42 protein-coding genes (1 of these 42 cut by a window edge) are annotated in these 54,965 nt (G+C 70.3%); 7 read left to right on the top strand and 35 right to left on the bottom strand.

Annotation, left to right across the window (positions count from 1 at the left end):
• Window positions 1-177 precede the first annotated feature (177 nt).
• From AC07CM_RS10180 to AC07CM_RS10130, 11 genes are all read right to left on the bottom strand, one after another.
• Complete coding sequence (locus AC07CM_RS10180) at window positions 178-672, bottom strand: hypothetical protein (RefSeq protein WP_478875893.1); 495 nt, start codon at window positions 670-672, stop codon at window positions 178-180.
• 106 nt (window positions 673-778) lie between these two features.
• Window positions 779-1,537 (bottom strand): hypothetical protein, encoded by a 759-nt coding sequence (locus AC07CM_RS10175; protein ID WP_478875892.1) that lies wholly within the window; start codon window positions 1,535-1,537, stop codon window positions 779-781.
• A gap of 13 nt (window positions 1,538-1,550) precedes the next feature.
• Window positions 1,551-6,263, bottom strand: a complete 4,713-nt coding sequence (locus tag AC07CM_RS10170) for a putative T7SS-secreted protein (protein WP_478875891.1) — start codon at window positions 6,261-6,263, stop codon at window positions 1,551-1,553.
• A 2-nt stretch (window positions 6,264-6,265) separates the two neighbouring features.
• Window positions 6,266-6,919, bottom strand: coding sequence for a hypothetical protein (locus tag AC07CM_RS10165; RefSeq protein WP_478875890.1), 654 nt, complete (start codon window positions 6,917-6,919; stop codon window positions 6,266-6,268).
• Complete coding sequence (locus tag AC07CM_RS10160; protein ID WP_478875889.1) at window positions 6,916-7,329, bottom strand: hypothetical protein; 414 nt, start codon at window positions 7,327-7,329, stop codon at window positions 6,916-6,918. The genes AC07CM_RS10165 and AC07CM_RS10160 overlap by 4 nt, the downstream gene beginning before the upstream one ends.
• A gap of 144 nt (window positions 7,330-7,473) precedes the next feature.
• Window positions 7,474-8,661 (bottom strand): vWA domain-containing protein, encoded by a 1,188-nt coding sequence (locus AC07CM_RS10155; RefSeq protein ID WP_478875888.1) that lies wholly within the window; start codon window positions 8,659-8,661, stop codon window positions 7,474-7,476.
• A gap of 11 nt (window positions 8,662-8,672) precedes the next feature.
• Window positions 8,673-9,884, bottom strand: a complete 1,212-nt coding sequence (locus AC07CM_RS10150; RefSeq protein WP_478875887.1) for an AAA family ATPase — start codon at window positions 9,882-9,884, stop codon at window positions 8,673-8,675.
• Window positions 9,881-11,695 carry an ankyrin repeat domain-containing protein gene (locus AC07CM_RS10145; protein WP_478875886.1) on the bottom strand — a complete coding sequence of 605 codons (1,815 nt, stop codon included), beginning with the start codon at window positions 11,693-11,695 and terminating at the stop codon, window positions 9,881-9,883. Before AC07CM_RS10145 ends, AC07CM_RS10150 begins: the two co-directional genes overlap by 4 nt.
• Window positions 11,692-12,825: a leucine-rich repeat domain-containing protein gene (locus tag AC07CM_RS10140; protein WP_478875885.1), complete on the bottom strand. Its 1,134-nt coding sequence runs from the start codon at window positions 12,823-12,825 to the stop codon at window positions 11,692-11,694. The genes AC07CM_RS10145 and AC07CM_RS10140 overlap by 4 nt, the downstream gene beginning before the upstream one ends.
• 314 nt (window positions 12,826-13,139) lie before the next feature.
• Window positions 13,140-14,861: an acyl-CoA dehydrogenase family protein gene (locus tag AC07CM_RS10135; protein ID WP_478875884.1), complete on the bottom strand. Its 1,722-nt coding sequence runs from the start codon at window positions 14,859-14,861 to the stop codon at window positions 13,140-13,142.
• Window positions 14,862-14,956: 95 nt separating this feature from the next.
• Window positions 14,957-15,529, bottom strand: coding sequence for a PadR family transcriptional regulator (locus AC07CM_RS10130; protein WP_478875883.1), 573 nt, complete (start codon window positions 15,527-15,529; stop codon window positions 14,957-14,959).
• Window positions 15,530-15,679: 150 nt separating this feature from the next.
• Between AC07CM_RS10130 and AC07CM_RS10125 the strand changes: the two genes are divergently transcribed.
• Entirely contained in the window at window positions 15,680-18,043 is a 2,364-nt protein-coding gene (locus tag AC07CM_RS10125; RefSeq protein WP_478875882.1) for a SpoIIE family protein phosphatase, read from the top strand.
• A 12-nt stretch (window positions 18,044-18,055) separates the two neighbouring features.
• Here AC07CM_RS10125 and AC07CM_RS10120 read toward each other — a convergent pair whose 3' ends face one another.
• The 14 genes from AC07CM_RS10120 to AC07CM_RS10055 form a co-directional block, all read right to left on the bottom strand.
• Entirely contained in the window at window positions 18,056-19,030 is a 975-nt protein-coding gene (locus tag AC07CM_RS10120) for an antibiotic biosynthesis monooxygenase (protein WP_478875881.1), read from the bottom strand.
• Between the two features lie 6 nt (window positions 19,031-19,036).
• Entirely contained in the window at window positions 19,037-21,754 is a 2,718-nt protein-coding gene (locus AC07CM_RS10115) for a molybdopterin-dependent oxidoreductase (RefSeq protein ID WP_478875880.1), read from the bottom strand.
• Window positions 21,751-22,578, bottom strand: a complete 828-nt coding sequence (locus tag AC07CM_RS10110; RefSeq protein ID WP_478875879.1) for an FAD binding domain-containing protein — start codon at window positions 22,576-22,578, stop codon at window positions 21,751-21,753. The genes AC07CM_RS10115 and AC07CM_RS10110 overlap by 4 nt, the downstream gene beginning before the upstream one ends.
• A gap of 474 nt (window positions 22,579-23,052) precedes the next feature.
• A complete protein-coding gene (locus tag AC07CM_RS10105) occupies window positions 23,053-24,312 on the bottom strand; it encodes a PucR family transcriptional regulator (RefSeq protein WP_478875878.1) in 1,260 nt (419 codons plus the stop codon).
• An 8-nt stretch (window positions 24,313-24,320) separates the two neighbouring features.
• On the bottom strand, window positions 24,321-25,736 hold the full coding sequence (locus AC07CM_RS10100; protein ID WP_478875877.1) for a phytoene desaturase family protein: 1,416 nt from the start codon (window positions 25,734-25,736) through the stop codon (window positions 24,321-24,323).
• Window positions 25,729-27,471, bottom strand: coding sequence for a DUF3556 domain-containing protein (locus AC07CM_RS10095; protein ID WP_478875876.1), 1,743 nt, complete (start codon window positions 27,469-27,471; stop codon window positions 25,729-25,731). Before AC07CM_RS10095 ends, AC07CM_RS10100 begins: the two co-directional genes overlap by 8 nt.
• 20 nt (window positions 27,472-27,491) lie before the next feature.
• Complete coding sequence (locus AC07CM_RS10090) at window positions 27,492-28,949, bottom strand: class I adenylate-forming enzyme family protein (protein WP_478875875.1); 1,458 nt, start codon at window positions 28,947-28,949, stop codon at window positions 27,492-27,494.
• A 285-nt stretch (window positions 28,950-29,234) separates the two neighbouring features.
• On the bottom strand, window positions 29,235-30,446 hold the full coding sequence (locus AC07CM_RS10085) for an acyl-CoA dehydrogenase family protein (RefSeq protein ID WP_478875874.1): 1,212 nt from the start codon (window positions 30,444-30,446) through the stop codon (window positions 29,235-29,237).
• Entirely contained in the window at window positions 30,443-31,399 is a 957-nt protein-coding gene (locus AC07CM_RS10080) for a 3-hydroxyacyl-CoA dehydrogenase NAD-binding domain-containing protein (protein ID WP_478875873.1), read from the bottom strand. The genes AC07CM_RS10085 and AC07CM_RS10080 overlap by 4 nt, the downstream gene beginning before the upstream one ends.
• Window positions 31,400-31,448: 49 nt before the next feature.
• The gene (locus tag AC07CM_RS10075) at window positions 31,449-32,204 is read right to left on the bottom strand and encodes an acetoacetate decarboxylase (protein ID WP_478875872.1); all 756 of its coding nucleotides are present in this window, start codon (window positions 32,202-32,204) and stop codon (window positions 31,449-31,451) included.
• 26 nt (window positions 32,205-32,230) lie between these two features.
• On the bottom strand, window positions 32,231-33,001 hold the full coding sequence (locus tag AC07CM_RS10070; protein WP_478875871.1) for a crotonase/enoyl-CoA hydratase family protein: 771 nt from the start codon (window positions 32,999-33,001) through the stop codon (window positions 32,231-32,233).
• 53 nt (window positions 33,002-33,054) lie between these two features.
• Window positions 33,055-34,221: a CaiB/BaiF CoA transferase family protein gene (locus AC07CM_RS10065; protein ID WP_478875870.1), complete on the bottom strand. Its 1,167-nt coding sequence runs from the start codon at window positions 34,219-34,221 to the stop codon at window positions 33,055-33,057.
• 156 nt (window positions 34,222-34,377) lie between these two features.
• Window positions 34,378-35,283, bottom strand: coding sequence for a LysR family transcriptional regulator (locus tag AC07CM_RS10060; RefSeq protein WP_478876126.1), 906 nt, complete (start codon window positions 35,281-35,283; stop codon window positions 34,378-34,380).
• A gap of 410 nt (window positions 35,284-35,693) precedes the next feature.
• Window positions 35,694-37,367 carry a sigma-54-dependent Fis family transcriptional regulator gene (locus AC07CM_RS10055; protein WP_478875869.1) on the bottom strand — a complete coding sequence of 558 codons (1,674 nt, stop codon included), beginning with the start codon at window positions 37,365-37,367 and terminating at the stop codon, window positions 35,694-35,696.
• A 293-nt stretch (window positions 37,368-37,660) separates the two neighbouring features.
• Here AC07CM_RS10055 and AC07CM_RS10050 point away from each other — a divergent pair, with 293 nt between their 5' ends.
• The 6 genes from AC07CM_RS10050 (at window position 37,661) to AC07CM_RS10025 (ending at window position 44,827) form a co-directional block, all read left to right on the top strand.
• A complete protein-coding gene (locus tag AC07CM_RS10050) occupies window positions 37,661-38,686 on the top strand; it encodes an NAD(P)-dependent alcohol dehydrogenase (protein WP_478875868.1) in 1,026 nt (341 codons plus the stop codon).
• Between the two features lie 18 nt (window positions 38,687-38,704).
• The gene (locus AC07CM_RS10045; protein WP_478875867.1) at window positions 38,705-40,306 is read left to right on the top strand and encodes an extracellular solute-binding protein; all 1,602 of its coding nucleotides are present in this window, start codon (window positions 38,705-38,707) and stop codon (window positions 40,304-40,306) included.
• Window positions 40,307-40,381: 75 nt separating this feature from the next.
• On the top strand, window positions 40,382-41,260 hold the full coding sequence (locus tag AC07CM_RS10040; protein ID WP_478875866.1) for a carbohydrate ABC transporter permease: 879 nt from the start codon (window positions 40,382-40,384) through the stop codon (window positions 41,258-41,260).
• Window positions 41,257-43,188 carry an ATP-binding cassette domain-containing protein gene (locus tag AC07CM_RS10035; protein ID WP_478875865.1) on the top strand — a complete coding sequence of 644 codons (1,932 nt, stop codon included), beginning with the start codon at window positions 41,257-41,259 and terminating at the stop codon, window positions 43,186-43,188. Before AC07CM_RS10040 ends, AC07CM_RS10035 begins: the two co-directional genes overlap by 4 nt.
• 1 nt (window position 43,189) lies before the next feature.
• Complete coding sequence (locus AC07CM_RS10030; protein WP_478875864.1) at window positions 43,190-44,269, top strand: ABC transporter ATP-binding protein; 1,080 nt, start codon at window positions 43,190-43,192, stop codon at window positions 44,267-44,269.
• Between the two features lie 225 nt (window positions 44,270-44,494).
• Entirely contained in the window at window positions 44,495-44,827 is a 333-nt protein-coding gene (locus AC07CM_RS10025; RefSeq protein WP_478875863.1) for a putative quinol monooxygenase, read from the top strand.
• Window positions 44,828-44,957: 130 nt separating this feature from the next.
• On the opposite strand, the gene AC07CM_RS10020 is transcribed toward AC07CM_RS10025, so the two are convergent.
• The 10 genes from AC07CM_RS10020 to AC07CM_RS09975 all read right to left on the bottom strand — a co-directional run.
• The gene (locus AC07CM_RS10020) at window positions 44,958-47,378 is read right to left on the bottom strand and encodes a SpoIIE family protein phosphatase (RefSeq protein ID WP_478875862.1); all 2,421 of its coding nucleotides are present in this window, start codon (window positions 47,376-47,378) and stop codon (window positions 44,958-44,960) included.
• Window positions 47,379-47,611: 233 nt separating this feature from the next.
• Entirely contained in the window at window positions 47,612-47,710 is a 99-nt protein-coding gene (locus tag AC07CM_RS10015; RefSeq protein WP_478876125.1) for a hypothetical protein, read from the bottom strand.
• Window positions 47,707-48,012 carry a hypothetical protein gene (locus AC07CM_RS10010; protein ID WP_478876136.1) on the bottom strand — a complete coding sequence of 102 codons (306 nt, stop codon included), beginning with the start codon at window positions 48,010-48,012 and terminating at the stop codon, window positions 47,707-47,709. The genes AC07CM_RS10015 and AC07CM_RS10010 overlap by 4 nt, the downstream gene beginning before the upstream one ends.
• The gene (locus tag AC07CM_RS10005) at window positions 48,005-48,787 is read right to left on the bottom strand and encodes an SDR family oxidoreductase (protein WP_478875861.1); all 783 of its coding nucleotides are present in this window, start codon (window positions 48,785-48,787) and stop codon (window positions 48,005-48,007) included. The genes AC07CM_RS10010 and AC07CM_RS10005 overlap by 8 nt, the downstream gene beginning before the upstream one ends.
• A 1-nt stretch (window position 48,788) precedes the next feature.
• Window positions 48,789-50,054, bottom strand: a complete 1,266-nt coding sequence (locus tag AC07CM_RS10000; RefSeq protein ID WP_478875860.1) for an acyl-CoA dehydrogenase family protein — start codon at window positions 50,052-50,054, stop codon at window positions 48,789-48,791.
• Window positions 50,055-50,192: 138 nt separating this feature from the next.
• The gene (locus tag AC07CM_RS09995; RefSeq protein WP_478875859.1) at window positions 50,193-51,011 is read right to left on the bottom strand and encodes an SDR family oxidoreductase; all 819 of its coding nucleotides are present in this window, start codon (window positions 51,009-51,011) and stop codon (window positions 50,193-50,195) included.
• 278 nt (window positions 51,012-51,289) lie between these two features.
• Window positions 51,290-51,982: a TetR/AcrR family transcriptional regulator gene (locus tag AC07CM_RS09990; protein ID WP_478875858.1), complete on the bottom strand. Its 693-nt coding sequence runs from the start codon at window positions 51,980-51,982 to the stop codon at window positions 51,290-51,292.
• 82 nt (window positions 51,983-52,064) lie between these two features.
• The gene (locus AC07CM_RS09985) at window positions 52,065-53,591 is read right to left on the bottom strand and encodes an AMP-binding protein (RefSeq protein ID WP_478875857.1); all 1,527 of its coding nucleotides are present in this window, start codon (window positions 53,589-53,591) and stop codon (window positions 52,065-52,067) included.
• A gap of 155 nt (window positions 53,592-53,746) precedes the next feature.
• A complete protein-coding gene (locus AC07CM_RS09980) occupies window positions 53,747-54,391 on the bottom strand; it encodes an HAD family hydrolase (protein WP_478875856.1) in 645 nt (214 codons plus the stop codon).
• A 71-nt stretch (window positions 54,392-54,462) separates the two neighbouring features.
• On the bottom strand, window positions 54,463-54,965 hold the 3' end of the coding sequence (locus tag AC07CM_RS09975) for an acetyl-CoA C-acyltransferase (RefSeq protein ID WP_478875855.1). It continues 697 nt past the right edge of the window; 503 of the gene's 1,200 nt are visible here — the last part of the coding sequence; its start codon lies off the right edge, out of view; its stop codon occupies window positions 54,463-54,465.

Below are 54,965 nucleotides of genomic sequence, written 5' to 3'. Positions count from 1 at the left end.
GCCTGCCAAGGGGTCACCTTTCCCTGTCTTCCTCCACGTGTGTGCGGGCGAAATCGGGCCTCTCCTCCCTTCGGTCCCGCTCCTCGTTTTCCCCCCCCACCCCCGCGTCCGCCGCCCTCAGGCGCGCCACGGCGGCCGGTTCGCCGTCCGCCACGTCCTCGACCACCTGTGTGGTGATCAGGTCCGGGCACGCCGTGAACAGACGGCGGGTGGCCGGGACGGCGGGGCCGGGTCAGGGGCCGCGAAGCCCGTGGTCACGTAGCGGACCGGGTCGGTCAGGCTCCAGCCGACCACGGTGCCCTGCTGAACCAGGAGGGCCACGTCGGGCGCGATGCCGACGCGGGCGTCGAGCGGCTCGTCGAGGACGTCGAGGTCGCGCAGGCAGGTGAGGACTGCGTCCTCAGGGGCCCGGCACACGACCGTGCACCTCTCGTGCCGGAAGTCGCGAACCTCTTCCGCGCGGAGCCCACCAGGGCGAGCCGCCGGTGTGGGAAGGAGACGGGCGCAGTCCTGGTCGGAGGCGGCCTCCTCCGGCATGTGGAGCTCGGCCCCGACCAGCCGCCGGTCCGCGGGGTCGAAGCGGAAGACGTCCGGCGCGTCCCACAGGAATTCCCGGCTGCCGAAGGTCTCGGCGAGGAATCGCTCCCGCCCCGACACGTCCGCGTAGCCCACGAGGTCCAACGATGTGCCTGAAAGGCGGGGTGTGAGGGACAGCGGGTCGTCCGTCACCGTCGCGCGCCGGCCGCCGTCGAACGTCAGAGACTTCTCGGCCGGCCGTTCACCGGTTCCCGTAGTCCTCGACCAGGTCGGCGATGAGTGCGAGCAGGGCGTCGGCCCGGTGGCGGTCCTCGCGCTGGGTCCGCAAGGCCTGGTCCAGTGTCCGAAGTCGGTCCAGGGCGACCGGGTCTCGGCGTCTCACCTCGTCGAGCAGTGGCGTGGTGATCAGGTCCAGGCACGCGGTGAGCATGCGCCGGGTGGCAGGGGCGGGGGGAGCCGGGTCGGGGGCGGCGAAGGCGGTGGTCAGGTACCGCGCGGGGTCGGTGAGGCTCCAGCCGACGACGGTGCCGTGCTGGACGAGGAGCGCCACGTCGGGAGCGATGCCGATCCTGGCCTCCAGCGGCTCGTCGAGGACGTCCAGGTCGCGCAGGCAGGTCAGCACGGTGTCCCCGGGGGCACGGCAGAGCTCAGAGGTCACCTCCAGGCGGAAGTCCCGGGCCTCGTCCGCGCGAAGGCCGCCCGGCCGGACGGCGGGCGTGGCGGGAACGCGGGCGGAGTCCTCTTCATCGGCGGCCTCATAGGGCAGTCGGAACGCGGCGCCGGCCAGTTCCCGGGCGGCCGGGTCGAACCGGAGCTCGTCCGGAGCGTCCCACAGCCACTCCTGGCTGCCGAAGGTCTCCGCGAGGAACCGCTGCCATCCCTCCACGTCCGCGTACTCCGCGATGCGCACACATTGGCCCGGGAAGTCGAAGCGCGGGGTGCTCCGCAGCGGATCGCCCGTCACCGTCGCAGTCCAGTCGCCGTCAAGGGTGAGTTTCATGGTTGATGCCGTTTCATCGGATCTGCGCTGCGGGAGCCATGTAGCCGTTCTTGGCGGGAATCCTGCCCTCCACCACGTCTGCGTGGGTAATCGGCCCACCGGGATCGGTCGGCAAGCCGCCGAGCGCCCGCACGCCGGAGTCGCCCCTGATTCCGGACGGGCCGTATGCCGTGATGACGTTGCCTGCCCCTGCGCCGCCGCCCTCCGCCACCACGATGTCCTCCCCCTGTCGGAAGATCAGCCTTCCGCTGCCCGCCGTCGAGTGGTACACCGCGTCCGGGCTCTTGAGGATGTCCAGGACCCGTTCGTCGCTGAAGCCGTGCATGGAATCCGCGTGGTAGTTGCCGGCTTTCTTCATCCGGCCGCCCTGGGCTCTGTCGACGACCTCGTCCGCGGTCTGGACGGCCTTTTCCCTGGCCTGCTGTGCCTTCTCCTCCTTCGTGTACTTGGGCATCAGCCCCAGCGGGTCGCACCCCGTGTACGGGTTGTCCACATAGCCGACGGGATTCGGTCCGGGAGCGAGGCCGAGGGGGTCCGGGGAGGTGTAGCGGCCGGTCTCGGGGTCGTAGTGGCGGAAGCAGTTGTAGTGCAGGCCCGTCTCGGGGTCGTAGTACTGGCCGGGGAAACGGAGCGGGGTGTACGCGCTGCTGTCCTGGGCCCAGGCGGTGGTGCCCCAGAGCGTGCTCCGGGTGCGCCAGGCGATGTCGCCCGTCTCGTCGACGAGTTCGGTCGGTGTGCCGACGAGGTCCGTGGCGATGGCGAAGAAGCGCCGGTCGATCTCCTTCTGCCGGCTGTCGGCCGTCAGGATGCGCTCGGTCTGGGCCAGCGGCACGACGTCCCGGTGGTCCCAGGTGAGGGCGACCGTGTGCGGTTCGTCCGGCCGGTGGCTGGTCTGCTCGCACAGGGTGAGGCCGTCCCAGGTGAACCGGACCTCCTCGGCCACGCTCTCGCCGTCCGCCGTGAGCCGCTGCTTCGCGGTGCGGCGGCCGAGCGGGTCGTAGCGGTACCGCCACCGGGTCCCGTCGGGGGTGGTGACGGCGGTGAGACGGTTCTCCGTGTCCCACTCGTAGCGCCAGGAGTCGGGCCTGCGGGACAGGCGCGTCTTCTGCCGCAAGGTGACCCGGCCCAGCGCGTCGTGCTCGAAGCGGACACCTCCGGCACGGGTGATGCCGGTGCCGTCGTAGGCGCGCTCCCCGGTCGCCTCGCCGCCCGGGTGCCGGTCCGGCCAGGACGCCGAGGCCTGGTTGCCCGCGTCGTCGTACGCGTATCGCTCGGTCCAGCCCGGGGCGTGGACGGCGGTGACCCGGCCCATCGGGTCCAGGTCGAAGGTGCGGGTGCCCGACAGCCGGTCCGCGACGGAGAGCAGGTGCCCGTCGGCGCGGTAGGAGTAGGCGCGACTGTTGACGGCACGTGCTCCGGCGGTGATGTGCTGCGCGGAGAGCCGTCCGGCCGCGTCCCAGGCCGACGTCATGGTGATCGCGTCCCCGAAGGCGCGGGTCAGCTCGCGGCCGGCGGCGTCGTGGATGAAGTCGACCCGCCGGCCACCCGTGGTCAGCCGCGCGGGCAGCCCGTCGGAGCCGTAGGCGTAGGACGTGACATGGCCGGTGGGCGTGGTCCGGCGGATCCGCCGCCCCAGGTCGTCGTAGGAGTAGACGAGCGGCCTGCCGTCCACCAGCTCCGTCTTGACCTGTCCGCAGCGGTCGTACTGGTAGCGGAGGTCGCTGTCGGGCGCGACCGCCTCGACCAGACGTCCGGCCCGGTCGTACGCGTAGCTGGTCACCCGGCCGTCGACGTTCTTGCGGAGCACCTGGCCGAGCGGATCGCGGTCGAACGAGATGGTCCCGCCGAGGGCGTCGATCCGCTCGGTGAGCCGGCCCGCCGCGTCCACCCGGTAGGTCAGGGTGCGCCCGTCGAAGTCGGTCTCGGACACGATGTTGCCGACCGCGTCGTACTCGTAGGACCAATTCATGCCGAGGGAGTTGGTGACACGGGTGAGGCGCAGGTCGTTGTCGTGCTCGAACTCGTGGCGGCTGCCGTCGGGCCGGGTACTGGCGAGCGGGAGGTCGAAGTGCGTGTACTCGTAGCTCGAGACACCGCCCGAGGCGTCGGTGTGGGTCAGGCAGTTGCCCTCGCCGTCGTAGGTCCACGACTCGGTGTCGCCGCCCGGGCCGGTGCGGCGGGCGAGGCGGCCGAGTGCGTCCCGCTCGGTGCGGGAGGTGGCCCCGGACGGGTCGGTCACCGCCACGGTCAGCCCCGCCGCGTCGCACACCACGACGGTCGTGTTTCCGAGGGCGTCGGTGACCGAGGTGAGCCGGCCGGCGTCGTCGTAGGAGGTGCGGGTGGTGTGTCCGGCCGGATCGGTGACCGCCGTTCGGTTGCCGCGCTCGTCGTACGCGTACGTCGTGCGGGCGCCGTCCGGCCCCACGACCTCCACCGGAAGCCCGAACGGGCCGCGTTCGACGCGAATTTCGGAGCCGTCCGGACGGACGGCCGCGACCAGCCGGTCCGCCTCGTCGTACGTGAAGCCGGTGGTGGCGCCGAGCGGGTCGGTACGGGACAGCAGGTTGCCGCTCGGGTCGTGGCGGAACCGGGTGGTGTGCCCGAGCGCGTCCGTGGTGGCCAGGACCCGGCAGCCCCGGCCGATGAGATGCCGGGTGGCCCGGCCGTCGGCGGTGGTCAGGGTCGTCGTCCGGTGGCCGGTCTCGGCATCCGGTTCGGTGTACGCCAGGGTGATCTGGACGTGCCCGGCCTCGCCGCCCTCGGCGACGACCCGGTCGCGGTCGTCGTAGACGTAGTCGTAGCGGCGGCCGTTGGAGTCGATCCAGGCGATGACCCGGTGGCGTTCGTCGTACCGGAAAGCGGTGACGGCACCGGACGGCCGGGTCACGGTGGTGAGGTCGCCGTCCTCGTAGCCGTAGCCCGTCAGCGGCAGATCCGCGCCGCGCTCTCCCGCGCCGGCCAGGGAGAGAGCGGTCACCCGGCCGTCGGAGGTGGTCAGCCGCACCCGGTGGCCCGCCGAGTGGACGAGGGCCAGCGGCAGCCCGTCCTCGGTCCGCTCGACGGTGACGGTGTGGCCGTTGCGTTCGGTGATCTGGGCCAGCCAGGCCGTTCCGTCACCCCCGGGTTCGGCGTCCGCCGGGGCCGAGAAGTGGCGGACCACGCCGGAGGCGGGGTCGGTCAGCGCGTAGTCGCCGTCGGCGTCACGGGCGAGCAGGATGCGAGTCTTGCCCGACCGCGGCCGGGTGGGATCGCCGGGGACCGGATGCGGATAGGCGATCAGGAGGCCGTCGGCGGTGACATGGACGACGCCGACGGCGTCGATCTCCAGCCGCTCGTCGACCGTGGACGACCAGGACGGCCCCAGGAAGCGGCCGGTCGCCAGGCCGGACTCGGTGCGCCGGGTGAGGACCAGTGGCAGGACGCCGGGGATCTCCACATCGGTCTGGGGCAGGAACATCCGGCCCGTGGCGAGGTCCACCGGGTCGGAGCCGTCGGTGACGCGCTCCGGGTCCGGGCGACCGTGGGTGCCCTCCTCTGCGTCGTCGATCAGACGGCGCACCCGGGAGGCCTCGGCCGCGTCCTCGGCGAGGCGGGCGCCCTTCACCGCGGCCCCGCCGCCGTCGGTGGCCACGGTCAGCACGATGTCGGGGATCAGCCGGCCGAAGCCCTCGGCCGGGTCCTTCATGAAGTCCTTGACCATCTGGGTGCCGGTGCCGACGGGGTCGTTGGCGGCCACCACCATGCCGGCGGCCAGGCTGTTGAGGGACGTCGCGTACTCGGCCGGGTGCGTGATGTTGTACGGATCCAGGGGGTCGACCGAGCGGACGAAGTTCACGATGCCGGCCGTGCCCTTGATGAGGCCGCCGGTGACATGGTCCTGCATGATCTGCAGTTCCTCGGAGCCGTCGCGCAACTGCTCGGCGTAGGAAGGCTTCTCCGGGGCCATGTCGCGGGCGGCGCGGACCGCCGAACGCGCTGTCTCCGCGGCCGAGTTCCGCTGCTTGCGGGCCGCGGCGAGGATGTCCTGCGCCTCCTTCATCAGCTTCTTGCCGGGGTCGTCGAAGGTCTCGGCGGGGCGCGGCGGAAGCGAGGACGGGTCGCGCCTGTCCGCGGGCTGGGCGTTGTAGCGGTCGACGGCCTTGTTGTAGTCGTCGACCTCCTTGTGGTGGGCGTCGGCGGCGTCCTCGGAGGCCTTGACCCCCTCCTTCCACTTGTCGATCGCCGTCTGTGCCCGTCCCTGCGCCCAGGTGACGGTGTCGGCGAACGACTCGAGGGCGCCGACCGCCTTCGTGCAGGCGTCGGCGGCGTGGTACCACTTCGGCGGCTGAGTGCCCACCGCGGTGCGCAGCGCGTCGGCGGCCTCGCCCTTGAGCCGGGACGAGTCGAGGCCCTTGAGACCGTCGCCGGTGTCGTCGAAGGCCGACTGGAAGGAGCGGAGCTTCGCGGCCGTTGAGTTGATCTTGCCAGGGCTGCCGTAGATCAGTTTGGTCTTGTCCTCGGTCTGCCCGAGGTCCATCTCGTCGACCTCCGCGCCCAACCGGTTGGCGACCGAACGGGACTGCTCGCGCACCCAGTCGGCGCCGGACTCCCAGCCGACGTCCTCCAGCCGGTCGGCGGTCCAGTTCCCCGCGTCCTCGACCCGGTTGCCCACCCATTCGACGCCGTCCTCGACCGCGTCCTCGACCGAGTCGGGTGTGATGTCGCTGATGAAGTCGCCGATACCCACCGTCAGTTCCCCCCGGTCTCACCCTGCTGTTGCTGCTGCGCACGCTCCTCCGGCGACGGCCCGAAGGTCTCGTCCAGCGCCTGGTTCCACTGGTCGTCGGAGACTCCGAGCGCCTGGTTGAGCAGCTGCGACTGCCGGCCGCCCTGGCCCTCGGTGAGAACGGTGCGGCCGGTGTCCTTCCACGTCTGCGTGATGTCCTGACCGGCCTTGTCGAACGACTCGGCGCTCCAGTCCGGGTTCAGGTAGTCCGGCGTGAAGATGTCGCCCCAGTCCTGCTTGGCGATCTCCTCCTCACTGGCGTGCGGGTTCCCGCCGAACAGGGCGTTGGCGCCCACCTTGAGCGAGCCCGCGACGTACTGGTCGTGCTCCCACTGGGTGCCCGCGGCCAGGCCGAGCCGGTTCGCGATCTCGCTGGCGTCCCGCACCAGGGCGCGCACGCCCCACTCCCAGCGCTCGCAGAAGTCCTCGAAGTCGTCCGAGAGGCCGTGATGTCCGGTCTCCATCCCGGTCATCGCCAGCTCCGAGAAGCCCTTTCCCATCACTGAACCGGTGGCACCGCCGAGTTCGCCGAGCTGGTCGATCGTCTTGCCCACGCCCTGGGTGAACTTGGCGACGGACGCCTTGTCGAACTGCAGGTCCTTTCCGTCACCGCTCACGAGCGCGTCTCACCCGCCGGGCCCGCGTCCACGGCGACGGCGTCCGGGACGATTCCGACGACCGGCGGGAAGAACATCGACCCGTCCTCGGTGGCGATGTCGACGGCGAGACCGCCCGGCTCACCCAGGGTGGGCACGATCTCGTCGACGATGCGCGCGCCCAGCAGAGCCGCGTAGTCCATGGGCTGATCACCGGACGCGTGGTGCAGGGCGAACCGGGCCAGTGCGGCCTCGTCGGTGAACCCGCAGATCCAGCGCACCCCGCCCGAACGCACCGACCAGAGGCCTCCGTCGGCCATCGGCACGAGAAGGACCGACCGTCGCATCTCGCCGACCAGAGCACGCGGGTCGTCGTCTCCGCCTCTCCGCTCGGCGATGCGCTCGGCGAGCGCCGTCATTCGCTGCTGCACGGTTCCTCCCCGGTGGTGGGTGACTCATGGCACCGTGGATCAGGACGCGCGCGAAGGAGCCGCTGGTTCTCGTGAGGGCTCGCCCGCGGGCCGCTGACTGACGGTCACACGAGTGGACAACGCGCCCCTTGGGCCGTCGACGGGTCAGGTGGGAATGCGTACCGTCTCCACCCAGCTCGGCGGCTGTGGTGCGGCGGAGCCGATCAACGCCGCGATGATGCGGCAGGGCGGGTTCTCGTCGGGCCAGGGGGTGAGTCCGTCGGTGAGGACGACGACGATGCTCGGGCGGTCCGGCGTCGCGAGCGCCGCTTCGATCCCGACGCGCATGTCCGTGCCGCCACCGCCGCCGAGGGTGATCTGCTCGGTGGCCGTCACCCGGGACACGGCGTGCACGTCGGCGTCGCAGGCGAGCACGGTCACGCGGTTGCCCCGTATGCCCACTTCACGCAGGACCCCCGTCACCTCCGCGAGGGCGGCGGCCAGTTCGTCGTCACCCATGGATCCGGAGGTGTCGATGACGACGGCCACCCGCGGCAGCGGGCGGCGCAGGCTGGGCAGGACGACGCCGCGCAGCGCCGGGGTGCGGCGGGAGGGGCGGCGGTAGGTGTAGTCGACGGCTCCCCCGGCCCATGCGGCGGCCTCCCGGACCGCGCCGGACAGCGCCCGCCGCCAGTCCACCGTGGGTTCCAGGACCTCTTCGGCCCAGCGCTGCCAGCCCGCGGGCAGGCTGCCACGGGCGCGCTGATGGGCGCGCATCGCCTCGGCGGTGTGCCGCCGCAGGGCCTGCGTCTCGACCTCGCCGAGCCGTGCGGGACCGGCGGATTCGGGGAGTTCCCAGGGCGCGGGCCGGCCGTGGGCGCCCGACCCGCAGTCCGGCGTCCGCACGTGCGGCGGCAGCCGGTCGAGGTACACCTCGAACAACTGGCCCTCGGGGAGGCCGAAGAGGCGGGGTTCCATGCGTCCGTCGGGCAGCCGAAGGCCGTCCGCGAGGAGGTCGTCGTTGATCTCGCAGTCCTGCGCGACATTGACGCGGTGCCGGTCGCGCTGGGCCGCGGCGGGGAGCCGGTCCGCCCGGCCGTGGTGATCGCGCAGCAGGTGCGCCGCCTCGTGCACCCAGACGCCCGCCAGCTCGGGCACCGGCGTCGCGTCGACGAAGGCCGGGGACACGTAGCAGCGCCAGTGCCGGTCCACCCCCATCGTCCCGACCTCCGTGCTCGGAACGACGGTCAGGGCGTACAGCGCCGACGCCAGATACGGCCGGTCGCTCGCCGCCCGGTAACGGGCCGCGAGCAGTTTGGTCATGTCGAGGGCGCGGCGGGAATCGTCCGTCATCCCCGCACGCCTCACCGGCCGGCGCCGGGCAGCGCCCCGGACATCTGCAGCAGGTCCAGGAACCCGTCGATGCCGGACGGTACGGGCCAGTCGAGGTGCCGCATCGCGGCGAGGTCGGTGGCGGCGCGGGCGGCCACGTCCGGTACTCCCGCGTCCACGGCCTTCGCCAGCACCGCCCAGCCGGCCTCCCAGCGGGGCCGGGTGAGATCGCTCTGGATGGCGGCGACGACCGCGATGAGGAACGCCAGCTGCCGGTCACCGCGTTCGGGCAGGGCGAAGGCGTCCGGATCGGCGAGAACGCGGTCGGGGTCGGGCAGATCGAGGTGTTCGAGGTAGGACAGCAGCTCGATGCCCGCGCCGTCCCCGACGGCGCCGGTGAGCGCGGCGGCCAGCGCCTCGCGTCCGGCGCCGGCCGCGTACCCGGTGGCTAGCATCCTGAGTGCCATCTCCCAGGTACGGGGGGACGGCCAGGACCGGCCCCGGCTCTCGGCGTCGCCGGGGATGTGGTGGACCAGGCCGGGCCGGGCCGTGAGGAAGCCGGAGATCGCGCCACGGGCCCGTGCGACCGCACCGGGCACCTTGCCGGCGTCGACCACGGGCACGGTCACCTCCGGCCAGGTGCCGGCCATGCCGCGGGCGACTGTCCGGGGGTCGTGGGTCCATTCGAGGTGGACGAACCGGTTGGCGAGCGGCGGGCTGAGGTGCCAGCCGTCCGCCGCGCTGGAGGGCGGGTTGGCGGCGGCGACGATACGCACCGCCTCCGGCAGCACCAGGCTGCCGACCCGGCGTTCGAGCACCACCCGGAGCAGCGCCGCCTGCACGGCCGGCGGCGCGGAGGACAGTTCGTCGAAGAAGAGCAGGCCCTGTCCGGCCCGGGCGAGACGCACCGCCCAGTCCGGCGGGGCCATCGGCACACCGGTCACGGCCGGGTCGTCACCGACGATGGGCAGTCCGGCGAAGTCGGAGGGCTCGTGCACGCTGGCGATGACGGTCTCCAGCGGCAGGCCGAGCCCGGCGGCGAGCTGCTCCAGGGCGGCCGACTTGCCGATGCCCGGCTCGCCCCACAGCAGTACGGGCTGATTGGCCGTCACGGCGAGGGCGAGCGCCTCCAGCTGCGGGTTCGCGGCGGGCTCGGTACGTCGGTCGCGCAGCCTGCGGTTGAGGTCGTCCGCGGCCGCCAGCGGGCCGGGCGGCGCGGTGGGGACGGTACGGTCGGTCCTCAAAAGGGCAGCTCTTCCTCGTCGTCGTGGTCGTCGTGGTCGTCGTGGTCGTCGTCCGCGTGGTACTGCTCCTGGTCGTCCATCCATTCGTCCCACCACTCGGCGCCGACGCCGGGGTGCTCCCGCTGTACGCGTTCCCGGAGGAAGGCCAGGTCGGGCCGCTTGTACCGACGGACGAGCTGGGCGAGCGACAACTCGGACTGGTCGATCACGTCGAGCCGCGCCCCGGCGGCGACGAGCGCCTCCACCAGCGCCGTGGAACCGAGGTCGTTGACCGCCACGAACAGCGGCGTGCGCTCCCGCCGGTCGCGGGCCTCGAGGTCCAGCCTCTCCGCCAGCAGCCGCGGCAGCAGCGTCTCGTGGTCGAGGAGGTTCAGTACGTGCAGCAAGGTGCGCCCGCCGGCGTCCCGCACACGCGGGTCGACACCGGCGTCCAGGAGTTCCAGCACGCCGGGGGTGTCGCCGTGCTGGGCGCGCAGGAACAGCTCGTGGCGTTGCGTGCGCAGGGCCTTCGGCAGACGGCCCTCTCCGGAGGTCCACGTCTGCTCCACCGCGAAGCATCCGGCGACGGCACCGCCGAAGGCACGCATGGCGCGCTCGCGTTGCTGTTCCTCGTCGCTGTGCGGCATGCGCAGCAGGCCGCCGGGCCGGAACGCCACATCGTGCCATTCGCCCCGGCATCTGACCCGCACGGGTGCGGGGGCCTTCGGAACCGGCGGGCCGGCCGGGGCTTCAGGCACCGCAAGGGCGGGGAACAGCGCCTCGCGGACGAGCGGATGCAGTCGCTCCGCCGCGACGCCTCCGACGCGCATCAGGTCGAGGTCGGGGAGTCTGCGCCACAGGGCCTCGGCGAGGAAGGGCTCGCCCTTGACGTCGTCCCGGTCGACGGCTCGCACGAGCAGCCCGCCCGCGTCCCTGGGCTCCAGCAGGATGTAGGTCCGCCAGTGCGCGGCGATGAGGAAGCGGTCGCCGACGCCCTCGGCCACCAGCCGGCGGACTTCCGGCTCCAGCCGGGTGTGGTCGACCGCGATCCCGCCGAGGAGCCGCTCCGGGTCCGCCTGGTACCAGCCCGACTTCTGCGGGGGTGTCAGGTCCAGCTCGATGCCGGCGGCGGCGAAGGCGGCCTGTGTCCCGCCCTTGTGGTGCAGCAGGGTGGCCCACTCCGCCCGTGCCGCCGGGTCGCCGTCGCCGGGATCGGCCGTCGGCAGTTCGTCGGTACCGCGCGGGGTGGCGTCGGCGTGGAGGAACGGCGGCCTGTCCGTGCCGCCGCCGCACCGCTCACGCAGCTCGGCGGCGTGCCGTGCGTCCCACAGGTGCCGCGCGTACCGCCAGTCCTCGGTGTTCCGCCCGAAGACGCCTGCGGCCTGCTCGTCCGCGACCGTCCTGAACCGCAGGGCGATCCGCTGTGGTCCGTCGATCATCGCAGGAGTGGTGATGTGCAGGTACGGCGTGGCCCGGCGGCCCTCGGCCACCGTCTTCGGGCGGTAGCGGGCGAGGACGACCGTCCTGCCCGTGGCGAGGGTGGTCCGGCCGCCGAGCACGCGCGGCAGGTGCCAGCGCAGGAGTTCGGGGGCGAGGTGGCGGAGGTCGTTCTCCAGGGCCGCGGCGACCTCGTCGCCGCAGTGGTCGGCGACCTCGGACAGGTCGAAGGTGACATCGACGTTCGCCGCCGCGCAGGCGCCCCGCCAGTCACCGGCCAGCCGGCATGCGGTCGCACGCTCGATCATCCAGCGGGGCACCGCGTACCGGCGTGTCCGGCGCCGGCTCGCCGCCTCGTCCGGCGGGAAGTCATGGAGTTCGCCTCGAGCGCTCAACGGTAGACACTCCCTATCGCGCGCAGGTCGGGATGCGCCCTGCCGACGGGACGCAGGCGCTGGGTGAAGGACCGCTTCAGCCTGCGGGGCAGGCCGGGTCCCAGACCGACGTACTCCAGGGGCGAGTTGTCGGGCACCGCCGCCAGCAGTGTCTTCGCGCCCCGGCCGGTGAGACCGGTGTGGCACAGCTCCAGGCGGCGCAGCGGGCTGCCCGGCAGGGCGGCGGCCAGCGCGTGGGCACCTTCGTCGCCGGTGGTGTTGGCGGGAGCGCCGAGGCTGCGTTCCGACGGCGGCCGGCCGAGGTCGAGCGCCTCGATCCCGCCGAGGGAGTCGGCGAGCGCGCGGGCACCGGCGGGACCGATCCCGTTGCCGCCCAGGCCGAGGCGCACCGGCCGTGCGGGGTCGGCCGCGGCGGCGAGGATCGTGGCGCCTTCGTCGCCGAGGTGGTTGGCGGGGAGGTACAGCTCGCGCACACCCGCCTCACGGATCAGCACCGCAAGCAGCGGGGCCGCGTCGGCGGTCAGGCCGTTGCCACCGAGGAAAAGGCGTTCCACCGGTCCTGGCCGGCTGGTGAGGGCGTCGAACAGGGCCCGCAGACCGCCGGTGGTCAGACCGGTGTTGACCAGGTCGAGGGTGCGCAGCGTGGTGTTGCGGCGGAGCATCGCGGCGAGCGCGCGGGCGCCCTCGTCGCCCACCGGATTGCGTTTGAGCCACAGGGCGCGGACGGTGCGGTCCCTCGTCAGCGCGTCGGCGAGCGCGCTGGCGCCCTCGGGGCCGATGCGGTTGCAGCCGAGGTAGAGCGTGTGCAGGCCGTGGCCGTCGACCAGTGCGTCGGCGATCGTGCGGGCTCCCTCGTTCCCGGCGGCGTTGGTACCGAGGAGGATGTGCGCGGCGTGCGGCGAGGCGGCTGCGGCGGGCATCAGCCGGGCGGCGCCGGCCGCTCCGAGTCCCTGCTTGCACAGGTCGATACGTCCGTCCGCGCGCACCGTGCCGAGCGGAAAGGCCTCGTCGGCCTCGACCGGCTGCGCGGACCGGAGTCGGTCGAGCAGCGGCTCCAGAGCGGCGGGGTCGCTGAACGGGATGTCCGGGTGCTCGATCGCGGGGCAGCGTACGGGTGTCGGCTGCGTCATCACCACTCCACCGGTCCATCGCCGGTGCCCGGCCCGCCGAGGGCGGCATCGCCCTCCGCCCGCCCAGGACGAACCGACGCCAATCGATTTTCCTCCACGACAAGGGCGGCAAGGCTGGTCGGATTCGAACCGACGTCCTCCAGCTTGATGCTTGGGCGCGACGACCTCTGCGCTACAGCCTTGCCGCGAAGATCATAGCGACTTTCGCCTCTGTGTTCGAACCTAGTTGGTCCACAACGGCTCCGGGTCCCCGTCGGCCGGGTCGGCGTCGCGGGCGTACGCGTCCCCGGCCTCCGGTGATGCCTGCCGCGCGGCTAAGGGGCCATCTCGTACGCGCCGGACAGCGCCTCGACCCGCTGCCAGACCCGGGCCGTGCGTGCCTCGTCGACGACCGGCCGGCGGACCGCACTCAGCGCCCAGTCCTGCTGCTGTTCGGTCGCCGAGTCCTTGCCGTGCAGTTCGACGGCGTGCGCGGAGAAGTCGCGCACGAGGACGGCGAAGAGTTCGTCGAGCACGTCCTCGTCGAGCCCGGTGAGGCCGGCCTGCTCCAGGACGAGCTGCGCGTGCACGACGAGGGCGAAGAGCTGACCGACCGCGAGGACGAGGTCGAGGTCGCGGCTCTGCTCCGCGTCGGGCGCGGCCGTGCCGACGAACGCGCAGAGCGCGTCGGCCTGTTCGCGCAAGCGGGTCACGTTGGGCAGGTGCGCGAACGCGTCGAAGGCGGGCCGCCAGTCGTGGAAGCGCACCGAGCCGAGGCCGCGGGCCGGTCCCTGCCGGAACAGGAAGTCGTCGTCGGCCGCGTCGAGGCGGGTGGGCACCACGGGGTACTCGACCGGGTCGAGGAGGTGGCTGCGCATGAACTTCAGGATCAGCGCCAGGTTGACGTGGACCGTGCCCTCGAGCTTCGGCAGACCGCGGATCTCCACGGCCGCCTGGCCGAAGTAGTTGTCCTTCTCGAAGCCCTTGGCCGCGATGACGTCCCACATCAGGTCGATGACCTTCTCACCCTCGGTGGTCACCTTCATCTTCGTCATCGGGTTGAAGAGCAGGTAGCGGCGGTCGTCCGGACCGGCGGCGCGGAAGTAGTCGACGGCGCGGTCACTGAAGAACTTCATGCCGACGAGCCTGACGTACGCGTCGGTCAACTCCCGCCGCACGTGCGGGAAGCCGGTGACGGGGCGGCCGTAGAGGATGCGGTTGTGGGCGTGGGTGACGGCCTCGTACATCGCGTGCTCGCAGATGCCGATCGAGGCGGTGCACAGGTTGAACTTGCCGACGTTGACGGTGTTGAGGGCGGCGTCGAAGGCGGCGCGACCGGTGTGCAGGACGTCCTCGGCCGCCACGGGATAGTCCTCCAGGCGGAACTCGCTGACGAACTTCGAGGAGTCGACGACGTTCTTGACCAGGTGGTAGGCCGGGTGACGGCTGTCGGCGGCGAAGAACACGTAGCCGTCGGGGCCCTCGACGTCGGTGCGGCGGCCGAAGACGGAGACGAGCCCGGCGGCGTTGCCGTTGCCTATGTAGTACTTGGAGCCGGTGGCGCGGAAGCCGCCGTTGCCGTCGGGCGCGAGCAGCATGTCGGTGGAGTAGATGTCGGCGCCGTGGGCCTTCTCGGACAGGCCGAACGCGAACACCTCTCCCTGGGTGAGGAGTTCGGCGGCGCGGGCGCGGGCGGCGGCGTTGTCGCTCTGCCAGACCGGGCCGAGGCCGAGGATCGTGACCTGCCAGGCGTACCAGTAGTCGAGGCCGTAGAAGCCGAGGATCTCGTTGAGCGCGGCGATCCGGGCGGTGTCCCACCGCTTGTCCGGTTCCCCCTCGGCGGCGGACGACGGCGTCAGGAAGGTGGCGAACAGGTCCTCCTTCGCCGCGAAGGCGAGGAAGTCGCCGAGCCACGCCCGGGTCCGGTAGTCCTCGAGCAGCCGTCCCTTTCCGCGCTCCTCGAACCAGTCGACGGTGGCACGCAGCAAGCGGCGCGTCTCGGGGTCGAAGTGCGCGGGGTCGTAGGTGCGCGGGTTGAACAGCAGCTGGTCTGCCATGGGGATGACGCCTTTCGGCTGTGGACGGGTGGGAATCGGGAGGTCTGACGGCCGGACGGGCCGGGGCGCGAGGACGGCGGAGGGTGCGGCGGCGATCAGCGGCCGGGACCGAACCGGGCCAGCGTGGCGAGCACGTCGTCCAGCCAGTCGATCATCATGCGCTCGTAGGCGATGCCGCCGCGCAGTACGACGTGCTGGAGCTCTCGTTCCGCGTCGAGCGACGCTTCCGGACCGGTCGTGCTCGCCCCGGGCCGGGTGAAGTCCCGTGTCTCGCCCGCGAGATAGTGCGCCAGTCGGTCCCGGTGCGTCTGCCGGTGCCGCTCCACCTCGCGGATCAGGGCGGCCGGGTCGTCGAAGGCGGCGCCCCGGATCTTCACGGCCAGGTCGTGGCGGACGCTCTCCGGTTCGATCGGATCGTGCAGCCACGAGGACAGCGCGGCCCGGCCGAGGTCGGCGACGGAGTACTCCTTCTTGTCCGGCCGCCCCTGCTGCGGGACGTCCCGGACGTCGACCCAGCCGTCGTTCTCCATGCGCTTGAGCACGCGATAGATCTGCTGATGGGTCGCGGTCCAGAAGTAGCCGATGGACCGCTCGAAACGCCGGGCGAGCTCATAGCCGGACCCCGGCTTCTCCAGAAGCGACACCAGAATCGCGTGTTCGAGCGCCATGGCCCCGATCCTGCTATGCAACTCGTTGCATAGCAAGGGTGACCGCCGGGATGCGACGCGGCTCACCACACGGACGGCGCCCGTCACGCCTGCGGTTGTCGTCCGTCGTGCGGCACGGGATGCTGAGGGAGCACGGAGGGAAGCGGTGCCATGGATCGTTTTCCGAATGCGGCCGACGTCGACTTCCACAGCCCCCTGGACCTCTCCAAGGCCGCCGCCGCGGTACTGGACGCCGAGGGCCGCATCTCCGGGTGGGGATCTTCGGCCCAGCGCCTCCTCGGCCATTCACCCGAGGACGTGCTCGGCCGGCCGGCCGCCCGGCTGCTGGCAGCGGCCCCCGGGCAGCGGCTGTCCACCCTCTGCAAGGCGCACAAGCCCCGCAGCACGGTCCTGGAGCTCTGCTGCCGGGACGGACGCACCCTGCGCGCGGCCGTGACGTTCAGCCCGCTCGAGCACCGGGGCGGCGCCGCGACCGTCGTCGTCGCGGCCGAGCTGGAGGCGCTGCGCGGCTGGGAGGCGCAGCTGGCGATGCTGCAGGGACTGGCGACCGAGTCCTCCGTGGGCCTGACGATCTTCGACACCGACGGGCGCGTCGTCTGGGGAAACGTCTCCACCGATCTGGAGCTCGCGGGAATCGCCCAGTACGTCGGCCGACCCGCCGCGGCTCTCTTTCCGGAAGGCGAGTTCATCTCCCGCCACCATCCCCCGGACGAAGAGCAGATCATGGAGCACGTCCTGACGACCGGGGAACCGATCACGGGCATGCACTATCGCGGGCGTGCCCCCGCCGACCCGGTGCGCGAGCACGTCTGGTCCTGCTCCTACCACCGGTTGACGGACGCCAGGGGGGAACCGCTGGGCCTGTTCGAGGAGTCCCTGGACATCACCGAGCGCTACCGCGCCCAGGAGCGCCTGTCGCTGCTCGTGCGGGCGGGAAAGCGCATCGGTGCCTCGCTGGACGTACGCCGCACAGCCGCGGAGCTCGCCGATGTGGCGGTGCCGCAGCTGGCCGACGAGGTCCTGGTGGACCTGCCGCCGGCGGTCATCGAGGGACGGCAGCCGCCCACGGGCTCGGCGCCGGGCCACAGTCTGCTCCGGCTGCACGGCCGGACACCGGAAGAGTTCCGGACCAGTCCGGTCTCCTACCCCCCGTCGTCCCCCCAGGCTCTGAGCCTGGCCACCGGCCGCCCCGTCACCGACGCCTCCCCGCCCGGCGCACCGGGCGGGACGGGAGCGGCCGCCCCGCACTCCTGCCTCTTCGTCCCGCTGCTCACCCGCGACGCGGTGCTCGGTCTCGCCACCTTCCGGCGCAGCAGCAACCCCGACCCCTTCGGCCCCGAGGAGCAGACGCTCGCCGTGGAACTGGCCGAGCGAGCCGCCGTCGGCATCGACAACGCCCGCCGTTACACGAGCCAGCACGCGGCCGCTCTGGTGCTGCAGCGAAGTCTGCTGCCACAGCACCTGCCTGAGCAGAGCGCGGTCGACGTGGCATACCGCTACCTGCCCGCCGACAGCCGGGTGGGCGTGGGCGGCGACTGGTTCGACGTGATCCCGCTGTCCGGTGCCAGAGTGGGCCTGACCGTCGGCGACGTGGTGGGTCACGGCGTGCACGCGGCCGCGACCATGGGCCGGTTGCGCGCCACCGTAAGGACTCTGGCCCTGCTGGACCTGGATCCGGCCGAGCTGCTCACCCGGCTGGACGACCTGGTCGCGCAATCCCCCGCGGACGAGGGGCTGAGCGAAGAGGCGCTCGGGGTGACCTGCCTGTACGCGATCTACGACCCTGTGAGCGGCCGGTGTGTCTGGGCGAGCGCGGGCCATCCCCCGCCGATCGTGGCCGATGCGAACGGCTCGGTGGCCCTGTCCGCGCTGGCGCCGGGGCCGCCGCTGGGGCTGGGTGCCCTGCCCTACGAGAACGTCGAGCTGGACCTGTCCAGCGGCAGCCTGGTGGCCTTCTTCACCGATGGCGTCGTGGAGGACCGGCGCACCGACATCGACAGCGGGATCGACCGCCTCGCCCAGATCCTCAGCTGGCAACGATGCCCGGTGGAGGAGCTCTGCGAGCGGGCCCTGTCGGCCCTGCCGCCCGGACCACAGGCGGACGACGCCACGCTGCTGCTCGTCCGCACCCGCCGTCTCGACGCCGATCTCGTGGCGGACCTGGAGCTGCCACCCGACCCGGCCATGGTGGCTCACGCCCGCACGCTCACCGAACGCCAGTTGGCGACCTGGGGTCTGTCCGAACTGTCGTTCACCGCCGCGCTCGTGGTGAGCGAACTGGTCACCAACGGGATGCGGTACGCCACCGGGCCCGTCCTGCTCCGGCTGATCAAGGATCGCAGCCTGCTGTGCGAGGTCTCCGACAGCGCGCACACCGCACCACACGTGCGGCGAGCGCGCCGTGACGACGAGGGGGGCCGAGGCGTGTTCCTCGTCGCCCAGGTGTCCCAGCGCTGGGGCACGCGGTACACCGCGTCCGGGAAGACGATCTGGGCCGAGCTGGCCATCCCCTAGCAACCCCGCTCCTCAGGGCAGCGTCCAGAACCGGACTGTGACGAGATAGAAGAGGGCGGCCCAGAACGCCATCGCCACCGCCACGATGCCGAGGCCACGGACGTTGGCCTTTGCCGCCGGTTCGTCCGGTGGTGGCCGCAGCCACCGCCCGAGCAGCGGGTTCACGTAGTAGGGCATGGTCAGGAAGCTCATGAGGAAACTCGACAGCAGATTGCCCACGAGCAGGCCGATCCAGAGCGGCATGTGCAGCGGGAGCAGAGCGAGCGTCAGCAGCACGACGGTCGGGTACAGGCCGACCCAGACGGCGAGGGAGGTCCTGGTCCCGGAGGGCGGCGGCGGTGCCTCCTTGCCGTTGCCCTCGAAGGCGAACCAACTGCCGAACGAGTTGTCTATCGTGCGCAGCCTGAAGTCGTTGAACTTCTCGCCCTCGGCCAGGATCCGCTGCCGTTGCGGCGACGTCAGCCAGGCGTCGAGGTGCTCGGCGCTGTCGTAGCGGTACAGGGTGGTCCATTCCTCCTGCAGGCCCTCGATGGGGCGGAACAGCTCGGTCCCGCGGAACCCCTCGAACTTGCGCTCCTCCTCGACCATGTGGTGCTGCCAGTCGAGGAAGTCCTCGACGTGGTTGGGGTGGACGCGGTGGGTGACCACCACGGTGACGAGCGGATCCAGTGACTGGGTGCCGCTGCTGACCACCTGCTGGGTCGCCGGACCGTCGAAGTACTTGGCGCCGACATCGAGATACGTCTGCCTGGTCGCGCTGTTGATCCACGTCTGCAGATGCGCCACCGAGTCGAACCGGTACACGACGACCCAGTCGGGTTGCAGCGGCGTGGGCGGGGAGACCTCGGCGCCGAGGAAACCGGGGTAGTAGGCGGCCGCGACGTTGAGGTCCTCCTGCCACTTCTCGAACTCCTGCGCCCTGCCGGGCAGGACCTTCTGGCCGATGATCGCCGTCGCCGCGGCGGCTACGTTCTTCTGGGTGTTCATGGTGGCTCACCCTGTCGACACCGACTGCTGCGCGGGGAGTCGGCCGTAAATGCGTTCCGGAGTCAGCGGCAGCGCACGGTAGCGGACGCCGGTGGCGTCATGGACCGCGTTCGCGAGCGCCGGGGCCACCGGGTTGATACAGCACTCCGCCATCCCCTTCGCCCGCATGGGCCCGACCGAATCCGCCGAGCCCACCAGGAGGACCTCGGTACGGGGGATGTCGGCGTAGGTGGGGATGCGGTAGTTCCGGAGGTTCGGGTTGACCATGACGCCGCTGTCGTCGACCTGGTGGTTCTCGGTCAGCGCGAAGCCGATTCCCTGGGCGACACCGCCCTCGATCTGTCCCCGGACCTGCGCCGGGTTGATGATCACCCCGGCGTCCGCCGCCTGCACGCTGTACAGGATCCGTATCTCACCGGTCAGGCGGTGCACGGCGACCCGGAACCCCTGCGTGTTGGAGGTGACGCTCCGGGGCGAGCCGTATGCCTTGCGTGCGGCGGTGAACCGGATTCCGCGCGCCCGCGCCAACGTGACGAGTTCGGCCAGCGACACCCGCCGGTCCCCGCAGACGACGCCGTCGTCGTCCATCGTGCACAGCACGACGTGGACGCCCGTGTGCGCCGCGGCGAATTCCAGGATGCGGTCGCGCACGGCATTGGCCGCCCGCAGGACCGCGTTGCCCGCCACGAAGAGGCCCGCGCTCGCGAAGGCACCGGTGTCGAATCCCGTGCGGTCGGTGTCGGACTGCACCAGACGGATCCGCGCCGGCGTCGTGCCCAGCTGGTTGGCCGCGATCTGGACATGGGCCGTGGAGGTTCCCTCCCCGAACTCGACCGTCCCGACGGCCAGTTCGTAGATGAGGTCGTCACCCAGCGTGACCCAGGCCTCGGAGAGGTGCTCCGTCGGGGGCGCGGTCTCGTGCAGGGAACTCGCCACGCCGGCTCCGACGAGCCACTCGGGACCGGGGGGCGGCCGGCCGGCCGTACAGGCCAGGGCGTCGCCGACCAGGTCGATGCACCTGGCGAGACCGTCCTCGGTGAAGATCACGTCGTCTGGGCCGACGTGCAGGGCGACCAGGGGCTCACCCGGCCGCACGATGTTGCGGCGGCGCAGTTCGAGCGGGTCGATGTGCAGGGCGCGGGCCAGCTCGTCCATCGCCGACTCCACGGCGAACGCCGGCTGCGTCATCCCGTAACCGCGCAGCGCCCCGCTCGGCACCGTGTTCGTGTAGACGGAGTACGCGTCGTACTTCTTGTTGGGGCAGCGGTAGACCATGACGGCGGCTCCGCCCGCGTACGCCGTCTCGCCGCCGTGGTTGCCGTAGGCGCCCGTGTCGGACACGTTGCGTACCTGGAAGGCGGTGAGCGTTCCGTCGGCCCTCGCGCCGAGCTTGACCGTCAGGGTCATCGGATGCCGCGGCGAAGCCGTGGTGAACTCCTCCTCACGGGTGTACTCGAGACAGGTGGGCCGCCCGGTGTCCAGGGTGGCGAGCGCGACCAGGTCCTCCGCGATCACCTCCTGCTTGCCGCCGAATCCGCCGCCCACGCGCTTGCAGAACACCCTCAGCTGGTCCGGGCGCAGCGCGAACAGGTACTCCAGCTTGACCTTCGCGATCGACGGTGACTGCGAACTCGTGCGAACGTTCAGCCGGCCGTCCTCCAGCCAGGCGATCGAGCCATGGGTCTCCAGATGGGCGTGCTGCACCCGCGGTGAGAAGTACGTACCTTCGTGGATCACGTCGGCCGCGGCGAATCCCGCGTCGACGTCACCGATGTGCGCGTGGAGTTCGATCAGGATGTTGTGGACGGGATCGCGGACGAACGGATCGTCAGAACCGTGCAGTTGGGGTGCGCCCTCGGCCATCGCCTCCTCGGGGTCGAACACCGCCGGCAGCACGTCGTACTCGACGACGAGCCGCCGGCAGCCCTCCTCCGCGGCGCCGACCGTGTCGGCCAGGACCGCGGCGACGCGCTGGCCGGCGAAGCGGACCGTTTCGTCGAGGATGTAGGTGTCGTCCGGGTCGACCAGGTGGTCGGTGTGGATGGCCGTGGTGAAGCGTCTGCGGGGGACGTCTTCCCAGGTGTAGACCCGTCGCACGCCGGGCACCGCGAGTGCGGCCGTCCTGTCGATCGAGCGGATCCGGGCGTGCGCGTGGGGTGAGCGCAGCACCTTGAGGTGCAGCATGCCGTCGATATGCGTGTCCATGGTGAACTCGGCGCGGCCCGTCACCACGTCGTGGCCCGCGGGCGCGCCGACACTCGTCCCGACGGCCTTGCCCGGTGCCGCCGTCTCCACCGCGCCCACGCCCCGCACGGCGTCCTCGATCGCCCGGTAGCCGGTGCAGCGGCAGAGGTTGCCCTTCAACGCCCTCGGCAGATCCGCCTTCTGGGCCTCGGTGAAGGTCGCCGACGTCATGATCATCCCTGCGGTGCAGAAACCGCACTGGAACCCCGGGGCGTCCTCGAACTGCCGCTGCATGGGATGCGGGGCGCCGGGCCGCCCGAGGCCCTCGATCGTGGTCACCTCACGGCCGTCCGCGCGGAAGGCGGGGGTGATGCAGCTGTGTACCGGTGCGCCGTCCAGCCACACCGTGCAGGCGCCGCAGTCGCCCGCGTCGCACCCCTTCTTGACGCCGAAGTGGCCGAGTTCGCGCAGGAAGGTGCGCAGGCACTGACCGGGGGCCGGCTCACGGTGGAATTCCCTTCCGTTCACGATGTAGTTCATCCCAGGTCCCCAGCCGTGAGTTCGCGGCGGATCTCTTCGGCGAAGTGCCGTGTCAGATGCCGGCGGTGGTCCGGGGTCCCGTTGGGATCGGCGAACCAGACGTCGGCGGGCACGGCGTCGATGCTCTGCCGCAGCGTTCGGGCATCGGGCAGGGAGTCGAAGGCCATACGGACCGGCCGTGTGGTGCCGGCGGTGACGGTGAGCAGCAGGTCACTCGCTCCCAGCCGTTGCGTGCCGACGAGGAACACCGTCGAACGGCCGAGCCGGGTCAGCGTGAAGCGGCGGTGCGCGGTGCGCTTGCGCAGCGCGTGCTCCGGAATGGTGACGCGCCGGAGGACCTCCCCGGGGGCGAGAACGTTGCGGTGGTCGCCCGTGACGAAGTCGAGGGCGTCGACGAAGCGTACGGAGCCGTCGGGCGCCCACAGTTCGTACCGCGCCTCCAGCGCGACCGTCAGCGTGATCATCGGGCCGGCGGGCAGGGACATGCAGATGTTTCCGCCGACGGTCGCCGCGTTCCAGACCTTGAACGAGGAAAGGAACGCCTCGCAGCTCTTCGGGAAGAGGATTCCGGCGGTCCAGCGCTCCGGCCAGGAGTAGGCGTACAGGTCGCGAATGGTGCAGGTGGCGCTGATCTCCAGGCCCTCGTCCGTCGGGACCAGCGGCTCCCAGCGCAACGCCGTCAGATCGATCAGCCTTCGCAGGTCCGGCTGCTCCGTGGAATACAGCCACGTTCCGCCTGCGAGCCAGGCGTCGCCCTCGTGCCAGTCCGTGCCCGGCCGCTCGGACGGTCGCCGGACTACTTCGGTGATGGTGTTGAGGTCCATGAGAAACGACCTACGGGAGAACGGACCTACGAAGACAACTGTCCCTTGGCACGGTCTGTGTTGACGCGGGCACCTTTTTCTCAGCGTATCGCCGGCATGCGGATGAGGCCCGTGGGGCGAGGGCAGCCGAAAGTAGCCGATCCGACCCGGACAGTCACACGTGGTCGCCCGGGACGTCGATCCGCGAGTCGGCATGGTGGTAGCACGCATGCGTCTTCACCGGTAGCAGCTGTCCGCGACGGCGGCACTCCCAGTCGCTGCTCTCCCGGATCTGCGCGGCGGCCCCGACCCATCCGCGCCAGTCCGTCTGCCTGCCCCGAGCGCTACCGCGACCGGCCTGCCGACCAGCCGGCGACGGAAGGCCGGGGTCCCGGAACCAACGGCGGCGCCAGTCCCACTGGGGGAAGGCATCCCAGCGGACGAGTGCCCACTTCGGGGAACTGATGCGGTGCCGAACGGGCCTCCGTGACTCCATCATCTGCGCTTACGGCGCAGGACCTTTGCCCCGTGCCAGCGGCAGACGTTGAGGGCGAAGTGGAGGTCGAAGGCGTTCGCGTCGAGGTCGAGGTCGTAGTGGTCGACGGCCCGCTGGATGCGGTAGTGGACGGTGTTGCGGTGGACCATGAGCTGATCCGCGGTGGCGGCGTAGCTGCGGTTGGTGGCGAGGAAGAGGCGGAGGGTCTCGCGGAGGACTTCGCGGCGGGGGTCGTCGACGGCCAGGTCGCCGAGGGTGTCGGAGACGAAGTCTGCCAGTTCGCGGGGCTCGTCGACCAAGAGGGCGACGGGGGCGACGCGGGCGAAGGCGACCACCCTCGGGCTGCTGGGCCCCCCTGAGAGGGCGAGGGCCTTGGCGCGGGCGGCAGCACGGGTGCTGCGTCGGAAGCCGTCGAGCCCCGGGCGGACGATGCCCAGGGCAACCCGCACCGGTAGCGCGACGTCGGCCAGTTCGGTGGCGACGGTGTCGGGATCCACGAGGAGGTCGGGCCTGACGGCAAGCCAGATACGGGCCTCGGCCTCATCGGTGTGGACCAGAAGGGGGCGGCCCTGGGCGTGCAGGACGGTGCACAGCAGTGAGGTCAGCCGGTCGAACACGGCGGCGGGGTCACCAGTCGCCGCGCTGCCGTAGAGCCAGCCCTCGACGGCAACATGGCTGCCGGACAACCGGTAGTCGAGGGCGGCCTCGGCCTGCCGCAGATCGACCCGCGGGTTGTCGAGGAGCTGGTTGACCCAGTACTGGCGCGGTATGCCGCGGCTGCCCACCCAGCGATCACGCTCTTCCTCGTACACACGGCCGATCTGGTCGCAGACCCGGTCCAGATAGGCCGAGGTGAGAGTGACCAGGGCGATGACGGTGCCGGTCGGGTCCGGCAGCCCCAGTCGGACCGCCTCGCCGAGGACCAGGTCCAGGCTCTGCGCATGGCCGAGCCGGTAGGCGCGCAGCAGGGCGGAGAGGGGGACGTCGCGCTGGGCGAGGCGGCGCGCGTAGGAGACGGCCGAGGCGGGGGCGTCCACGGTCTGCGGATCGATCCGGTTGATGATGACGTGGACGGCAGTGACGATGTTCTCGGTGATGCTGGCCTCAAGGAGCCCGCGCAGCGATTCGTCGTGCTCCAGTTGAGCGATCTCGGCCTCGGTGGTGGCGACGAGTTTGGCGATGAACGCGTCCCGGTGCGTCTGCATCACCTGCGCCGCGAGGACGACCGGATCCGGTGCCGCGTCCGTCGGAGGTTCCACCGCGCCGTTCACCGGTCCAGGTACCGCAGTGCGGAGCGGGCGGCGTTCGCCCCGCACATGCCGTGCACCCCGGCGCCGGGTGGGGTGGCCGCCGAGCACAGGTAGACGCCTGGAATGCCGGTGCTGTACGGGTCGAGGGCCGCCCGAGGGCGCAGCGCAAGCTGCATCTCGGTGTTGGCCCCGCCGATGATGTCGCCTCCCACGTAGTTGGGGTTGTACTGCGCCATCTCCGCGGCCGAGCGGACGGCGATGCCCATGACGCGTTCTCGGAAGCCGGGGGCGAACCGCTCGATCTGGCCGAGCACGGCCTCGGTGGCGTCACCGGTGTAGCCGTGAGGTACGTGCGCGTACGCGTAGACCGGGTGGAGGTCCCCGGCCGAGCGGCCCGGGTCGACGAGGTACTGCTGGGAGAGCAGCACGAACGGTCGCTCGGGCATATGGCCCCGGCTGGTCTCCCGCTCGGTGCGGACGACCTCTGCCAGGGTGCCGCCGAGGTGCACGGTGCCGGCTTCGCGGCAGGACTCGTTGATCCACGGCACCCCGCCCGCCACGGCCAGGTCGACCTTGAACGCCGCTGGACCGTGGCGCCAGCGCAGATAGGCGCGCCGGACGCGGGCCGGCAGTGCCGGACCACAGATGTCGACAGCAGCGCGCGGGGCGACGTCGAGCATCACGATCCGGGCGGGCGGGAGTTCTGTCAGCGAACGCACGGGCACACCGGTCTCGATGGTCCCGCCGAGCTCCCGTAGCAGCGCGGCGAGCGCGTCGCTGATCACACGGGAGCCACCGCGGGCGACGGGCCAGCCGTAACGGTGCCCGGCAGCTATGAACATCAGACCGAGCGACGCGGTCAGGGGACGCGTCAGCGGACGGAAGGCGTGCGCCGCCGCTCCCGCGAACAGTGCCCGGGCCTCCTCGCCGCGCCAGCGCCGGGCCACCACTGTGGCCGGCTGCAGCGCCCGCACCCCGAACCGGCCGAGGCGGACAGGATGCGCCGGCAGGTGCACCACCGGCCGCAGGACGTCCTCCAGGAGCGCGTCGAATCCCGCGGTCAGCGGCGCGAACAACCGCTCCCAGGCCGGGCCGTCCGCACCGAGCCCACGCGCGGTCCGCTCGACGGAGCGGACCAGCACCCCGGCCCGCCCGCCGTCCAGCGGGTGGGCCAGGTCCACCTGGGGCCACGCCCAGTCGACGCCGTACCGCTCCAGGCCGAGGGCCCGCAGGAACGGCGAGCCGACACCGAGCGGGTGCACGGCGGAGCAGTGGTCGTGCAGCAGTCCGGGAACGGTCAGTTCGCTGCTCCGGGTGCCGCCACCGATCTCGTCGGCGGCCTCCAGGACGGTCACCTTCACCCCTTGCCGGGCCAGCGCGACGGCGGCGGCCAGCCCGTTCGGGCCGGCCCCCACCACGATCGCGTCACTCATGCGCTGCCGCCACCTCGGTCGCCGGTCGCGGTGCCCCATCGGGATCCACGGGAATCGCGGGCGCCTCGTCGTCGAGCCACGGCTGCCGGGTCACCATGTCCCGCACCTTCACATAGCCCTCCTCGACCAGGCCGCTCGCCGCGTCCACGATGCGGTAGTGCTGACGCGAGCGGTGCGCCGGCTGTGATTCGAGCAGGACGACGCGCAGGTCGCCCGGCGCGAAGCCGCACCGCTGCTGTACGGCGGCCACCAGTTGCTCGTTGTGCAGATGGCCGTCGCCGAAGTTCCAGCCGAGGACCGCCCCCGCCACCATCTCGCCCTCCCGCACATCGTAGGACTCCACGTCGTCCACGGCCCGGGGCAGCAGCCCGATCAGCGCGCGGCCGTGGGTGTGCATCGCCCGCCAGGCAAGCCCCTGATGCAGCAGCAGCTCGGCGGCTTCGGCGCCGTACAGACGGGTGAGCTGGTCGACGGGCAGACCGGACGCCTTGACGATGTGCTCGTTGAGCCGGTGCTCGGTGCCCTTGCGGAAACACCACAGGCTGGTGGCCCAGTTGCCCGCGTAGTAGCGCATCGAGGGGAGGAACGACACCAGATCGGGGCGGACATGGCCCACCACCGGGACCACCACCAGGCTCAGCACCAGCACCACGGCCAGCAGCGGGGAGTGCAGGGCGAAGGCGTCGACGGCGGCCTCGTGGCCGAAGAGGACCAGCGCGGAGTAGATGAAGAAGACGTTCCACTCCAGCGGCACGCCCATCGGGAAGGTCGACATGATGTGCAGATGGAAGACGACCATCACGGCCAGGGCGATCGCGGTGAGGGGCCAGCCGTGCGAGAGCACCAGGACCAGCGGCACCGCGTACTCGATGACCGTGCCGCCGTGCGCTGCCGCGGCGGCGAGGCCGGAAGGCCTGAGATCGTCGGGGTAGTGCCGGTACAGCCGGCGCTTGAGCCAGGCCGGGCGCAGCGGACTGTTGCTGATCATCACCGCGACCACGAAGGGGAAGTGGCGGTTGAGCTTGGAGGAGGCGGCGCCCCACCAGAGGGCGAGCATGACCAGTTTCAGCGCGGCGGGCATGTCGGTCACCGGGAAGAGGAAGACCACCAGTGTCAGCCCGTAGTGCTCAGCGCGGGCGGCGAGGAAGACGGTCTTGTCGCGCAGCCCGAGCAGCGCGAGCGGCGCCGCGAGCAAGGCGACCCGCCAGGCAGCCAGCACGCCGGACGCGCCCGGCTCGCCCGGTGAGCACAGCAGCCACACCGCCGCCCCCAATACCGCCGCGTACAGTGCCACGTCGGCCACGGTGCGCCGGGTCCCCGCGGTGAAGGGGAGCCGGCCGGGCCACGGAGGCAGCCGTACGGTGCCGGGGCGCAGCCAGTGCAGGAAGGCGCCGACCGGCGGCAGGAAGTGTGAGCTGAGCGGGCCCGAGCCGCAGCCGAGACCCAGGATCTCGTACAGGAGCGTCCAGATCACGAGTTTCTGGTAGGCGATCGGCTCGGCCCACCATGAGCCGAAGTCCGTGATGCCGCCGATGCCGGGGGTCGCGGAGACGACCGCGATGCCGCCGAGCGCGTACGCGGTGATCTTCACCAGGTACAGCAGGTGCACGATGCCGGGGGTGCCGAAGCCGTGCTGGGCCCAGTGCTGGGCCAGCGGCCTGATGCGTTGCCGGTAGGGGCGGGTACGCCACTCCTGTGGGTCGACGTCCGCCGTGTTCGGTGCGAGGAATCCCATGACCGCCTCCCTCTTTCCGTTCAGCCGGCTGTGGTGACGGCGGTGGTCCTGGCTCGAAGCGCGGGCTTGTCCGTCTTGCCGACGGGATTCCTCGGCAGCCGGTCGACGAGGACGATCTTGGCGGGCACCTTGTACCTGGCCAGCCGGGCCCGGCAGTGGTCGAGAAGGTCGGTCGCGATGGCCGTTGCGCCCGCGCGCAGCGCCACGAAGGCCACCGGTACCTCGCCGAGGCGTGCTTCGGCGGCGCCCACCACGGCGGCTTCCAGCACTTCGGGGTGATCGCCGAGGACCGTCTCGATCTCCTTGGGGTAGATGTTCTCGCCGCCGCGGATGATCATGTCCTTGATGCGGTCGACCAGGACCAGATAGCCGTCCTCGTCGAAGCGGCCGGCATCGCCCGTGTGCAGCCAGCCGTCCACGACGGTGCGGGCGGTCTCCTCAGGGCGGCCCAGATAACCGCGCATGACGTTGGGCCCGCGGACCACCACCTCTCCGGTCGTCCCCGCGGGCAGGATCCGGCCGCGCGGGTCCATCACGGCGACCTGCTGGCCGGGCAGCGGCAGTCCGACCGTGCCGGGCTTGCGCGGACCGTCCAGCGGGTTGGCGGTGGAGGCGCAGGTGCCTTCGGACAGGCCGTAGCCCTCCACGATCGGGATGCCGTAGCGGCGCTCGAACCGCTCGATGAGCGCTGGCGGCATCGGCGCCGCCCCGCAGGCGGCGAACCGCACCGAGGAGGTGTCCGGCACTACCCGGTCCGGAAGTTCGGCGAGCATCGAGTAGATCGACGGGACGGCTGAGAAGCAGGTCGGGCGGATCTCGGTGACCAAGCCGACGAAGTTTTCCGCCCGGAACCGTCCGGCCACCGTGACCCGGCCGCCGGCCAGCAGCGGGGACAGCACGCCGACCACGATGCCGTTGACGTGGAAGAGCGGCAGGATCAGCAGGCTGTGGTCGGTCTCGGACAGGCGTACGTTCTCGATCATCATCCCCGCCATGGCGGCGAGGTTGGTGTGGTCGAGCATCACGCCTTTGGGGCGCCCGGTGCTGCCGCTGGTGTAGATCAGCAGGGCGAGCGAGCCGGGGTCCGTCTGCGGTGGGGCCGTGTCCTCGGGTCCGGTGCACAGCTCGGCGACCGGCAGTGCCCCGGCGAGCGGTGACGGCCCGGCGGTGACGACCACCGCGGCACCCGCGTCGCCGAGTTGGTATCGCGCCTCGCCTTCGGTGAGGGCGGGGTTGACGGGAGTCACGGCCGCGCCGAGCCGCCAGGCGGCGAAGAGGGCGACGACGAAGTCCGCCGTGTTGGGCATCAGCAGCGCCACCACGTCCTCGGTTCCGACGCCCCGCGCCCGCAGGGCCGCCGCGGCCCGGCGCACCCGGCGGGCGAACGACGCGTTGTCCAGAATTGACACATCATCAGCGAGGCAGGGACCGTCCGAGTCCCCCCGGGCCCGCAGATCCGGCAGTTCCGCGATATGCATTTCGGCTCCTCGAAGTACGTCGATGGACGTCGGGCGGACGCGATGCTCCGCGGCCAGCCGCGTCGCGACGCGGGGCGGATGTCCGGTACGTGAGGAGAGACGGTACGAATCCGCGGGGCCGCAGGCCCATGGGCGCGGGCGACGACACTCGGGGCGGGACTTGTGCGCGGCGCACGAACCGTAGGCGACGGCACGCTCGCACCAGGCCTCTGCGCCGGCGCCGAGGCCTGGTGCCCTCGGGGCCGACGCAGAGTCACCAGGAACCTGTCGGTGGAGAAACCGCGGTCAGACGAAGGCGCTCTCGCCGGTGACCGCCTTGCCGACGATGAGCGTGTTCATCTCGCGGGTGCCTTCGAACGAGTAGATCGCCTCGGCGTCGGCGAAGAACCGTGCGATGTCGTAGTCGAGCACGATGCCGTTGCCGCCGAAGATCTCCCGGCACCATCCCACCACCTCGCGCATCCGCGAGGTGACAAACGCTTTGGCCAGCGAGGAGTGCTCGTCACGGAAGACGCCGCCGTCCTGCAACCGTGCGAGCTGGACCAGCATGCCCCAACAGGCGGTGATGTTGCCGAGGCTCCTGACCAGCAGGTCCTGCACCAACTGGAACCGCGCGATCGGGCGGCCGAACTGCCGACGTTCCTTCGCATAGTTCAGCGCCAGCTCATAGGCGCCGATCATTACGCCGAGGGCCTGCCAGGCGACCCCGCTGCGGGTGGCGCGGAGGATCTCCGCAACATCACGGAAGGAGTCGATCCGCTGCAGCCGGTTGGCCTCGGGCACCTTGACGTCGGTCAGAGTGATCTCGGCGTTCTCCACGATCCTGAACGCGATCTTGTTCTCGATCTTCACCGGGGAGAAGCCCGGGGTGCCCTTTTCCACCACGAAGCCCTTGACCCGGTCGTCCGCCTCGTCGCGGGCCCAGACCACCACCAGGTCGGCGAACGTCGCATTGCCTATCCACCGCTTGGCGCCGTTGAGCACCCAGTTCTCCCCGTCCCAGCGGGCGGTGGTGCGCATGCCTCCGGCCACGTCGGAGCCGCCGAGCGGTTCGGTCATCGCGAAGGCGCCGATGGTCTCCAACGCGGCCATCGAGGGCAGCCAACGGTCCCGCTGCTCCTGGTCGCCGCCCCGGTAGATGCTGTACATCGCAAGGCCGCTGTGTACGCCGAAGAAGGTGGCGCTGGAGGCATCGGTGCGGGTGTACTCCATCGACAGCATGCCGACGAGCAGATTGCTCCCGGCCGGCAGCGGGTCGCCGTATCCCTCGTAGGGGACGCCGGCGAGTCCCAATCGGCGGAACCTTCCGATCAACTCGCGGGGGAACTCACCCTTGGCCCAATATGCGTTGACGAGCGGCTTGATCTCGCTGCGCATGAACGCCCGGGCACGCAGAAGCAGTTCACGCTCCTGCGGGGGCAGCAGCGACTCGACGTCGTAGAAGTCGGCGGCCAACCGCTCGTCGGCGGAAGCCTTCTCGGGCAGCAGGGCGGTCATGAACGGGTCTCCTTCTCCACGCTGGTGGCACTGTCCCGAGCGGACAGCACGGCGATCTGCTTGGCGTCGCGCTCCTGAGCGAGGTCGGCGTAGGAGCGGGTGCCGTAGGCGTCCTCGACGGCCGCGACGAGCCGTTCGGTCTGTTCGGGGCTCTGCTCGGGGCGGCCGAGCGAGTCCCACATCTTCTGCATCGACACGCCGATGTGCTCGGCCATGTGCCGGTAGCCGCCGGGGCCGCCGCCGAGGTGCGCGCCGAGGAACGGCCCCACCGTCGCCCAGCGCAGGCCGAGCGAGTTCACCATCACGGTGTCAAGCTCGGCCGGGCTGACGACGCCCTGCTCGACCAGGTAGATCGCCTCCCGGCTGAGGGCGTTCTGCAGGCGGTTGCCGACGAAACCGGGGATCTCCTTGCGCTCCACGACCGGCACGCGGCCGACGAATCGGTAGAACTCCACGGCGCGCGCCACGCTCTCCTCCGAGGTGCGCTCGCCGGGCACGACCTCCACCAGCGGCACCAGGTGCGGCGGGTTGAAGGGGTGGCCGATCAGAATGCGGCCGGCGTCCTCGACGGTGTCGGTGAACGCCGACGCGGGGATCGCCGAGGAGGAGCTGAGCAGCAGCGCGTGCGCGGGGGCGGCACTCACCAGGTCGGTGAACAGCTCCCGCTTGAAGGTGAGGTTCTCCGGGCCGTTCTCCTGTACGACATCGGCGTCGCGCACCGCATCGGCGAGATCGTCGACCACGACGACCCGCTCGGCGAGGCCGTCCACGTCCAGGCCCTGCGCAGCCAGTTGTCCTGCCGCTCGGCGGACCGCCCCGGCAACCGCCTCCGCCAGGTCCGGCCGCGGGTCGGTGATCCGTACCCGCATGCCGTGGCCGGCGAAGAGCGCTGCCCAGGACAGTCCGATCGTCCCGGCGCCGACCACCGCGGCGCTGGTGAATGGCTTGGTCATCAGGTGTCTTCCCCCTGCCTTCCTTGTGCGTCCGTGGTCATGGCCGCGCTCATCGCGCGGGCTGGGCGGGGTGAGCCAGGTAGTCGTGGACGGGCTTGACCGGTGCCAGGGTCAGATCGGTCAGGATGTGGCTGGCGGAGACGATCTCGCGCACCGGCAGATCGGCCAGCGGTGCCAGCGCGTGGGCGAAAAGCTGCAGCCGGGCGGGGCCGGTCCAGGCGCCCTTCACCGTGATGTCGGTGATCTCGGTGCGCACCAACTGCGCGACCTGCGGCACTCCGTCGAAACCGGGGACCAGTTTCAGCATGTACGTCGGCACACCGACCTGGGCCACGGCCTCCTCGACCGGCAACTCGCAGTGCTTGTAGCCCATCGTGGCGGTCGCCACCCGAAGCGTGCCGATGTCGAGGACTCCGACCAGCGCGCCGTGGTCGGCGTAGAGGGCGGGCGACCCGGCGGTCTTGGGGTACGCGCCGGCCTCCCGGCCTGAGGTGATGGCCGGAAGGTTGTCCAGGTACATCGCGTGCAGGTACTCGCCCTGCTCGGCCTCGTAGCGGACCGGGATCGCCTGACCAGACTCGGTGTACGGCCCGTACCCGCTGACGTCGCCCATCCGCATGACCTCGAAGCGCACCAGCGGCTCGTCGATCTCCAGCGGTTCCGGCACCACCGCGCGCAGCGCCGCGTAGTCGGTGCGGTAGACGATGTTGAGGTACTCGCGGTTGGTGAAGCGCGGCACGACCGGCGGATAGGCCGGGTTGACCAGCGGCGTCGCGATGTGCCGGGGCACGTCCTGCAGATTCATCGTTCTCTTCCTCGGATCCTGTGGTCCTACCGGCCCTGCCAGACCGGGGAGCGGCGCTCGGTGAAGGCGGTCATGCCCTCGCGTACGTCGGCGGAGGCCACGAGATGGGCCATCCGCTGCCCCTGCACGGCGAACGCCTCCTCCTCCGGCCGGCCGTCGGAGACCCGGACGAGTTCCTTGACGGCTGCCAGTGCCAGGGGGGCGTTCTGGGCGATCCGCTCGGCGAGGTGCAGGGCGGTGGGGAGGGTCTCGCCGGCCGGAACCACGCGGTTGGCGATGCCGAGCTGTCCGGCCCGTTCGCCGGAGACCGGCTCGCCGGTCAGCAGCAGTTCCATCGCGAAGTGGTACGGGATGCGCTTGGGCAGCCGGATCACCCCGCCGCCCGCCGCGATCAGGCCGCGGCCGATCTCCGGGAGACCGAACCGTGCGTCGTCCGCGGCGACTATCAGGTCGCAGGCGAGGGCCAGTTCGAATCCGCCTCCCATCGCCCAGCCCTCGACGGCGGCGATCAGCGGCTTGGTCGTCCTGGCCTGGGTCAGGCCGCCGAAGCCGCGCCCCGGGATCTCGGGCGATTCACCGGCCAGCGCGGCCTTGAGGTCCATTCCGGCGCTGAACGTCCCTCGGGCGCCGGTGAGCACGCCGACCCGCAGGTTGGGGTCTGCCTCCAACTGGTCGAGAGCCGCGGAGAGCCCGGTGGCGACGGCCGCGTTGACCGCGTTACGCGCCTTCGGCCGGTCGATGGTGATGAGCAGGGCCGAACCGATGGTCTCGGTCCGAACCTCGGTGGTGCTGTGCATGTGTGAGTCCTTGATCGACAGTGAATCAGTGGGACGCGGGGGCCGACGGGCGGTCAGCGGTCGGCGGCGAGTTCCTGGAGGACCTCTTCGGTGTGCTGGCCGGGCAGCGGGGCGAGTCGGCGAACCGATCCGGGGGTGACGGAGAAGCGCACCGGGATGCCGACCGAGCGGATCGCGCCCTCGCTGGGGTGGTCCACCACATCGAGCAGTCCGCCGGCGCGCACATACGGGTCCTCGGCGGCCCGGTCGAGTTCGAGCACGGGAGCCATCGGGATGCTGTGCTCGGCGCAGATCCCGGCCCACTCCTCAGTGGTCAGGCTCGGCGAGCACTCCCCCACCAGCTCCATCAGCGCGTCGACGTCGTCGTCGGCGATGGACTCGCTGTTCACCCGGGGATCCCCGGCGAGGTCGGCACGGTCGGCGGCCAGGAAGAAGTCCCGGAAGTTCTGCGGGTTGTACGGGATGACGCAGGCGAGGCCGTCCTTGGTGGGCACCGCGCGGTGTCCCCTCTTCATCGACAGCGGGAACCCGGTGGGGCCCTCGGGCGGTTCGAAGACGTGGCCGGCCAGGTGCTCCACGAGGTTGAAGGCGAGGAGCGCGTCGGTCATCGGGATCTCGATGTACTGGCCGGTTCCGGTGCCGGCCCGGTGGACCAGCGCGGCGAGCACCGAGTAGACGATGGTCAGCGCGCAGACCTTGTCGCCGATGATCGTCGGCAGGTACGCCGGGGTGCCCAGCGCCCGGTTGGCCACGTCCACCAGGCCGGAGGCGGCCTGCACGGTCTCGTCGTAGGCCGCGTTGCCGGCCCGGTCGGAGTCGCTGCGAAAGCCCTGGGCGTGGGCATAGACCAGGCCGGGGTTGCGGGGGGCGAGGGCGGTGTGGCCGAGGCCGAGGCGGGCGAGGGCGCCCGGGCGCATGTTGGTGACGAACACGTCGGCGCTGTCGATGAGTTCCAGGGCCCGTGCGCGGTCGGCGTCGTGCTTGAGGTTCAACGCCACACTGCGCTTGTTGCGGTTGACGTTGAGGTTGAGCGGGGTCATGCCGGGTGTGGTGCGGTAGGGGCCCACCCGTACGGTGTCGGACGGGGACTCGATCTTGATGACGTCGGCGCCGAGGTCGCCCAGGATCTGCGCCGCGTAGGGCCCCATCACCACCGTGGACAGATCGATCACCCGTACGCCGTCCAGCGGACCGGTGGTGCCGACGGCCGTGATGTCCATGATCACTCCTGTTCACGCAGTAATTTCATGGCGGAATTTCCACCGACGACGTTATGCATGAACGAGTTCAGAGGGAATGATCAACTGGCGAACACGGGCATGACCACAGCGGTCACACCCATTGCACAGATCCGTGGAAAGGGTCGCAAAAAACGGCTAGACGGAGCTGACCTCGTTGAAGATCTGCCGCGCCCGCGCGGCGACGTCATTCAGGTCGCCGCCGTCGCCCGCCCGGTCCCTGCGGAACAACAGCCCTGTGATCAAGGCAGGTTGGAAGTCCTCTACGGGCAGCACGGCCACGTTGTCCAGCCTGTACAGATGCATGGGACTGTCAGGCGAGAGCATGGTCATCGAGAACGCAATGCCGGAGGAAATCAATTCCGAGCTTCCGGAGTAGTCCGGCATGTTGATCCGGATCCTTTTCTTCACGCCGGCCGAATTCAGGCGGGCATCGATTTCCTCGAAATAGGCCGGGGTGGCGTCGTTCGGCGTCGCCACATAGGCCAGCTCCGCCAGCTCGTCCAAGGTGACCGACGCCCGCCCCGTGAACCGGTCCGCCGGGACCGCTGCGCCCAGCCGCTCGCGCATCACCTCGATGATCTCCAGCGCCGGACCGGAGACCGGTAACCGGGCCAGCGCCATCGCCAGCCTTCCGTCGTGCACCGCGTCCGCGAGGCCCGCCGACGTGCCGGGCCAGCGCTTGAGTTCGCACACCTCCCGGCAGGCGTCCTCCAGCAGCCGGACACGCTCCCGCAACAGCGGATGCACCCCGGCGGGCATCCCGATGAACAGCCTGTCCAGCCGGGGGCGCACCGCCTCACTCAGCCGCCACGGAATCGAGTTGACCCGCTCCAGGATGTCGCGGGCCATGGGAAGCAGAGCGGCACCCGCCGGGGTCAGGTCGACCCGGTGGGTGGTGCGCTCGAAGAGCGCGTACCCGAGCTCGCGTTCCAGATCCTTGATCCGCTGGCTCAGCGGAGAGGCGGCCATGTGCAGTCTGCGTGCCGCCTGCGAGAAGTTGAGCTCCTCGGCCACGGCGACGAAGTAACGCAGGTGCAGCATGTCCACGCCTGTCACCCTACTTGTGACAGAGCCTCCGGCCGCCGGGGCACGGCGGCGGCCGTCGCTGCGACGGCACCGGGCTCCCGAACTTGCCGGCACCCGGACCTGGGTGCACTGACAGCCTCAACTGCAGGCCGGCGCGCCGTACTTTGAACCGGGCACGGTACGCAACAGCGCACGCGCCTGGAAAACCCGTCCACACGAGCCGCCCGCTGCGCTGCCGCGCGGTCAGGGGGCCGACAGCCCAGCGGGCGCGGTATCACGGCGTGGTGGCCGTCATCCGCGCATGCCACGACGGCCCTGCCCGCCACGCCTCAGGGGCTGGAGCTACCGACCTCGTCCATGCTGTGCGGCCGCCCGAGCGACGAGCCGAGCAGGCACGCCACGGGCGGGCGTGCCGTAACGGCCCGTCACATCAGGCTCGACGGGACGATTCCGTAGCGGCGCATCTTGCGGTACATCGTGGCGCGGGAGATCCCGAGGTCCTGCGCGGTCCGCTGGACGTTGGAGTTGCGGTCCATCAGCCCACGCAGAATGGCGTCGCGTTCCAGCGCCTCGATGGTGGTCAGAACCTTGTGCGAGGACACCCGGCATTCCGGTGGCAGGTCCTCCACGTGGATGACCCGGCCGGAAGGCCTCCGCGCCAGGCCGCGGATCACCGACTCGAGCTGCCGGACGTTCTCCGGCCACGGGCATCGCTGAAGCAGGGCCAGCGCGTCCGGGGAGAACGTGCACTCGCCACTCGGCCGGTACTTGCGCAGGAACAACCGCGCCAGGTGCTCGATGTCCCCATAGCGATGACACACAGGAGGCACCTCCACCGATGCGCCACAGAGCTGGTCGAGCTGGTCGTCGGCACTGACCATCGACGGCTGACAGATCATGACCAGTTGCCCGGTCGCACTGCCGTGCAGCTGCACCAGCAGGTTGCTCAGCCGCTGCCGCAGCTGATCGCCCAACAGGTGGACCTCGCTCAGGACGAGCACGTTGGACGGCACGACGAGCAGTTCTCCGATGTCGTGCAGCCAGCGCTCCATGACGGCCGGTGAATCCGACAGCGGCGCTTGCGTCATCTCCAGCCGACGTCCGGCGCCGTGAGCCCGGTGCAGGGCCTCGACCAGCGTCCTCTTGCCGACGCCGGCTTCGCCCAGAAGATGAAGCCATGTCCCGGCGACGAACGCTGCTTCGCTGTCGGCGACCGCGCGCAGCCAGTGCGGGGACGAGCCCGCCAGTCCCAGGCCGGAGCGGGCGGGCGCGGCGGAAACCGCGCGTGTGGGCTGGGACCGTCCGATCAGCCGGACTCGGAAGACGGCGCCCGCGTCGCTGTCCTCGCGCCGGCAGCGACTGACCCTGAGTTCGGCGACCCGTCCCGAGGGCAGGGCGATGCTGCGGGTCCCCTCGAGCCGGGGTTGGTCGGCGATCTCACGGGCGTGGTCGAGCAGCGCATAGTGATCCGGCCCGGGCACAGCGGCACTGAGCTGCTCGTTCATCATGACGACATCGCGGTTGAGGGCCAGCACGGGTCCCGGGCGGGCCGAGGAGCACGCCTCCATGTAGTCCTGGAAAAGAGCCCGCTCGCGCCGCGAGGTGATCGCCGCGATCTCGGCCTCGATCTGGGCCGCGACCGAGCGGGCGAAGGCCATCAGCATGCCGTCGGAGCCCTGACGGATGGTGGTGAGGTTGAAGGCTCCCAGGAGGGTGCGCCGGGTGGGATGCAGGATCGGTACGGCCGCGCAGTGGAAGTCCCGCAGCGCCTCGACGTAGTGCTCCATCCCGGCGATCATGACCGGGCGGCCGCTCGCCAGCGCGGTCCCGATGCCGTTGGTGCCCACGTAGCGCTCGGCGAAGACATGGCCCGGGGCCAGGTGCACGCGGTTGAGGTTCGTCGTCAGCCCTTCGTGGGAGACCTTCCGGGAGAGGACCACACCATTGCGGTCTGTGATCATCATGGAGACCGGGTCGTCGGCGAGCTGCTCGTGCAGCCGGTCCAGGATCGGCAGCGCAGCCCTTGCGAGGTGGCTGTCCAGATCGGGGTTGTCCAGGTACGGAGCGTCGAGGCTGCCCGACTGCACCTTGTGTTCCATCGAACGATGCCATGAGGCCACTACGAGCGACCGGGCGCTTGGATCCTTGGTGACTTCCAGGTAGAGCTCTCTGGCTGCTCTCAGTGAGCTTCCGGGTTGTTGGCGGGCCATTAACACTCCCGTACTGCGCGCGTCACATCCCTCGGTGCAGTGATTGGACCAGCTCGACAGCTCGGCGCATACGGCGTGTATCACATTGAGACATTCGCGGACGGATTCTGAGACATCGACCTGCCATCGGCGGCCTGTGTAATCGGCGCACCACCCCACCCGCCGACTCGCAGGGAGCCGCCATGAAAGCCGTGCAGGTCATCGAGTACGACGAGCCGCCCGTGCTCGTGGACGTGCCGGACCCGCAGATCACCGGCCCGCTGGATGTGATCGTGAAGATCGGGGGCGCCGGAGTCTGCCGGACCGATCTGCACATCCTCGAAGGACAGTGGAAGGACAAGAGCGGGGTCGCCCTTCCGTACACGATCGGCCACGAGAACGCCGGCTGGGTCGCGGAGGTAGGGCAGGCCGTGACCCATGTCAAGGTCGGTGACGCGGTCATCCTGCACCCGCTCGTGACCTGCGGTCTGTGCCGCGCCTGCCGGGCCGGCGACGACGTGCACTGCATGAACTCCGCCTTCCCCGGCATCGACACCGACGGGGGCTACGCCGAGTACCTGAAGACCGACGCCCGCTCTGTCGTGCCCCTCGCCCCGTCCCTGGAGCCGGCCTCGGTGGCGGCCCTGGCTGACGCCGGGCTCACGGCGTACCACGCCGTCGCCAAGGCGGCCCGGGTGCTGCGGCCCGGTGACAAGGCCGTGGTCATCGGCGCGGGCGGACTCGGGCACATCGGCATCCAGGTGCTGCGGGCCCTGTCGCCGGTGGAGATGATCGTCATCGACCGCAGCCCGGAGGCCCTGGCTCTGGCCAAGGAACTGGGCGCCGGCCACACCCTCTTCGCGGACGGAAGCGAGGCCGACCGCGTACGGGACCTCACCGGCGGTCACGGGGCGGAGGCCGTCCTGGACTTCGTCGGCGAGGGAGGCGCCGTCGAGACGGGCGTGGCCTGCCTGCGCCGCAACGGGAACTACTACGTCATCGGCTACGGCGGCCACCTCCACGTGCCGACGATCGACGTCATCTCCACCGAGATCAACTTCATCGGCAACCTCGTGGGGTCCTACAACGACCTCTCCGAGCTGATGGTCCTTGCGGCCCAGGACAAGGTCACCCTGCACACCCAGCGATACCCCCTCGCCTCCTTCCGGCAGGCCCTCGACGACCTGGACACCGGGGCCGTACGCGGCCGAGCGATCTTGATCCCCTGACACCGCAGGAGAAGCACCATGCGCAGCAGACCGTACCCGGCCCTGGTCGCCGTCGCCGCCGTCGCGGCCCTGACCGCCACCGCGTGCACCGCCCAGAACCAGGCACAGCAGAAGCCCAAGGACAAGGCCGCGCTCTTCAAGCCCGGCTCGGAGATCAGCTACAAGAAGTACGGCAAGGACTACCCGGCGACGAAGGTCAAGGACGTCCCCGGACCCTGCAGCTACGAGTCGATCAGCCGCAAGGACTACTCCGGGCAGACGCTGAAGATCATCAGCCACGCCGTACCCGTCATCGGCGAGCCGACCCAGCTGCACGCCAAGCAGTTCGAGGAGATCACCGGCGGGAAGGTCGAGGTGGTCAACGTCCCCTTCGGCGAGCTGCACCAGAAGATTCTCACGCCCCTGCAGGCGGGCCAGCCGGCGTACGACGTCATGTTCTACCCGTCCCTGTGGATCGGCGACATGGCCCCGTATCTGGCCCCGGTGCCGAAGACGTACCTGGACAGCCCCGGCATGAAGGACGTCACCAAGGCCTACATGGATGTGGCGACCTGGAACGGGAAGGTCCTGCAGTACCCGGTGGACGGTGACCGGCACTACCTCAAGGTCCGCACCGATGTGCTCAAGGACCCCGAGCGGCAGGCGGAGTACAAGAAGGCCACGGGCAACAACCTGGAAGTCCCCAAGACGTGGGCCGAGTACCAGGAGATAGCCAAGTTCTTCAGCGGCAAGGACCTCGACGGCGACGGCAAGCCCAACTACGGCAGTGCCGAGGTGACCAAGCGCGACGACCTGACGTTCTCCGCGTTCATCAGCCGGGCGGCGCCGTACGTGAAGAACCCGGACGTCAAGGGCGGTGTCTTCTTCGACGTCAAGACCATGAAGCCGCTGATCAACACGCCCGGCTTCGTACGCGCTCTGCAGGACATGGTGAAGGCCAAGTCCACCTGGGCACCCGGCGGCGCCAACTTCGGCCTGGGAGACGAGATCTTCTCCTTCGGAGGCGGCCAGACGCTGATGTCCTACTCCTGGGACGACGCCTTCATCCAGGCCCAACAGCCGGACAGCAGGATCCGCAACAAGGTCCAGGCGGCGCCGCTGCCGGGCTCCACGGAGGTCTACAACCGCACGACGAAGTCGTGGGACAGAAAGGCGAACCAGGCGCCCTACTTCACGTGGGGATGGACTTCAGCGGTGGCCAAGGCCTCGCGCCACCAGCAGATGGCCTTCGACTACCTGTGCTTCTTCGGCAACGAGGCCAACACCGCCCTCGACCTGACCATCGGCCGATTCGGCGTCAACCCCTACCGCAACGCCCACTTCGACCCGGCGTTCTGGGAGAAGCAGGGCTGGGACAAGGACGTCGCCGAGTCGTACGTGCGCACGCTGTCCGGCATGGAGAAGAGCACCAATCGCGTCTTCGACCTGCGCGTCCCCGGTGTCAACCAGTACATGTCCGCGCTGGCCAACGGTGTCGCCGCGGCTCTGGCAGGACAGAGCTCCCCGCAGCAGGCACTGGACGACGTGGCCAGGGAATGGTCCAAGATCACCGACCAGATCGGCAAGGACAAGGTCCAGAGCGCCTATCGCAACGTGGTCGCACTCGAGGACAACTCCTGATCCGACCGCAGAACGCCCCGGGTGGCCGGACCGCACCGGCCGCCCGGGGGCGCGCCCCATTCCTCAAGGAGAACCATGGACGGCCTGCGCCGGCACAAGAGCATGTTCCTGCTGCCAGGACTGCTCACGCTCTTTCTGATCATCATTTTCCCTCTTCTGTTCACCATCCGCGTCAGCTTCTCCGGCTGGAACGTGAGCAACCCTCGGATGGACTTCATCGGAGGCGCCAACTACACGGCGATGCTGCACGACAGCCGCTTCTGGGCCTCCATCACCCGGCTGTTGCTGCTGGCGGGCGGCACCGTCCTGATCCAGTACGTCATCGGATTCGGTATGGCCCTGCTGGTCTGGCGCGAGGTACGCGGCCGCAGATTCTGGCGGGTGCTCTTTCTCGTCCCCATGATGACCACGCCCGTGGTGATGGCCGCCATCTGGCAAACGATCTTCCATGAGTCACTGGGGCCGGCGAACGATCTGCTGGGGATGCTGGGCCTGACGAGAATTCCCTGGCTCACCGAGTCCGGTCCGGCCCTGGTCGCGCTGATGACCGTCGAGATCTGGCAGTGGACCCCTTTCATGTTCCTGTTGCTCCTGGCCGGCCTGCTCAGCCTTCCCAAGGAACCGTTCATGGCCGCCGCGATCGACGGCGCCGGCACCTGGCGCACCTTCTGGAAGGTGACCTTCCCACTGATGGCACCGGTCTCTGTCGCGGCGGTCATCATCCGGCTGATCGAGGCGTCCAAGCTCTCCGACAGCGTCTACGTACTGACGTCCGGCGGGCCGGGGTCCTCCACGGAGACCCCGGGTTACTACCTCTACATCCAGGGGCTCCGCGATCAGCAGACCGGCTACGGCGGGGCGATGTCCCTGACCTACCTCGTCCTGATGATCGTCACGCTCACGGTCGTCGCCGCGCTGCTCACCAGGGCCTTCAAGCTGAGGGGGGACTCATGAGGTCGCGCCTTTATCCCGTATTCAAGTACACCGTGATCGCCCTGTGGGCCTGCTTCGTTGCGGGACCGTTCTTGTGGGCGATGACGACCAGCTTCAAGAACGCCAACGCCGTCCAGGGCGGTCCCACCTACATCCCCTGGGTGCAGTACAGACCCACCCTCACCGGCTGGCGCAACATCTTCGGCGGAGCCGGCGGTGTCGATGTGATCGATCCCTTCGTGAACAGCGCGATCATCACCCTCGCCGCGTCCGCCATCAGCCTGGCCCTGGGGTCCCTGGCCGCCTACGCGCTGTCCCGGTACCGGTTCAAGCTGGGCTTCATCAAGAACAGCGACATCGTCTTCTTCTTCGTCTCCCAACGCATCATGCCTCCCGTCGTCCTGGTGATCCCCTTCTTCTACCTCCTGCAATGGGGTGGCCTCCTGGACAGCATCTTGGGCCTGGTCATCGTGACGGTCGCGCTGCTGCTGCCGATCGCGGTGTGGGTGATGGTGGACTTCTTCAACGGCATCCCCCGGGAGATCGACGAGATGGCGATGCTGGACGGCTGCCCCCCCGTTCCAGACCTTCGTACGGGCGATCCTGCCGAACTCCCTGCCCGGGCTGACCGTGGCGGCGATGTTCTGCGCCGTGTTCGGCTGGAACGACTTCTTCTTCGCCTTCCGGCTGACCTTCACCGAGGTCCAGACCCTGCCGCAGGCGGTAGTCGCCCTCAACTCCTCCATTCCACCGTGGTGGACGCTGTCCGCCGCCGCGCTCTTCGGCGTGGCACCGCTGATCCTGCTCGCCCTCTGGGTGGAGCGCCTGCTGTCCAAGGGGAACCTGTCGGGAGCCGTCCGATGAACCTGAGTGCCACCGATCTGTGCCTGACCGTCGACGGTGTCGACCACCTCAAGAACGTGACCGCCACGTTCCGGCCGGGACGGCTCCACACCGTCATCGGCCGGACCATGGCCGGGAAGACAACACTGTTGCGGGCCCTGGCCGGCCTGCAGAAGGTGGACTCCGGCTCGCTGACCCGGGCGGGATCCGACTTCCTGAAGACGCCGGTGTGGCGGCGCGACACCGCCATGGTCTACCAGCAGTTCATCAACTATCCGCATCTCGATGTGTTCGACAACGTGGCCTTCCCGCTGAAGCGGGCCGGGCTGTCACGGGACGAGATCCAGCGACGGGTCCGGCAGAGCCTGGCGAGCGTGGGGCTTGCACAGTTCGAGAAGCGCAAGCCCTCCCAGCTCTCCGGCGGCCAGCAGCAGCGCGTCGCGATGGCTCGCGCCCTGGCGCGCGGGACCGGCATCCTCCTGCTCGACGAGCCGCTGGCGAACCTGGACTACAAGTTGCGCGAACAGTTGCGCGACGAGTTCAAGGCCCTCTTCTCGGACCAAGGCGACACGATCGTCATCTTCACTACCACCGAACCCGCCGAGGCGATGATGCTCGGGGACGTGGTCCTGGTGATGCACGAGGGGCGGATCCTCCAGACCGGCACCCCGCAGGAGGTGTTCGAACGCCCGGCGACCACCACGGTGGCGTCCATCATCAACGACCCGCCGATGAACATCTTCGGGGGCCGGATCGAGGGCGGTCAGGTCTCGGTGGCCGGCTTCCAGGCCACGCACGTCTCCGCACACCTGGCCGACCTGCCCGACGGCGCCTACCAGTTCGGCCTCCGTGCCACCGACGTCAGCCTGGCTTCCGCAGGGGTCGAGGGCGAGGTCACCTTCGTGGAGATCTCCGGCTCCGAGACCTTCGTCCATGTGGTCGTCGGCGAGACCCCCTTCGTCGTACAGATCGAGGGCATCCACGACGTCGCCCTCGACGACCTGGTCAGACTTCGGCTCCGTCCCGACCGGTTGTTCGCCTTCGACCAGCAGGGCACGCTCGTGCGGACACCCACATACGATCTCGCTTCAGTGGAAGGGCGTTGATATGGCGCAGTTGGACATCGTCGACGTCGGGCACGCGTACGCGCCCGGTGCCGAGGAGGAGCGCTGGGCTCTCAAGCCGCTGAAGCTGACCTTCGAGTCCGGCAAGACCTATGCGCTGGTCGGACCCTCGGGCTGCGGCAAGACGACGCTGCTGAACATCCTGTCCGGCCTGGTCAGACCATCCCGGGGACGGGTGCTGTTCGACGGCGTCGACGTCACCGCCCTCCCCACGAGGGCGCGCAACATCGCCCAGGTCTTCCAGTTCCCAGTCATCTACAAGTCGATGACGGTCTACGAGAACCTCGCCTTCCCACTGCAGTGCCGACGCTTGGACAAGGCGAGGATCGACGCCAAGGTCCGGCAGGTCGCCGAGGCTCTGGAGCTGCACGACCGGCTGGGGCAGCCTGCCCGCGGGCTCACCGCCGACGACAAGCAGCTGATCTCACTCGGCCGCGGCCTGGTCCGTGACGACGTGGCGGCCGTCCTGATGGACGAGCCGCTCACCGTGATCGATCCGCAGCTGAAGCACTCGCTGCGGCGCAAGATCCGAGAGATCACCGAACAGTTCCGGCCCACGGTGATCTACGTGACGCACGACCAGTACGAGGCGATGAGCTTCGCGCAGGAAGTGCTCGTCATGAAGGACGGCCGCGCCGTGCAGCAAGGCACCCCTGAGCAGCTCTTCGAGGCGCCCTCCTCCACCTACGTCGGCTACTTCATCGGCTCACCGGCGATGAACTTCCTGACAGTGGACCGTGACGACGGGCCTTTCGCGCTGTGCGGCCGGACGCTGTCCATCGCCTGGGACATCCCCCAGAGCACGACCGAGGTCCAGATCGGTGTCCGGCCCGAACACGTCAAGGTCGTCGCGGACCCCGGCCCCAACACCTTCCCCGGCCGGCTGCGGGGCGTCAGCGACCACGGTGCGCAGCGCGTGCTCGAGGTCGAGGTCGCCGGCCAACTCGTCAGGGCCAAGACGCCACGGGAGGAGGGAGTTCCGGTCGGCGAGGAGGTCCTCGTGCACCTGCCGCGCGCCAAGGTCCTTCCGTACGCGGACGGTCAGTTGGTACTCCAGTCGTAACGATCCGTCGGGCACACCCGCGCCACCTACCCGCTCCACCGCAGCGGGCCGCCCATCAGGGGCCCCGCCGCGGCGCGTGGGGCGCCGCGGCCGTGCGGCGGAATGCCGCGACGCGTCCGCTGTGGGTGGGGTCGGCGAGCCGGCGACAGCGAACCGAGTTCGTACGATCCGCCGTACGCAACGCCCGTTCGGTGCCGAACGCACAGACATCAGCGAAGGAACCCCATGATCTTCATCACCGCCAAGTTCCGGGTCCGTCCCGAGCACGCCGACCGCTGGCCCGAGATCACCGCCGACTTCACCCGGGCCACGCGCGCCGAGCCCGGCTGCCTGTGGTTCGACTGGTCGCGCAGCGTGGCGGACCCGACGGAGTACGTCCTGGTCGAGGCCTTCCGCAACGACGAGGCCGGCGCCAAGCATGTGCAGTCCGCGCACTTCAGGGCTGCGCAGCAGACGCTGCCGCCCCATCTGGTCGAGACGCCGCGCATCGTGAACGCGACGGTGCCACAGGACGATTGGTCGCTCCTTGGGGAGATGGCCGTCCCCGGACAGGAGTAGCTCCCTGTCCGGGCGCGCGTCTCCCCATGCAGCCCCCGGACTGGTCTCCGTCCCGTTCGGCTACCTGGTCGCATCGGGCATCGGCGCTCCGCGCCCTACCGCGCCGGAACCCCGGCACGGCCTGAGTCGGTCAGGCGAGCGGGCCGGTCAGTGATTGTTCGGTCCACACGGTCTTTCCCTCGCGGGTGTAGCGGGTGCCCCAGCGTTCCGTCATCTGGGCCACCAGGAACAGGCCGCGGCCGCCCTCGTCGGTGGTTCGGGCGCGGCGCAGGTGGGGTGAGGTGTGGCTGGTGTCGCTGACCTCGCACACCAGAGACCGTTCACGGACCAGCCGCAGGGTCGCGGGGCCAGTGGCGTAGCGGTAGACGTTGGTGACCAGTTCGCTGGCGATCAACTCGGTCGTGAACGCCAAGTGCTCCAGACCCCATTCGCTCAGCTTGGCCGAGGTCAGTGCCCGGGCCCGGGCGGCGCTTGCAGGCTCCAGCGGCAGACTCCAGGAGGCGACATCGTCCGGTGGCAGCATGTGGGTGCGGGCGATCAGCAACGCGACGTCGTCGGTGGGGCGCGCGGGCACGAGTGAGTCGACCACCGCTTGGCATGTCTGTTCCAGCGCGTCGGCGGGGCGGGTGAGCGCCGCGCACAACCTGGTCAGGCCGAGGTCGGCATCGATGTGGTGTTCGCCGATGAGTCCGTTGGTGTACAGGCACAGCAGGCTTCCCTCGCCCAGTTCGACGTCCCGGGCCTCGAACGGCAAGCCGCCCAGGCCGAGTGGTGGGCCGGTGGGCAGGTCGAGCAGAGCCACCTGTCCGTCCGGGGCGGTCACCACCGGCGGCGGGTGGCCCGCGCGGGCCACGGAGCAGCGCCCGGAGACCGGGTCGTACACGGCGTACAGGCAGGTGGCACCGACGACCTGCTCGCCGACGGGCCGTTCGCCGGCCGCTTCCTGTTCGGCCGCCAGCAGGATGACCATGTCGTCCAGGCGGGAGAGGACCTCGTCCGGTTCCAGGTCGAGGCTGGCGAGCGTGTGTACTGCGGTACGCAGCCGCCCCATGGTGGCGGCGGCGTGGATGCCGCGTCCCACCACGTCGCCGACGACGAGGGCGACCCGCGCCCCGGACAGGGGAATGACGTCGAACCAGTCGCCGCCCAAACCCGGTGCGGCGCTGGCCGGCAGGTATCGCAGGGCCACCTCGGCGGCCGACTGGTCCGGGACCGTCCGGGGCAGCAGGCTGCTCTGCAGGGTGAACGCGGTCTGCTGCTGCTGGGTGAAGCGCCGGGCGTTGTCGATGGCGACGGCGGCCCGCGAGGCGAGTTCCTGGGCGAGGGTGAGATCGTCCGCCTCGAAGGGATCGGGGCGGCGCGAACGCCACAGGGTCAGCACACCCAGCACCAGGCCACGTGCGGCCAGGGGTACCACGATCAGCGAGTGGACGCCCAGGGCGGGAGCATGAGCCCCCTGGCAGCCTTCCGCGGAGAACCAGTCGGGCGGGAGAACAGGTTCCAGGACGGGCCGCCCCTCGGCCAGGCACGTGGCCTGGGGTGTGCCGGGCCCGAACGCCACCGGCTCGCCGTGGGGGTGGGGCGGGCCGGGTTGCTGGGCGCCGACGTCGCAGGCCCCCACGCGTACCACAGTCCCTGCCAGGGCCCACGTCGGTTCCTCACCGCGCGTCACCGGCTGCAGCAGGTCCACTGACGCATGGTCGGCGAGGTGCGGCACCATCACCTCGGCGAGTTCCCGGGCGGTCTCTGCCACGTCGAGGGTGGTTCCGATGCGGCTGCCGGCCTGGTCGAGAAGTGCGAGCCGGCGCTGGGCCCGATGGCGTTCGGTGATGTCCTCGATCATCTCGGCCACGCCCAGAATGCGGCCGGAGGGATCCTCCATCCGGAAAGCCGAGACCAACGCGACCCGCTCTCGCGCCGGATCCTGCTCCAGGCGGGCGAACTGCTCGGAGTAGATCAACGGTCTTCCGGTCTCCATGACCTGGCGCACACGCTCCACGGCCCTGCGTGCGTCGTCGGGGAGGAGCATCTGCCCGGTGGGCAGCCCCCGAAAATCTGCCGCCGGGACGCCACTGAAGCGTTCGACGGCCCGGTTGACCCGGAGGAGCCTCAGGTCGGTGCCGTGAACGACCAGGCCGATCGGGCACCGGCGGTACAGCCCGTCGAGAACCGCGCGGTCCCTTTGCCACTCCAGGACGTCAGCCGCGAGTGCCCCGGCGAGAAACCACTCACGGACCCGGTCGGCGCGTGAGACCGCATGGGCCCTGAGCCCCATCTCCACCAGCCGCCCGTCGCGGTGCCGCACCGTGAGCACGCCGAACCAGCCGTCGGCTCTCCTACAGCGCGCCGCGGCCTGCCTGACAGCCGGTAGATCACGCGGATCGACGAGGATCTCGAATGCCGGACGACCGATCACGGCTGTGTCCGGATAGCCGAGCAGCTCCTGCGCCCGCCGGTTCCACCCGACCACGACTCCCCGGTCGTCGAGCACCGCCAGGGCGGCGAGGTGCACGGCGAACGGATCGTCGTGGCTTTCACGGAGCTCCGTCATCCGCTCGTCCACGGCTGCACACCACCTTGTACTCGGTCGCCGATGTTCTGCCGCGGGTCCTGACCACGACCGGTGACCGGCATGATCGTGTCCGGGACGGTGGCGCCGCGTTCTCCAGGCACGCTGACCTGCTGACGCCAGGGAACCCATTGAAACCCGGTGGGGGCCGCGGTCCCATCCGCCGCGTGGCACGGCGTGGCGGACACAGGGGATCAATGGGCGAGGTGGCCCGCTCACGCCGGGCCTCGTGGGGGTGTCCCCAGCCCGCGTGCCGCCAAGGCCCAGCCGAGTTCCACCGCGATGTCCGGGGCGTCCGGGCTGCTGCCGGTCAGCTCCTCGAAACGGCGCAGCCGGTAGCGGACGGACAGCGGTCGAGCAGCGACACGGTGAGTTCCGGTTCGGCGACGACGGCCACCCGCCAGGAGAGGTCGCTGAGGTCGTACATGCCACGCAGCCCGTACGCACCGGCGGCTTCCAGCAGCCTGACGGTGGGGCGGAAGGAGCGGTGCACCGCGGCCGGGTCCGTCCACGGAGTCCACGAGCGGACGGGCGGCCCGGTGAGGTCGACGCCGAGGGTTGTGGACCGGCGGTTCACCACCCCGGCGTCGATTCCGACGGCGTCCGCGCTAGCCACCGATGGCGGCTCCCTGCCTGAACGGGAGCGCGTCACCGAGCAGCTGGCCGCCGTCGATCACCATGGTCTCGCCGGTGATCCAGCTCGCGGCGTCCGAGACGAGGAAGGCGACCGCCGAGGCGATGTCGGCAGGCTCCCCGATGCGCCCGAGCGCCGTCGAGGCGGACACGGCTTTCTCGTGCTCCTTCCACAGAGCCTCGGCCAGCTTCGTGCGCACCACACCCGGTGCCACCGCGTTGACACGCACCTTCGGCGAGAGTTCCAGGGCCAGTTGCTTCGTGAGATGGATCAGCGCGGCCTTCGACGCGTTGTACAACCCGATGTTCGCCTCGAAGGCCATGCCGCCGACCGACGCGGTGTTGACGACCGCGCCACCGTGCTCGCCCATCCAGCCCCGAGTGGCCAGTCCCGTCCACAGGACGGGAGCCCAGAGGTTCACGTCGAAGGTCTTGGCAAACCTACTGTGGTCCTGGTCGATCACTGGGCCGAAGGCAGGGTTGGTTCCCGCGTTGTTGACAAGGATGTCCAGGCTTCCGAAGCGCTCGAGCGTCAGGTCCACACAGCGCTGTGCCGCCTCCTCGTCGACCGCGTGCGCACCGACGCCGACCGCTGTGCCCCTGACCTGGGCTGCGGCGGCGTCCGCCGCTTCCTGGGACCGGGAGGTGAGGACGACGTTTCCGCCGGCGGCGGCGATGGCCTGGGCGATCGCCAGCCCGATACCGCGTGAGGCGCCCGTGACGACGGCGGTGCGACCGGTGAGATCGAGTCCCGTCATCTCAGATCACCGCCGTCTTCCGGCCGGCGGTGGCCGTGCCGCTCACCGCCGCGGTGTCCGTGCCGCGGTACTGCCGCAGTTCCTGTTTCGCGATGGCCCGCTTGTGGACCTCGTCGGGACCGTCCGCCAGCCGCAACGTCCGCAGCCCCGCGTACATCATGGCCAACGGAAAGTCGTCGGTCACTCCTGCTCCCCCGTGCACCTGGATCGCCCGGTCGACGATCTTCAACGCGATGTTCGGCGCTGCCACCTTGATGGCCGCGATCTCGGTGCGTGCCTCCTTGTTCCCGACCGTGTCCATCAGGTACGCGGCCTTGAGGGTGAGCAGGCGGATCATCTCGATGTCGATACGCGCTTCCGCGATCCAGTCCTGGATGTTGGACCGGTCGGCGACCGGACGGCCGAACGTCACCCGTGACTGCGCACGTCGGCACATCAACTCCAACGCCCGCTCGGCCGCGCCGATCGCCCGCATGCAGTGGTGGATTCGACCCGGCCCGAGCCGGGCCTGGCTGATCGCGAAGCCCTCGCCCTCGCCCTTGAGCAGGTCTGTGGCCGGCACCCGTACGTCGGTGAAGTCGATTTCGGCGTGCCCCTCACGGTCCTGGTAGCCGAACACCGGCAGCCCGCGCAGCACGGTGATCCCGGGGGCGTCGATCGGGACGACCATCATCGACTGCTGGCGGTGCGGGGCGGCGGTGGGGTCCGTCTTGCCCATGACGATGAGCACCTTGCAGTTGCGGTGCAGGGCGTTGGACGCGAACCACTTACGGCCGTTGAGCACGTACTCGTCGCCGTCGCGCTCCATCCGCAACTCGATGTTGGTGGCGTCGGAGCTGGCGACCCGCGGCTCGGTCATCGCGAAGGCCGACGCCATCGTCCCGTCGAGCAGTGGCTTGAGGTATTTCTCCTTGTGCTCGTCGCTGCCGAAGAGCGTGAGCACCTCCATGTTTCCGGTGTCGGGAGCGTTGCAGTTGCACGCCTCGGAGGCGATGTGGCTGCGCCCCATGATCTCCGCCAGCGGCGCGTACTCGAGATTTGTCAGTCCCGGGCCCCACTCGGGGTGGGGGTGGAAGAGGTTCCACAGTCCGCGCCGCCGCGCCTCCGCCTTGAGGTCCTCGATGACCGGCGGGTGGAAGTGCGGGTCACCCGACGCGCGCATCTGCTCGTGGTACACCTCCTCGGCGGGGTAGACGTGCGCATCCATGAACTCGAGCAGATCCGCCCGGTACTGCTTGGCGCGGTCCGACGTCTCGAACAGGGACATCTGTACTCCTGAAGGTCGGGGAGGGAAATGGAGTGGGCCCAGGCCGGCGTCCACCGCGTCGACCGCACCGGTCGGCGGGCCCGCGGTGTTGCGCAGGGTCAGCAGCTGTTGCGCGGGCGGCGCCGTCCGGCGCACCGGTCAGGTCTGCGCCTGCAAAGAACTCTGGTAGCGGCGCATCCCGCGCAGCCACCGGTCATAGTCCGAGCCCTTCTGCCGGTACATCTCCAGGACGTCTTCGTGCGGCAGGATCAGGAAGCGCTCGTCCTCGATCGCGGCCAGGACGGCGTCGGCGACTTTGGCCGGCTCCAGGACGTCACCCGCGGACGTGACGGCCCGCGTCGCCGCTCTTCCCAGCGCGTCCCCGGAGTCCTCCCCGGAGTACAGCAGCCTGGTGTTCACCCCCATCGGGCACAGACAACTGACACGGACTCCATGATCGCCGTAGGTGACACTCAGCCATTCGGCGAAGGCGACGGCCGCGTGCTTGGTGACGGCGTACGTGGCGGAGCCGATTTGAGTGAGCAGCCCGGCCGCCGAGGCGGTGCTGACGAAGAAGCCCTCACCGCGCTCGAGCCACCGAGGCACCAGGAGCGTCGCCGCACGGATGTGGGCTCGCAGGTTCACGTCGATCGAGAGATCCCACTCCTGCTCACTCGCGTCGAGGCCGAGCGCCCCCGCAATGCCCGCGTTGGCGAAGTAGAGGTCGACCGGCCCGAAGGTGCTCTCCGCCAGGGCGATCAACTGCTCGATCTGGTGGGTGTCCGACGCGTCCGCGCCGGCGCCGACGGTGCTTCCCGGGTGGTCGGCGTTGACTGCCTCCGACACCGTTCGCGCCGTGTCCGCGTCGAGGTCCGCGACGACGACCCGGGCGCCCTCTCGAGCGAGCCGTGCGACCAGCGCGCGGCCGATTCCGCGACCGCCACCGGTGACGATGGCGACCTTTTGTGCAACGTTCACGGCGAACCCTCTCCCGTTGAAGGGGCGTGCGATGCCTGGACACGGACGCCGGGAGTGGGCGGCCGTGGCTTTCCCGACCTGTATAGTTGAATCTGGCGTCAAGTTCAATACAGGGGCGCGCGGGAGCACGGAGAGCCGTCGGCCTCAGGGGTACGAGCGGCGCACCGGACGGATCGTCGGGGAACCCGGCGCCATGCGAACGCCCATGCGCCTGGCGCGGGTCACGTCCGCGGAGGAGAAGAGAAGCAGATGAGGTAACCGGCCCGGAGGCAGGCCGATCAGCGAGGGCCGGGGAACCGAAGGGCGTTCGCCCAGAGCCGGGTGACCGTGGACACGAGTTCCTCGAAGTCCACCGGCGCGCCTTCTTCTGGTCCCTCACAGAGCACGAAGGCGTTGTAGGCCATGACGCTGACCATGCCCGACAGCGCGCGGGAGGCCATCATCGGATCGACCTCACGGTCGGCGACACCCCGCGCCTGCAGGTCGGCGATGCCGCGGGCATTGCGGCGGATGAACGCGTCCCCGCGCCGCCTTCGGAACTCACGGAACTCGGGCTCCACCTGGGCGACCTGCTCAAGCAGTGCCATCAGCTTCGCGTTCCGTCCGTACGCCTCGAGGTACGCGCGATTGCTCGCCTCGAGCACCGCGTAGGGATCGTCGGTACCCTGCACCCGGGCCATGCCGGGGTGCATCATGTCCTCCTGTGCCTCCAGGAGGACGGCGGCCAGCACCTCTTCCTTGTTGGCGAAGTAGGTGTAGAAGGATCCCGCCGCGCAACGCGCCTCTTTGGTGATGTCGGTCAGGCGGGTGTCGAGGTAGCCGTCTCGTTCGAACACCTTTCGCGCGGCCTTCACCAGAGCAGCCCGTGTCCGTGCTCCGCGCTGCGTCGTCGGCGGCTCACGAAGGTGCGAGAGGGGCGCCATGGGCGGTGCCGGCTCGCTGTCGATCTCCTCGGGCGCGGGGGTGTCCATCCCCGGAACTCTACTTGAATCCGACGCCATGGTCATAAACCCCCAGAGCCCCGTTGCTGCGACGGAGGTGGAGAAGAGACATTCATGGGCGACGAGCGGCGACATCGCCGGGCGCGGTGTCGCGAGTCAGGACCGTACGGTCGATGGACCGCTTGAGGATCTTGCCGGTCGGGCCCTTGGGCAGCGCGTCGACGAACCGGACGATGCGCGGGATCTTGTAGGCGGACAGCCGCTCCCGGGCCCAGCTCGACACCTCGGCGGCGCCGACTTCCGAGCCGGGCCGGACGGCGACGAGCGCGGCGACCTCCTCGCCGTAATGGTCGTCGGGAACGCCGATCACGGCTGCCTCAACGATGTCCGGGTGCTCGTAGAGAACTTCCTCGACCTCACCGGGATAGACGTTGTAGCCGCCGCGGATGATCAGGTCCTTGATACGGTCGACGATGCGCAGGTCGCCGTCCGTGTCGGTCTCGCCGAGGTCGCCGGTGCGGAACCAGCCGTCGGGGGACATCGCCGCGGCGGTGTCCGCGGGGCGGTTCCAGTAGCCGCGCATCACCGTGGGTCCCTTGATGTGGACCTCGCCGACCGTACCCGGCGGGCACTCGGTGCCGTCGCTGTCCCGCACCTGGACCTGCACCCCCGGGACCGCCCTGCCGGTGTAGCCGGTCTTGCCGCCTCGGTCGACGTCGTTGAAGGTGCCGAACGCAGTGGTCTCGGTGAGCCCGTACCCTTCGAGGATCGTGCAGCCGAAGCGGGCCTCGAAGGCCCGGGCGATCTCGCCGGGCAGCGAGGCGCCCCCGGAGACGGCGACCCGGAGCCCCGCGAAGTCCGCCGGGTTCGCGTCGCCTGCCGCGTGCAGCAGCGCGTTCCACATGGTCGGTACGCCGGCCATGACGGTGAGCCGGTCACGGCGCAGCATCTCCAGCATGGCCGCCGGGTCGAAACGGGCCAGCAACGACATGGAGCCGCCCACGGTCAGGGTCGCCATCAGGACCGATGCCTGGCCGAACACATGGAACAGCGGGAGTCCGGTGCCGATGCGGTCGGCGCTCGAGGCGCGGCTGCACTCGGCGCCGATCTCCCCGGCGGACAACAGGTTTCCGACGGTGAGCTGGGCCCCCTTCGGCCGCCCTGTGGTGCCGGAGGTGTAGAGGATGGCCGCAGTCTCGTCGCGGTCCCGGTCGACGACGCCGGCCGGGCCCGCGCCGGTGACCGGCGCGCCCGGGGACAGCGTCCGGAAGGGAACGCCGAGCGCCGCGGCCGCCTCCGCGACGGCGGGGCCGAGGGCGTGCCACGCGATCGCCGAGGAACACCCGGCGTCACCGAGAACGTACTCGGCCTCCGCCCGGGTGACCATCGTGTTGACCGGCACCACGACACAACCCGCAGCCTGGATCCCGAGGTAGGCCACCACGAACTCGGGTACCGACGGAGCTGCGAGCAGCACCCGGTCCCCGGGGGACAGGCCCGCGGCGGCCAGAGCACCCGCGTACCGTACGCTCGCGTCGCGGAGTTGACGGTAGGTCCACTGATCCGCGCCACCGCGCAGTGCGATGGCGTCGGGGGTGGCAGCCGCGTGGCGGCAGACGGGATCGAGAACGCTGGTCATGGGCGGTGCCTTCCGGGAATGTGAGCAGGTGGCGGTGCGGGTCTCGCCCGCGCGCCGTTCAGTTGGTTCGGCCCGGCCTCGACACAAAGTCCTCGGACGAACGTGGCCGGAGACGCCGTAGAAGCCGATCTCACCGCATCCGATCGGTCGGTCCGTCAGGCGGTGATCCCGAAGCGTTCGGCGAGTTGGCGCCGGGTGTCGGCGGCACTGGTGTGCAGCACGCCCCCGATTCCGATGCGCGCCGCTCCGTCGAGGTTCTGCTGCAGATCGTCGATCATGACGGCCTCCTCGGGGTCGATGCCGAGGCGTTCACACGCGATCGCGTAGATGCGCCGGGACGGCTTGCGGATTCCCACCTCGGCGGAGATCACGACCACATCGGCGACAGCGGCGAGGTCGACGCCGTCGTAGGTTCCGGTACCGAACGAATTGGACACCAGCGCAACGGGACGGCCGGCGGCACGGAACTCACCGAGCAGCGCGAGCATGTCCTGGTCGATCGACATTCCCGCTTGCATCCGGGCCGTGAGCCCCTCGGCCGCTACGTCGGCGCCGTGAGCGCGGAGACGCTCGGCGAATCCACGCTCGAAGCCTTCGGTGTCGATACGACCGCATTCGTGATCGGCCAGGAGAGCCCGTGACCGCTGGTCCCGGCCCAGGAGGTACAGCGGCAGGCTCGGGTCGCCGCCGAGCGAGGCGCCGAAGTCGGTGAAAGCCCGCAGCACACTGGAGGTGATGACGCCGCCGAAGTCCACCAGGACCGCGGTTCGCTTCTCCACCATCTCCGACACGCTGTCCACGCCCTCTCTCTTCGGCTCGCTGCCGCCCCCGTGCGGACGGCAGCCATGTGTTGCCCACAGGGATGCGGACCTCAGACGACCTCGAACAGTCCGGCTGCGCCCATTCCGCCGCCGACACACATCGAGATCACCACGTACCGGGCACCGCGGCGCTTGCCCTCGATGAGCGCGTGCCCCACCAGGCGGGCACCGGTCATTCCGTAGGGATGGCCGACTGAGATCGCGCCGCCATCGACGTTGAACCGCTCCGGGTCGATGTGCAGTTCGTCGCGGCAGTACAGCGCCTGGGATGCGAAAGCCTCGTTGAGTTCCCACAGGCCGATGTCGTCGACGGTGAGGTTGTGCTGCTTCAGCAGCTTCGGTATGGCGAACACCGGGCCGATGCCCATCTCGTCCGGCGCACAACCGGCGACGGTCATACCCCGGTAGACGCCCAGCGGTTCCAGCCCGCGGCGCTCGGCCTCCTTCGCCTCCATCAACACCGATGCCGAGGCCCCGTCCGACAACTGCGAGGAATTGCCGGCCGTCACGCTGGAGTGCGCGCTCACCTGACCGTCGGGCAGCACCGGGGCCA

It is taken from the genome of Streptomyces sp. NPDC044061 (genome assembly GCF_056434305.1).
The sequence above is the reverse complement of the archived record's forward strand: the minus strand, read 5'-3'. Positions and strand labels throughout refer to the sequence as shown.

Coding starts and splice junctions, on each gene's coding strand:
- AC07CM_RS10060 (WP_478876126.1), bottom strand. CDS start 35,283: ATGCTGCACCTGCGTTACTTCGTCGCCGTGGCCGAGGAGCTCAACTTC.
- AC07CM_RS10095 (WP_478875876.1), bottom strand. CDS start 27,471: ATGGGATTCCTCGCACCGAACACGGCGGACGTCGACCCACAGGAGTGG.
- AC07CM_RS10065 (WP_478875870.1), bottom strand. CDS start 34,221: ATGGACATCACGGCCGTCGGCACCACCGGTCCGCTGGACGGCGTACGG.
- AC07CM_RS10085 (WP_478875874.1), bottom strand. CDS start 30,446: ATGACCGCCCTGCTGCCCGAGAAGGCTTCCGCCGACGAGCGGTTGGCC.
- AC07CM_RS10130 (WP_478875883.1), bottom strand. CDS start 15,529: ATGGCGCTCGAACACGCGATTCTGGTGTCGCTTCTGGAGAAGCCGGGG.
- AC07CM_RS10100 (WP_478875877.1), bottom strand. CDS start 25,736: ATGAGTGACGCGATCGTGGTGGGGGCCGGCCCGAACGGGCTGGCCGCC.
- AC07CM_RS10155 (WP_478875888.1), bottom strand. CDS start 8,661: ATGACGGACGATTCCCGCCGCGCCCTCGACATGACCAAACTGCTCGCG.
- AC07CM_RS10080 (WP_478875873.1), bottom strand. CDS start 31,399: ATGACCAAGCCATTCACCAGCGCCGCGGTGGTCGGCGCCGGGACGATC.
- AC07CM_RS10055 (WP_478875869.1), bottom strand. CDS start 37,367: ATGGAACACAAGGTGCAGTCGGGCAGCCTCGACGCTCCGTACCTGGAC.
- AC07CM_RS10040 (WP_478875866.1), top strand. CDS start 40,382: ATGGACGGCCTGCGCCGGCACAAGAGCATGTTCCTGCTGCCAGGACTG.
- AC07CM_RS10025 (WP_478875863.1), top strand. CDS start 44,495: ATGATCTTCATCACCGCCAAGTTCCGGGTCCGTCCCGAGCACGCCGAC.
- AC07CM_RS10005 (WP_478875861.1), bottom strand. CDS start 48,787: ATGACGGGACTCGATCTCACCGGTCGCACCGCCGTCGTCACGGGCGCC.
- AC07CM_RS10070 (WP_478875871.1), bottom strand. CDS start 33,001: ATGCACAGCACCACCGAGGTTCGGACCGAGACCATCGGTTCGGCCCTG.
- AC07CM_RS10000 (WP_478875860.1), bottom strand. CDS start 50,054: ATGTCCCTGTTCGAGACGTCGGACCGCGCCAAGCAGTACCGGGCGGAT.
- AC07CM_RS10135 (WP_478875884.1), bottom strand. CDS start 14,861: ATGGCAGACCAGCTGCTGTTCAACCCGCGCACCTACGACCCCGCGCAC.
- AC07CM_RS09985 (WP_478875857.1), bottom strand. CDS start 53,591: ATGACCAGCGTTCTCGATCCCGTCTGCCGCCACGCGGCTGCCACCCCC.
- AC07CM_RS10035 (WP_478875865.1), top strand. CDS start 41,257: ATGAGGTCGCGCCTTTATCCCGTATTCAAGTACACCGTGATCGCCCTG.
- AC07CM_RS10120 (WP_478875881.1), bottom strand. CDS start 19,030: ATGAACACCCAGAAGAACGTAGCCGCCGCGGCGACGGCGATCATCGGC.
- AC07CM_RS10050 (WP_478875868.1), top strand. CDS start 37,661: ATGAAAGCCGTGCAGGTCATCGAGTACGACGAGCCGCCCGTGCTCGTG.
- AC07CM_RS10115 (WP_478875880.1), bottom strand. CDS start 21,754: ATGAACTACATCGTGAACGGAAGGGAATTCCACCGTGAGCCGGCCCCC.
- AC07CM_RS10110 (WP_478875879.1), bottom strand. CDS start 22,578: ATGGACCTCAACACCATCACCGAAGTAGTCCGGCGACCGTCCGAGCGG.
- AC07CM_RS10075 (WP_478875872.1), bottom strand. CDS start 32,204: ATGAATCTGCAGGACGTGCCCCGGCACATCGCGACGCCGCTGGTCAAC.
- AC07CM_RS10045 (WP_478875867.1), top strand. CDS start 38,705: ATGCGCAGCAGACCGTACCCGGCCCTGGTCGCCGTCGCCGCCGTCGCG.
- AC07CM_RS10175 (WP_478875892.1), bottom strand. CDS start 1,537: ATGAAACTCACCCTTGACGGCGACTGGACTGCGACGGTGACGGGCGAT.
- AC07CM_RS10020 (WP_478875862.1), bottom strand. CDS start 47,378: ATGACGGAGCTCCGTGAAAGCCACGACGATCCGTTCGCCGTGCACCTC.
- AC07CM_RS10030 (WP_478875864.1), top strand. CDS start 43,190: ATGGCGCAGTTGGACATCGTCGACGTCGGGCACGCGTACGCGCCCGGT.
- AC07CM_RS10125 (WP_478875882.1), top strand. CDS start 15,680: ATGGATCGTTTTCCGAATGCGGCCGACGTCGACTTCCACAGCCCCCTG.
- AC07CM_RS09990 (WP_478875858.1), bottom strand. CDS start 51,982: ATGGACACCCCCGCGCCCGAGGAGATCGACAGCGAGCCGGCACCGCCC.
- AC07CM_RS10140 (WP_478875885.1), bottom strand. CDS start 12,825: ATGACGCAGCCGACACCCGTACGCTGCCCCGCGATCGAGCACCCGGAC.
- AC07CM_RS10090 (WP_478875875.1), bottom strand. CDS start 28,949: ATGCATATCGCGGAACTGCCGGATCTGCGGGCCCGGGGGGACTCGGAC.